This window comes from Flavobacterium sp. AJR, from assembly GCF_002156885.1.
Classification (GTDB): domain Bacteria; phylum Bacteroidota; class Bacteroidia; order Flavobacteriales; family Flavobacteriaceae; genus Flavobacterium.
Map to the genome: position 1 here is coordinate 1 of NZ_NCWQ01000030.1, position 57,671 is coordinate 57,671.

Genomic DNA, 57,671 nt, shown 5'->3' on the forward strand with positions numbered 1-57,671 from the left:
TATATAAATATTTCAAAATATTATTAATAATTAGTCTAAATAAGCATTGATTAATAAGTTTTAAATTTTACATTTGTTACAAATTTTAAAATAAACGAATTCCTTATGCAAAACATATGCTAAAGGAATTTCTAATAAAAATTAACTTAAATATTTTACATCATGAAATTAAGCTCTTTAAAAACGCTATTAGTATTATTAACTCTTATACTAAGCCCACAATTATTTGCTCACGCTCTTTGGATCGAAGCTAAAGCAACTGGAACAAAAGGGAAACCACAAGAAATTTCAATATACTTTGGCGAATTCTCAGATAATGATATTACTCCTGCTTCTAAATGGTTTTCGGATTTAAAAGATTTCTCTTTAGTATTGATAAGCCCATCTAAAAAAGAAATCAAATTAACTCCAACAGCTTTAGAGAAAAAATACCAAGCCTTTTTTACTCCAGAGGAAGATGGAGTTTATACAGTAGTAATGCAACATACTGTAAAGGATGTATACGGCACAATGAAATTAGATTATAACTCAAGCGCCAATGTTGTTGTTGGAAACAAAACTGCAGGTAATAATGCTACAGCAAACAAAAATACAATTGGTGTGTTTTCTGAAAGTGCTGATGTAGCTAAGAAAAATGTAAAACTATCTGGATCTGCATTATATGAAGGTGCTGCTGCCAAAAAACAAAAAATTAAAGTAATTGCTCCAAACGGTTGGGAAAAAGAATTATATACTGACGAAAAAGGACAATTTGAATTTACTCCTATTTGGTCTGGACAATATATGGTAGAATTTGCTCACACAGAAAAAAGTGCTGGTGAACATAATGGGAAAAAATACGATGAAATCTGGAAAATGGCAACTTACTCAATTGAAGTTAAATAACTTAATTCCTTAAAAAAGAGTTTTTATAGCATCTTTTTATATAAAAAAGCAAAACCCTGTTTGTATAAACAGGGTTTTATTATTTATACGCTAAACCAAACCTTAAAAATTTGTTAAAAACTATACGTAATTAATCTAAATAAGCTTTGATTATTCAATCATAGACATTACTTTTGCACCGTTATTTTTTTTTATTCCAAATAAACAATCATGAAATATATTCTATTGCCTACTCTAGGTTTATTATTCGGTCTGTCTGGTTTTGCACAAGGAAGAGCAAACACAACCGAAAATCACGAAACTGCTATAGCAATTACTGATACTGTAAAAAACAAAAAAGGCGAAGTTCTTAACGAAGTTGTAGTTACAGCTAATAAACAAAGAAAACCCGTAACTGCTATACGTTCAGGTATAAAAGTAATGGATTTACCACAAAGTGTACAAGTAATAGACAATGTAGTAATCGAGCAACAACAAGCTATTAGATTAAGTGATGTTACAAAAAACATGAATGGTGTTTATGTAGGATCAGCTCGTGGTGGTGCTCAGGAATCTTTTTTCTCCAGAGGTTACGATATGTCTACGAATAATATGTTCAAAAACGGATTTCGTTACAGCAGTGGATCTATGCCCGAAGTTTCTTCTTTAGATAAAGTAGAGTTCTTAAAAGGAAGTGCTGCATTATTATACGGAAACGTTGCTCCTGGTGGAATTATTAATATGGTTACTAAAACTCCACAATTTACACATGGTGGCGAGGTATCTATGCAAATGGGAAGTAACTCTTTTTACAAACCATCAGTAGATGTTTACGGACCTTTAAACAAACACATCGCATATCGTTTTACAGGTACTTACGAAAACTCTGAAAGCTTTAGAGATATTGTAAAAAATGAGCGTTATTATATAAACCCTTCGTTCTTATTTAAAGTAAATAACAAAACTCAAATTACATTACAAGGAGATTATTTAAGCTATGACTGGACTCCAGATTTTGGAACAGGAATAATCGGTAAAGAACTTGCAGATGTACCAAGAGGTAAATATTTAGGAGCACTTTGGTCAAACGGAAAAACGACTCAAACAAGTATTTCGGCTTTAGTTAACCACGATTTTAATGATAATTGGAAATTAAACTTTAATACTTCTTTCCAAAATTACCACAGAACATCTAAAGGTACAGAGCGTGTATCTATTGATACTACTATTCCAAATTATGTAGACGGTGATTATATTCGTCCATTAGGTCAAAATGATAATTTTGAACAAATAATGGGAGACCAATTAAGCTTACAAGGAACTTTCAATACTGGAAGAATAAAACACCAACTTTTTACAGGTGTTGATTTCGAAAATTCATTTGCACAAGGGTATACTTATGCTTTCAACGAACAAGCAGAAGAGGATGCTAAAGGAAATTACATTCCAAATGCATACGATCGTGTAAATATTTACGATCTTACTTATGCAGGACAACGTATGGACATCCCAAATGCAAAAGCAACTAAACTTGTAAACACAGATTCTAATCGTTTTGGAATTTATTTCCAGGATTTAATTTCAATCACAGAACAATTTAAGGTTCTAGCAGGATTACGTTGGTCATGGCAAGAAACTCAAGCAGAAACAATTGATTATTCAAAAAATCCATCTAGATTACCTAAAGGTGATAAACTTACAGATCAAGCCTTTTCTCCAAAAGTAGGTCTTGTTTTTCAACCAACAAAAGACATCTCTTTATTTGGAAGCTACTCTAACTCGTTTACACCTAACACAGGTACAACTGTAGATATGCAAGCTATAAAACCTTCTATCATTGACCAATATGAGTTTGGTGTGAAGAAAGATTTCTGGAGAGGTTTATTAAGTACCAATGTTACTGTTTACCAAATTACTAATAGTAATTTAGCACAAACTGCTGAATTTAAAGCTGACGGATCTGCTAACACAGATTCAACTATTAAAGTTTTAAGTGGAGAAACTAAAAGTAAAGGTATAGAAATTGACATTACTGCTAAACCTGTTGACGGTTTAAGTATCATCGCTGGTTATAGCTATAACGATATGCGTTACACAAAAACTTCTGGAGCTAACGGTAGTTTTATCGAAGGAGATCGTTTAGTAAGAACTCCAGCTAATACTGCAAACTTAAGTTTCTTTTATACTGTACAAGACGGTTTACTAAAAGGTGTTTCTATTGGAGCAATCGGAAATTACATCGGAGATAGAGTTGGTGGTTGGAACAGTCAATACGACTCTAAGAAACCAAACGGAATCAACGACAGAGAAATTCCTTTAGACGCCTACACTACAATTGATGTATCTGCAGGTTACACTTGGAGAAAAATCTCAATCTTATGTAAATTATCAAACATTACAAACGAATTAAATTATACAGTTCACGAGAATTATAGTGTGAATCCAATTGCACCTCGTCAAGTAATGACAAGCTTAAGATATAAATTCTAAGAAACATTTAGTTTCTCTTAATAAAAACCTTTTTCTGAAATTTTCATTTAATGAAAATCAGAAAAAGGTTTTTAATTTTAGTCAAATATAAATATTCAACCAAGGTTAGCTTTAAACTCAGAAATTAGAAACTAGCATCGAACGTTTTTCCCGCTTGCATTCTTGTTTTTACTAGCTTAATTCCTATTCGTTATTATAAAAATCAAACCTTGTTTATTACTAAACGAGGTTTTTTGTTTTAAAGAAAAGTACATTAATTGTATTACTTTTGCCAAGCAAATAATCCGAACCTCAACATCCGACAAAAATTCTAAATATGATAGACTCCAAAAAGAACCAATTAAAAAAAAGCCTTGGGCTAAGTTTTAATATTGCGGTATTAATTGGAGGTACTATAGGAGTTGGAATTTTGCGCACACCGGGTACAATTGCGGGATTATTAGATAATTACTGGCTCATTATAGCTTCTTGGCTTTTTGGAGGATTGTTTGTCTTAATTGGAGCCAATTCCTATGCCGAACTAGCTACTATGCTCCCTAAAGCTGGAGGATCCTATAATTATATAAAAAGAGCTTTTGGCAACTATGCAGGTTTTCTCTCGGGTTGGTTTGATTATATTACCAATGTAATTCCGCCTGCTTTTTACTGCATTGTTATCAGTGAATATATCATTATCTTATTTCCAAGTCTGCAAAACTACTCAACAACAATTGCCATCTCACTATTAATAGCATTTGTATTATTACATTTAAGTGGCGTAAAAAATGGGAGTATTATCCAACAAATTACCAGCTTCATTAAAGTAATTTGTTTTGTTGCCTTAGTAGTTGCTTGTTTTATGTATTCGGGAGTAAAATTAGCTCCGATTCAAAAAGACAGTTCCGTCTTTCAGATTGGTATTTTATTTGGATTATTTAAATCACTTCAGCTTATTATCGGAACATATAACGGCTGGAATAGCGTCTGCTTTTTTGCAGAAGAAAATGACGATCCGAGCAAAAACATTCCGAAATCATTATTTAGCGGCGTACTACTTGTAATTGCTATTTATGTTTTAGTAAACATTGCTTTTTTACATGTTTTACCACTTGAAACTGTGGCAAAATCTAATTTGGTTGCTGCCGATGTGGCAAATATTATCTTCGGAAAAAATGGTGCTATAATAGTTACAGTCATTTCTATTTTTTCTCTGATTAGTATCTTGAATGCATTTATGATGATACCGCCAAGAATTTTATACGGATTAAGTCGTGATGGCTTTTTTATCAAAAAAGGAACAGCGGTAAACAAAGGCGGAACTCCAATTGTTGCTCTTTTGGTTTCCTCATTATTTAGTTTATTCTTAATTTGTATCGGCTCGTTTGAAGTCTTATTTTCCTTTGCAGCCTTCACCTCTATTATTGTTTGGGGATTAGCTTATTTTTCGCTTCTTAAACTAAGAATTTCAGAACCTGATTTACCAAGAGCTTATCGTTCTTTTTGGTATCCATGGACTACTATTTTGGCTATTTTGGTATCATTAGCACTATTGATAGGATTTATATATAGCGATCCTAAAAGCTTTATAATTATAGTTGGTATCACCTTGATTTCTTATCCTTTATTTTTGGTTTTAACCAGAAAGAAGTAAAAACTGAATTACTGATGACATAGGGTTGTCACCAGATGTAATTTACTTTGTAATCTAAACATACAAAAAATGAATAAATTAGATTTAACAAAAACAGATAAGGTATATTATACTGCCAAAACTGAACCTCAGATAGTTTATATTGAAAAAGCACATTATTTATCAATTGTAGGTAAAGGCGATCCTTCTGGAGAAGCTTTTGCAAATAATATCCAGGCGTTGTATCCAACAGCTTATGCGATAAAGTTTATGTGCAAAGCATTAAACAATGACTTTGTTGTTCCTAAACTTGAAGCTTTATGGAGTTTTGATGAAGAAAAATACAATAACGTATCTATTGATGAAGCACCATTAAAAATCCCAAGAAGCGAATGGAATTACAGAATCATGATTAGAATGCCAGATTTTGTCACCAAAGAACAAGTTGAAACTGCTATTGATATTGCCATCAAAAAACAAATAAAACTAGCAAGTACAATTGAATTTTATGAAATGACTGAAGGCAAAGTAATACAAATTCTTCATATTGGACCTTTTGCTAATGAGCCCGAAACTCTTAAACAAATTCAGGAATTTTCTAAGGAAAATAATTTGCAGAAAAACGGAATGCATCATGAAATCTATTTATCGGATTTCCGAAAAACACCTCCTGAAAAATTGAGAACAATACTAAGAGAACCTGTAAAATAAAGCCTCCTTAAATGCAAAAATCCCAATACTAAAACTAGTACTGGGATTTTTTATTTTTAAAAGAAAATCTAGTTCTTATTTCAAACCAGCAATACTTTGCTCAATTGTAGCAATTTTTGCTAATGCATCTGCTTCCTTTTGTTTTTCGTTTGCCAAAACTTTCTCTGGCGCACCTGCAACAAATTTCTCATTTGCCAATTTAGACTGAACCGATTTTAAGAATCCTTGTGTATAAACTAACTCTGCAGTAAGTTTTGCAATTTCTTCTTCAACATTAATATTTCCTGTTATCGGAATAAAATATTCATTCGATTTTACTCTAAAAGATAATGCTCCATCTACTTTATCCGAAACATATTCTAATGAAGTAATGTTTCCTAATTTGGTTACAACCGAATCAAAATAAGTAGAAGCTTTATCGTTGTTTACAACCTTTAATTCAATAACATCTTTAAACGGAATATTCTTGTCTTTACGGATTGTTCTTATTCCAGAAATTACCTCGCTTGTGTTTTCAAAATCAGCAATTAATTTAGCATCAAAAGGTTTCAATTCTGGCCAAGTCGAAACAATTAAAGCTTCTTCTGGAGTTCTATCGGCAATTATATGCCAAATTTCCTCTGTTAAGAAAGGCATAAACGGGTGTAACAATTTCAAGTTACTTTCTAACATTTCTATTGCTTTCGCAAAAGTAGCACTGTCAATAGGTTGTTGGTAAGCTGGCTTAATCATTTCAAGGAACCATGAACAGAAATCATCCCAAACTAATTTATAAATCCCCATTAAAGCATCTGAAATTCTATATTTGTCAAAATTATCTTCAATGTCAACTAATGTTTGTTGCAATTTAGCTTCGTACCATTCGATTGCTACTTTTGATGATTCTGGTTGAGGAATTGTATCCGAAACTTCCCATCCTTTGATCAATTTAAAGGCATTCCATATTTTATTAGAAAATCCTTTTCCTTGGTTACATAATTCTTCATCAAACATGATATCATTTCCTGCAGAAGCACTTAAAAGTAATCCTACACGAACTCCATCAGCACCGAATGTATCAATTAAATCTAAAGGATCAGGTGAATTACCTAATGATTTAGACATTTTACGACGTTGCTTATCACGTACTAAACCTGTTAAATATACATTTGTAAATGGTTTTTCGCCTGCATATTCATAACCAGCAATAATCATTCTGGCAACCCAGAAAAATAAAATATCCGGACCTGTAACCAAGTCGTTAGTTGGATAATAATATTTAAAATCTTCGCTTTCTGGATCCATTATTCCACCAAAAACCGACATTGGCCATAACCAAGAGGAGAACCAAGTATCTAAGGCATCAACATCCTGTTTTAAGTCAGATGTCTTTAGTGAATTGTTAGCCGTTTTTTCTTGTGCTAATTTTAAAGCGTCTTCTATGTTTTCTGCAACTACAAAATCTTCTTTTCCGTCTCCATAAAAATAAGCTGGAATTTGTTGTCCCCACCATAACTGACGAGAGATATTCCAATCGCGAATATTATTTAACCAATGCGCGTAGGTATTTTCAAAACGTTTTGGGTGTAATTTAATATCACCATCAACTAAAACAGATTTAATTGCTGGTTTTACTAAATCTTCCATTTTAAGAAACCATTGATCTGATAATCTTGGTTCGATAACTGCTTTCGTTCTTTCAGAAGTTCCTACTTTATTAAGGTGTATCTCAGTTTTCGCCAAAGCACCAATTTCTTCTAATTCTTTTGCAATCTCAGTACGAACTACAAAACGATCTTTCCCTTGATAATGCAATCCGAAACTATTAAGCGTAGCATCTTCATTAAAGATATCTACAATTTCCAGATTATGCTTCTCTCCTAGCGCTTTATCATTCATATCGTGCGCAGGAGTAACTTTAAGACATCCTGTTCCGAACTCTACATCTACATATTCGTCTTCTATAATAGGAATAACTCTTCCTGAAATAGGAATAATAGCTTTTTTACCTTTTAAATGTGTAAAACGCTCATCATTTGGATTAATACAAATTGCAGTATCTCCGAAAATAGTTTCAGGTCGCGTTGTGGCAACAGTCAAAAATTCCTCAGTTCCTTCGATTTTATATTTAAGGAAAAATAATTTTCCTTGCTGTTCTTCATAAATAACTTCTTCATCAGATAAAGTTGTTTTTGCCTCAGGATCCCAGTTTACCATTCGGTAACCTCTATAAATTAATCCTTTGTTATATAAATCTACAAATGATTTAATTACAGATGCTGACATATCTGGATCCATAGTAAACTTAGTTCTTTCCCAGTCGCAAGAAGCTCCTAGTTTTTTTAACTGATCCAAGATTACACCACCATATTTATCTGTCCATTCCCAAGCATGAGCCAAGAATTCTTCACGAGTCAAATCATTTTTATTGATTCCTTCGGCTTTTAATTTAGCAACAACTTTAGCTTCAGTAGCGATCGATGCATGGTCTGTTCCTGGTACCCAACAAGCATTGAACCCTTTAAGACGTGCTCTTCTTATCAATACATCCTGAATGGTATTGTTAAGCATATGTCCCATGTGCAAGACTCCTGTAACGTTAGGTGGAGGGATTACAATAGTATAAGGTGTTCTATGATCTGGCTCTGAATGAAAATAATTATTTTTCATCCAATAGTCATACCATTTGTTCTCGATTGTTTTAGCGTCAAATTGTGCTGGAATTGTCATTTTATCTTGGATATGTTTTATCGTTAATTTGTTTAATTACTAAATTGTCTAATCGTTTTTACCTCAGCAAAATAACCGATCAGGCAGCTTAACAAATAACCCTTTTATACTTTGGTTTGATTTTTGTATTTATAATAGAGAACAAAAGTAAATAATTAAGTACACTATAAAAAGCGAATTAATAATTTGTGTATTAATTAAAAGAAAGTATATTTACTTAATAACTTAAAACAATTTCAAATGAAGAAAGCAGCCTCATTTATAGCAATCCTTATGGTAACAACCATCGGTCTTGCTCAAAACGGCCCAAAAATTGATTTTGCTGCCAAGGACAATACGATTGATTATGGTACAGTAAGTAAAGGTGATAACGGGGCCAAAGCCTTTGAATTTACTAACTCTGGAGATGCACCATTAATGATTACATCAGTACAGTCTACAGCAGGTATTAGTATTGTATCTAAACCAAGTGCGGCAATTATGCCTGGAAAATCAGGAAAAATTGAAGTTAAATTTAATATGGCTCCAGGGCCAATAAGAAAAACAATTACTGTAGAAACTAATGCAGTAAACTACCCTGAGGGTCGTGTAGCTTTAAAAATTAGAGGAGAAGTAGCGAACTAACATTCAAATCAAACTTCTTATAAATACAAATCGCTTCCTAAAATTTAGGAAGCGATTTTTTTTTAGTTTGGCACGAATTGGCTACAAAGGAACGCGGATGAAACGGATTTACTAAAGTAAAGACGCTGATAAAACAGATTTTTAAAAACAATAGATAGAAAATCCGTTTTTATCTGTGTTTTCGCGATAGCGAATCCGTATCATCCGCGTTCCCTTTTACGCGCAAACCAAACCTTTGTCACTTTGTACCTCAAAACCTAAGAGCCTTCATTTGAACCTTTACGGTTAATTTTTTGCCACAGATTAAAAGGATTAAATAGATTTAAAGCTTTGCGAGCTTCGCGTAAACCTTTGCTAACTTTGCGGTTAATTTCCCCACCAAATAAATAATTCTTATAAATTCTTAATCACAAATTCGCTTCTACGGTTTAACTCATGTTGTTCTTCGTTACAAGCATCATCGGTTTTACATTTTATAATCGGCACCGATTCTCCATAACCTTTGGCAACAATTCTCTTAGTATCAATTCCCGAATCTACCAGATATTCTTTGGTCGATTGTGCTCTTTTTTGAGATAAATCAGCATTATACTTATCATTACCTCTGGAATCGGTATGAGAACCAATCTCGATAACCATATCAGGATATTTCTTCATTAATTCTAAAACTCTGTTTAAGATAACTTTAGATTCTTTTCTTATATACCATAAATCGTAATCAAAATAAATAGGATCGGTCTTGATAATTAATCTGTCTTTATCTCTTATAACATCTTTTTCCTGTGCAATAATCTTCTCTACTTTTTCTTTTTGATCTGTAATAGCTTTCTCTGCCTTCTCTTTTTTCTTGATTTCAGCTTGTGCTAATTCATTTGCTTTAGTTTTTGCCTCTTTTGCTTTTAAAGCCACTAATTCCAAAGCTTCTTTTTGTTTCTTCTGCTCTTCAAGTTCTTTTTCTTCTTGTTTTATGACCTCAAGAGATTTAAGCGCCATCGATGCATCGTTACTTTTCCCTCTTGTTTTATCAAGAACTAAGATTCTGGAATTACTCGTATAATTTTCTTTAGATGCCGAAATTGTATAGGCTAACTCACAAGCTACTTTAAAATTAAACTTTCCATCGGCAGCCGTTACAATCGTACGCAATTGTTTGCTTTCTTCCTGCTGAAGTATAACCACAGCATTTTCTAGCGGTAATTTTGTATCAACATCTGTAATTATCCCTGCAATAAGTTGCTTGCAATCTTCAATCAGCAATGATTTAATTTCATTTAACTGGTAGATATCATCACTCCCTTTTCCTCCTACTCTGTTCGAGGCAAAATATCCTTCTTTGGTATCTGAATCTATATTAAAGGAGAAATCATCTAAATTTGAATTTAATGGTAAACCTACATTCAAGGGTTTTGTAAATGTTCTCTCTTTAATCTCGGATACAAAAACATCGAGTAAACCATAGCCTAAATGCCCATCGGAGGAGAAATAGAGTTTATTATCTTTTGATGCAAACGGAAACTGTTCTCTTTTATCGGTATTAATTAATGCGCCTAAATTTTGAGGATTGCCATACGCACCTTCGTTTATTGCTACCGAAAATATATCAAATGAACCTAATGTTCCAGGCATATCCGAAGCAAAATATAATGTCTTTTCATCAGGACTTAAAGCGGGATGTTCTACTGAATAATTTTCGCTGTTAAACGGAAGTGAAATCACATTTTTCCATTTTCCTTTTACTAGCTCAGCTCTAAAAATCTGAAGATTCGAAATTTTATCATCGTTTTTTCCTCTTCGTCCGTTTTTATAATTATTTCTTGTAAAATAAATAGTTTTACCGTCTTTTGTAAAAACAGCATTAGATTCGTGCATTCCTGTTTTTAATTCTTTTGCAAAATAATACGCAATCGAATCTCCTGCTTTTATCTTGTTTATAGATGTCGAAACTAGATTAAGATACGTTTCATTATCCCATTTGTACATTTTATCAAATATTCCTGGTCTCTTTTTTACTGCTGCAAAAACTAAACTATCTTTATATTTTACTGCTCCAAACTCGGAGTTTTTGGTATTTATAGCTAGATTTTTAATAATAAATCTCTCTCCAATAGCCGTAATATTCTCTAATTCTTTAGTAGCATTTTCAAAGTCTAAATAATCCTGACTGTTTTTAGAATAATATTGTTTTAAAACTTCATTTGCTTCTTCATAACTATTGGTCGCTTTAAGCGTATGAGCATATTTAAAATAGTAGTTTCTATCTAAATCCTTATCATAACTTTTAATCAGAAGTCTATAATATTGTTGTGCTTTCTTTAAATCATTGGTATAATAATACGAATCGGCTAAGTTTTTTATGGCTTCCGCCGAAGGCTTTTCGGAGACTATTTTTTCGTACAACGGAATAGCTTCGCTGTAATATGTTTTATCAAAGAAACGTTTTGCTCGAGCCAAATCTTGATCTTGAGCATTTATAAACTGTATTGAAAATACGAATATAATAACTAGTAATTTTTTCATATTTTTCATTTTAAAAGAATCTTGGTGATTTATCATATCCCTTGCCTAATAAATCCAAGTCAAAAAGAAGCATAATCTCGTGCGTTCCAGAATTAAACTGTCCAAAATTAGTTGTGGTATAATCATAAGCATAACCTACTCTAATTGCTTTGGTAACGTTTACATTCATCAGGACACTTACTGCATCATCGACCCTGTAAGCAGCACCTAGTTCAAATCGTTCGTTGTACAAAACATTCGCAGTAATATCTACAGAAACTGGTGCTCCAACCACAAATTTTGACATAAAAGCTGGTTTTAGTTTGAACGCATCACTAAGCTGAAATACATATCCTGCAGTTAAAAACGTATGAATATCTTCGGAACCATACGCGTTTATTCCTGATTTCTCTTCGATATGTTTGGACTTCAATAAATTTGGTGCAGATAATCCAACATAAAATTTATCTGTAAAATAATAAGCTCCTAAACCTATATTGGGTTTGGTAACATTTACGTTTTCGGCGAAAGCTAAATCGGTAGTAACATCCCCACTCTGAAGTTGAAATCCATTAAAATTAGTTTGCAAAGAGGTTAATCCTGCTTTTAGCCCTAACGAAAGTTTATTGTTTCCTCCTAACTCTAGTATATAAGCAAAATCGGCATAGAAATTATTCTCTTTTTTGGCTCCATCACCTATATCATCAGATATTAATGAGGCTCCCACTTCTATTTTATCACTTAAAGAAGTATGTGCAAAAAAGTTAAATGTTTTAGGTGCGCCAACTGCTCCTACCCATTGTGTTCTATATAAAGTTCCTAAATTTAGCATTGCTGGTGTTCCTGTTGCATAGGCTGGATTTACAATACTCATATTATACATATAATGTGTGTATTCGGGATCTTGCTGCGCAGAAGCGTGAACGATATAGAAAAGAAAACTTATAATTAGTATTATTTTTTTCATCTGAAAATTATATTAAATAGGAATTATCGATTTAAATAAAGACGACCTTGCAAAGGCGATCTGTTATCTTTATTGAAATGGACAACATAAAAATAAACGCCATTTGGTGCAACTCCATCAATTACTTTGGAATCGGAATTCTTACCATCCCATTCTGGTTTATTTTTATTACCTGTAAACATTAAGTTTCCATATCTGTTATAAATTTCGAGGGTATAATCGGGGTATAAAAAGTCTATATCTGGAATTGTATAAGTATCATTTGTACCATCTCCGTTTGGCGAAAATCCGTCGGGAATGAAGAAATCAGCATACTCTTCTTCATTAGTACAATTTGTAAGTGAAACTTTTGCTATCAGCACATCATTAGAAAAACAATTTGTAGTGCTTGAGAAATCAAACCCGTAATAAGTTGTATTGTCCTCTAATAAAGTTGCTTTAGTTAACTGATTTCCATTGTCTGGAGCATCATACCAAACTACCGAAGCCGAAGCATTTGTATTATTAGATAAATCGGCAATTGTAGGGTTATTTATTCCACAAAAATCTTGTCCTTTAGGTATTAATACTGGTGCAGGTGTATCATTTACAGTAATAACACTTAAACTTTCTTGTGATACACATCCTCCAGGTGCCGTTACTTTAACATAGTAATTTCCCGATACCAATATGGTAGAGGCTGCTAAAGGAGTCGTAGCCGTGACTGAATCATACCACTTATATTGAGTTCCGTTTGGTACTAAATTGGCAACTGTTGCTTCATCTGATTTACAAAAAAGCTGGGGATTAGTTGTTGGTGCAGTAGGAATAGCATTTATTAAAAAATCATCTAATAAACCTGTAGGTGCAATACCGCAAGTAGTTTCATTATTGGTAACTTTTGTAATTGTAAGTCTGGTTGTACCTGTATTAAGGAGTAAATTTTGCGGAATTATAAAACTCGCTTTTGCATTTGTTACTAATAAATTGATTGTTTGCGTCGTTGCCGAATTACTTCCCGAAATCGTGTACGAAATTGCAATATCTTTTAAAGTTCCTAATCCAGAAATAGTAACAGGGACAGGTTCATTTAAACAGAAATCATCTATTTGTACCTTAAAATTAGTTGCATTAGGCAAAGGCTTAACCACAATATTACCTATAACATTAGCTGTATTAGTACATTTAGTAACGCTATTTGTAATCTTTGTAATTACCACAGAGGTATTTCCATCTTTACTAATTAAAGCTGCTGGAATTATAAAATCAGACACAACTCCATTAACAACAGTTATTGATGCTCCTTGGGCATTTGCAGTATTGGCTCCACTAAGTTTATAGACAATATCATAAGTTCCGTTTAAAAGTTTTGAAGCTCCGGTAATCTGTACTACAGCATTTTCTTTCTGACAGATTGGGTCAATTTTTAATTTTGCAGAATCTAAATTGGGAATTGGATAAACATTTAAAATATCCGATAGATTATCCACTATATTTTTACAAACACCTTTGTTCCATTCGGCAACTATACTCGTAATTTCAACTTTAAAAGCCCCAACTTCCTGAAAATTAACAGCCTCTAATGGAAAAGTTACTACACCATTATTAAAGATTACTGATTCGGTCTTAACTGATGTCGCTGTTGGTCCCGATATGGTATAAGTAATGTTATATTTACCATTAGGAATAACTTCTGGTCCTCTTGTAAGTGTTGCCAAATAAGTCGCACTGGCAATTTCGGTCTCACATATATCTGAATCAACAACAAGAGTAGCTCCTGTAAAATCTAAACTTTTTTCGAGTGTAATTACTGCTGATACCGATTTATTAGAACATGGCCTATGACCATTAAGAGTTGGTGCTAAAACGGTATAAGTATACTCATAATCTCCTGCTCCCTGCGTATCAAATATTTTCTGAAGATTGACTTTATACCCTGGCGCTACTATCCCTGGACCACTCCATTCGCCTCCAGGATCTTGACCAACAAGTAAACCATGCAAATCAAAATTGGTATAAGTGGCTAAATCTGTACTTCCGCACAACAATAAATCCTTTGCGTTTCCTGGTTCGGGTGCTCTAACAACCGTTATCCATACCGTTACTGATGGTATTAGTAATATACAGCCGGGTACTGGAGGTACTGTATACGTAAATTTAAAGGTTCCTTGTAATCCTTTAATCGGAAATCCAGAGGGAACAATTTGACCTGCACCGTTAGTCCAGGTTCCGTTTTTATGTGGCCCCATAACGGTACCATTAAATGCTTCAAAAAGATTATAAGTCTCTCTATCGCTACATGGCGTAGCATAAGGAGCTGGTACTCCTGCATAAGCCCCTATAGTAATTCTTAATTTCGCTGTAGTACTTACACATCCAGGAGTAGCCGGAACTGTGTAGGTAAACTGATAAACACCACCCCTACTAATATTTTGCGCATATAAAATACCCGTTATAGTATCTAGTTCTTGAGTGTTACTATCATCTGTCCATTTTCCTCCAGCAGTTGGATTACCATCTAATAATCCTAGTAGATTAATTGATTCATGTACTGGATTCTCAATATCACATATTTTTACGTCAGTATCTATACCTGCACATTGTGCAATACTTTGGGATGGTAATAAGAATAAAACAATAAAAAATAAAAGTATTTTTAATGCAACAAGGTAGTTTTTGACCATATATTATTATTAAATTTCTAATAAAACTAACAAAACAATTCCTTAACACCAAAAAAACATATTTATTTAGCAATTTAGCACCTAAAAACAATATATTTTAACACATTTAGTATCAATATCCAACAATAACAATTGTCAAAATCCAGGCACCTTATAATTCATCTGTTAATTTAAAACGAAATTTAAAAATTTGACTCTCTCTCTCAACTTCTAAATTTATCCAAATATCATCTTCCGATTTTAGCAATGCATTTACTTGTTGCAAAGAGTATTTATAGGCTTTATTTCCGTTGATGCTAATAATAATATCTCCGCTTTTTAGACCTGAAAGCTCAGCAGCAGATTTTTTTCGAATATTAGCTATTTCAAAAACAGGTTTTAATTGAAATTTATATCTAAAATCATTACTCATTTTTTCTCCTTTAGAATCAAATGAATCTCCCATCATAGGGACAGTTTCAAGATGTACAGTTTCTTGTACCCATTGCAAGCCATTGTGCTGAATTATAATTCCGCTTTTATTATAAGTAAAAGGATGAGAGAAATCTCTATTTTTCTTGAGGTATATTTTTTTATCAGCATAGTCAAAAACCAATGTAAACCTTTTTAAGATCTCCCCTCCTACAGAACCTATCCTATCTGGAACCATCCTTACATTACGAATAGAACTTGAATCTGGAAAAGCAATTATAGGATTCTTAAAAGTAAAATCTCCAATAGAAAACGAAGAAACTCTGGCTCGCCTTCCCTCAATATCTCCACTAAATCCTTTTCCTAAATAATCTTCAAAGTTTTTCTTAGGTACTTTTATTCTTGAGTTTTGAAAAACCCAAAAAGCATCACTATTCCCAATATCAATTAAAAGTTTGGCAGGGGTTTCAACACTGTCTATAACTGCAGTAGAATAAAGATATGGTTTGGATTTCTCTATAGTAATAGGAATAGACTTGAATTTTTTCTCAAATTTAATTCGATTTTGTTCATTCGATTTAAAGACAATAATTTTTTTCTTCTGATAATTAATCTCAACTAAATTATTTCTAAAAAACTGATACCCTATAATACCATTTACAGGAATGCCTATATGAGAAGACAAATTAAAATCCTGATCCAATATTATATATAATAAATGATTGGTCGATTTTAATCCATTTATATCTAATGTGTTATTTGTCGATTTTAAACCTTCGATTGCTTCTTCGGCTCCTAAACCTCTAAGTCTTATTTTTTCGACATTAAAAAAATTTACTTCCTTTTTATCTTCTAAACTAAAAAGCACAGTGTCATCGACTCCAGAGTCTAATAAAAAATTTAATTCGACTCCATTTACCTTTATAGGTACAAATATTAAATTATTTATTAATTTAAAGGGAATACTAATCTTGTTAGTATGTCCATCGATAACAAATCCATCTTGTGCAAATGCAGTAAAGGTGACTATTTGCAAAAAAAACAAAGTAATTTTTCTTTTCATTAAGAGTATTTCTTATAAAAATACTAAAATTTTAGTTAATTAATACAAATAAGCATGTGCTAATATTGTTCACGTTAAATTCGAAAAAAAAATGCAAATTTGCACTTCAATAATAAAACACATGCCAACAATTTCACACAAAGGCAGAAACATGCCCGAATCACCGATACGTAAACTTGCTCCTTTTGCAGATCTTGCAAAACAAAAAGGACACAAAGTGTATCATCTAAACATTGGTCAACCGGATATCAAGACACCCGAAGTGGCCATCGAGGCGGTAAAAAATATTGATTTAACTATTATTGAATACAGTCCATCTGCAGGATATGAAAGTTATAGAAAAAAACTAGCAAAATTTTACCAACGCCAAAATGTAAACGTTAACTCAGAAGACATCATTGTTACTACAGGTGGTTCTGAAGCCTTATTGTTTGCACTGGCCACGATAACAGATCCTGGTGATGAAATTATTATTCCAGAACCTTTTTATGCTAATTACCATGCTTTTGCATCATCAACAAGTGCAACTGTAGTTCCTGTAATTTCTACAATCGAAAGCGGCTTTGCTTTACCAAGCATTGAAACTGTCGAAAAATTAATTACGCCTAAAACTAAAGCAATTTTAATATGTAATCCTGGTAATCCAACAGGTTATTTATATACTGAAGCCGAAATTAAACAATTGGCTACTTTGATTAAAAAACACGATTTGTATTTAATCGCCGATGAAGTTTATCGTGAGTTTTTATACGATGGAGACGATGTACATTATTCAGTAATGAATCTTGAAGATGTACAGCAAAATGTAATTATGGTCGATTCAGTTTCCAAACGCTACAGTATGTGTGGCGCAAGAATTGGTTGTTTGGTTACCAAGAACAAAGATGTTCTGGCAACAGTAATGAAATTTGCTCAGGCACGTTTGAGTCCGCCAACAATAGAACAAATTGCCTGTGAAGCTGCTATAGACACACCACAAAGTTATTTTGATGAAGTTATATCAGAATATAAAAGTCGTCGCGATACTCTAATAACCGAATTAAATAAAATTGATGGCGTAATTGTGACAAAACCAAAAGGAGCATTTTATTGCATCGCACAATTACCAATAGAAAATGCCGATGATTTTGCACAATGGCTTTTAGAAAGCTATGATTTAAACAGAGAAACGGTTATGGTTGCTCCTGCCGCAGGATTTTATTCGACTCCTGGAATGGGATTAAATCAGGTAAGAATTGCTTACGTCTTAAATAAAAAAGACTTAATTACTGCAGTAAACATATTAAAAGAAGCGCTTTTAGTTTATAACAAGAAGTAATAAAATAATCTTCAAATCCTTTAGCTAGGAATTCGCAAATTAGCCAATGTTAATTTGTGAATTCCTAGCTTTTTTTTATCCAAAATTTAAATCATAATCTTAAACAAATCTTGTTTACTAGATCAGTTACAAAAAAAAAATTAATCATTCTGTGTGTTTAATTTTAACCTTATACAACAATCTTTTTATCTTCTGCTCTAAATGATACAATAAAAACTTATCATGTTACAATAAAAACTTATCTGGGAAAACACCACATGAGCATATTCATACCTTTGCACGATACTCAAAATATTGATTTACAACAAAATACCCAATCATCGTGAAAAAAAAACTACACCTTTTTCTTGCTTCACTGTGCCTCATTGGTGGCTACTTAAATGCCCAGCAAAAGACACAGCTTCCTATCAAAGGCAGCTACAATGATGTTGCAATAACTACATCATCTAATGCTGTAAACTATACAAGTACCGGCTTATACTTAGAGGGTGGAACTACCGCTGCACCTACAGAAACATACATCCGTTTCCAAGGAATTTCATTACCAACAGATGCTGTTATACAGAGTGCTAATCTTATATTTTATGGAAGAACTGCCAGTACAGTGGGTACAATCGTTAATATTTTTGGCGAAAGAGGAAATTCGGATGCATACCCTACCTCTACTGCACCAACTACTGCTACTTCAATAAAAGGGCGCCAATACACATTCGATTCCGTGACATGGAATACCCCTGCTTGTGTAGCAAATAAAGAGTACACAACACCCGATGTAACAAACTTGTTACAGGATATGTTTCCTGCAGGTGTAGGAAATGCCAATATATCTTTTAAACTAGCAGGAAATCAAAAAGGCTCCTTTGTTATGTGGTCTTTTGACGGAAACGCTGCTATGGCTCCCAAATTACAAATAACTTTTACATCGGCTTATGGTACTTTTACAACTACCGTGCTAGCTAATACCGATGATGGTCGCGAAAATACCAACGGATCAATGTACCTAACAGATGGCTACATCAACCTAGGAGGAAGATCTGACTCTAGTAATAGTGTTGTAAGATTTCCTGTTGTCGAAATACCAGAAAAAGCAGAAATATCAGAAGCTTACATAGAGTTTTATTCATACGGTACAAGCCCTGCAAGTACCGTAAACATCTATACTGAGTTGGCAAATGCTGCTACATACGCAACCACTTCAGGCAATATTACTAAAAGAAACTATTCTGCAAACACAGTCAATTGGTTTACTGAATCTTGGACTATTAGTAACACACAACATAAAACACCAGATCTTAAAAACATTATTGATGCAACTCGTCTATCGGGATGGCAATCGGGTCAAGCAATCGGGTTTAAATTTGTTGGGACTTTGCAAAATAATGGAGCTACTGCAAGTACTAATGAAATGGGCGAATTATATAAACCTCGTCTTGTAATAAAATACAAAACAGAAGGTAATGGTCCCAAAATCGAAACAAATCCGCTAAATGGAGTTTCAGCAAGCGTTATATCAACAGGAAATGATGATGCAAGAGAATATACCAATGGCAACATGGCTTTGGGAGATGGTTATATGCATTTGAGTGGACGTACTGATGGCAGCGACAGCGGTTTTATTTTTAGAAATACCCAAATTCCAGCAAATGCTGAAATCAAAGATGCTTATATCGAATTTTATGCATACGCCACAAGTCCTGCTACAACCGTAAATATATACGCTGAGAAAAGCAACAATTTGCCTTATACAAATAATCCTAAAAGCATAACTGCTCGCGAGTATACCAATAACAACATTCAGTGGGCAACCGAAGCATGGACCAGCGATTTGGCAAAAAACCGAACTCCTAATCTAAGAAATGTTATCGACGAAATCCGTTTAAACGGATGGAAATCGGGCGAAAATATCGCATTCAAATTCAATGGAACTGGCTTAAACGATGGAGCAAGGGCTTATGCATACGAGGGATCAACACTTTACAGACCACGCTTGGTCGTAGAATATGTTAACAACGGTGCGGGCCCAAGCATAGTAGTTGACCCGAACGAAATACAAACCTCTGCCTCGATTGTGTCTACAGGAAATGATGACGGAAGAGAATATACTAACGGTAATATGGCTTTGGGAGACGGCGCTATCTTTTTAAGCGGACGTACGGATGGCAGCGACAGTGGTTTTACTTTTCGCAATACCCAAATTCCAGCAACTGCAGAAATTAAAGAAGCATATATCGAATTTTACGCTTACGCTACAAGTCCTGCTACAACAGTAAATATATATGCAGAGAAGAACCAAAAATCACCTTACAGCTATAATCCGAAAAGTATTACGGCTCGCGAATATACCACTAATAACATCCACTGGGCGACTGAAGCCTGGACTACCGATCTTGCAAAAAAAAGAACCCCTGACCTGAGAAATATCATAGACGAAATCCGTTTAAACGGATGGAAATCGGGCGAAAATATTGCATTTAAATTCAATGGACAGGCTTTAAATGACGGTGCAAGAGCTTACGCATACGAGGGATCTACACTTTATAGACCACGTTTGGTAGTAAAATATGTTAACAACGGTGCAGGGCCAAGTATAGTGGTTGACACGAACGAAGTGCAAACCTATGCCTCCATTATCAATACTGGAAATGATGATGGAAGAGAATACACAAACGGCAATATGGCTTTAGGAGATGGTGCTATGTTCTTAAGTGGACGTACTGATGGCAGCGACAGCGGTTTTATTTTTAGAAATACCCAGATTCCAGCAAATGCAGAAATCAAAGATGCTTATATCGAATTTTATGCATACGCCACAAGTCCTGCTACAACCGTAAATATATATGCTGAGAAAAGCAAAAATTCACCTTATACAAATAATCCTAAAAGCATAACAGCTCGCGAGTATACCAACAATAACATTCAGTGGGCAACCGAAGCATGGACCAGTGATTTGGCAAAAAACCGAACTCCTAATCTAAGAAATGTTATCGACGAAATCCGTTTAAACGGATGGAAATCGGGCGAAAATATTGCATTTAAATTCAATGGACAAGCTTTAAATGACGGCGCAAGAGCTTACGCATACGAGGGATCTACACTTTATAGACCACGTTTGGTAGTAAAATATGTTAACAACGGTGCAGGGCCAAGTATTGTGGTTGACCCGAACGAAGTACAAACCTATGTCTCCATTATCAATACAGGAAATGATGATGGAAGAGAATACACAAACGGTAATATGGCTTTAGGAGATGGTGCTATGTTTTTAAGCGGACGTATTGATGGCAGCGATAGTGGTTTTACTTTTCGCAATGCCCAAGTTCCGGCAAATGCAGAAATTAAAGATGCTTATATCGAATTTTATGCTTACGCCACAAGCCCTGCTACAACTGTAGATATATATGCTGAAATGAACCAAAAATCACCTTATGCCTATACCCCGAAAAACATTACGGCTCGTGAATATTCCAATAATAAAATTCATTGGGTAACTGAAAACTGGACTACCGATCTTGCAAAAAACCGAACTCCAAATCTGAGAAATATTATTGACGAAATTCGTTTGAACGGATGGAAATCTGGCGAAAATATTGCATTCAAGATCAATGGAATAGGCTTAAACGATGGGGCAAGAGCTTATGCATACGAAGGATCATCATTTTACAGACCACGCTTGGTGATAAAATATGTTCTTAACGGTGCTGGACCAAGTATAGTGGTTGACCCTAACGAAATACAAACTGAAGCTTCGATTGTATCTACCGGAAATGATGACGGAAGAGAATTTACCAACGGCAATATGGCTTTAGGAGATGGTTATATGTTTTTGAGCGGACGTACTGATGGTAGCGACAGTGGTTATATTTTTCGCAATGCTCAAATTCCGGCAAATTCAGAAATTAAAGATGCTTATATTGAATTTTACGCTTACGCCACAAGCCCCGCTACAACTGTAGATATATATACCGAGGTAAACCAAAAAACACCTTATACATATGACCCTAAAAGCATTACGGCTCGCCAATACTCCAATAATAAAATCAACTGGGTAACCGAAGCCTGGAATACTGATTTGGCAAAAAATAGAACTCCTAATCTGAGAAATATTATCGATGAAATTCGTTTAAATGGATGGAAATCAGGCGAAAATATCGCATTCAAATTCAATGGACTAGGTATAAACGATGGCGCAAGAGCTTATGCATATGAAGGTTCAGTACTTTATAAACCACGCTTAGTAATAAAATATGCTAACAATGGTACAGGACCAAGCATGGTGACAAACCCAACAGAAACACAAACCTCTGTTTCAATTGTAACCAATGGATATGATGATGGACGCGAAAATACGGATGGTAACATATATTTGGGTGACGCTTATTTATCACTAGCTGGACAACCCGATTCTTATAAAACAGGTATTCGCTTTCAAGCTGTTGAATTTCCTACTAATGCCGAAATAACAGAAGCATACATCGAATTTTATGCCTACGGTTCAAGTAATGCAACTACGGTATCTATAAAATCAGAGATAGGCGATGCGCAAATTTATTCACCGGTAAAAAATAATATTTCAAGCCGTACTTATACCGAAAATACTGAATTATGGAATACGGACACACGTAACGATTATGCACAAAACCGTACAGTAGATATTAAAAAACTGATCGACGAAAACCGTTTGAGAGGATGGGAATCCGGACAAGGCTTAGCATTCTTATTTGAAGGCAAGGGTGTGTCGTCAAATTTTGCCCGTGTACGCGCTTACGAAGCAGGTAATATGTATAGACCTCGTCTAGTAATTAAATACAAAGACAATCAAAAAGGACCGAATGCAGCATCTGTAATTAGTACGCTAAACAATGTAATAACTACTCCATCGCAAATGACCGGACTTGTTATTAACGAGGTATCGGCACAAGGTACTACGGATCAAAAGGAAGACTGGATAGAGATATATAACAGTCTAGATAAAATGGTTCTTATCGATAGTAATGTTTCCGTATCAAATAAAGACACTAAAAAAGATCTTAATATACTAAAAAACATTCTTGTTCCTGCTAAAGGATTTGCTGCACTAATAGCAGATAAAAAACCAGAAAAGGGAGACTTCCATCTTAATTTCGATTTGAAAAATACAGGAGGTACACTCTATTTATCGACTTTAGTAGGTAAAAAAACAACTGCTTTGGATGAATTGAAATACTTAGAAACTCCATACAATACAAGTTACGGACGAAGCACAGATGCATCAACTACTTTAGCGGCTTTTATCAATCCTACATACAATTTATCTAATAGTGTGGGTCAACAAGGATTGGCTTTGTCGTTCAGTAAAGAAAGAGGTGTATACCCAACAGGCTTTGATGTTACAATCACAGCTCCCGCAGGTACTACCATAAATTATACATTAGATGGTAAGTTTCCTTCAAAAACAGTTGGAACAAAATATACCGTTCCCGTTTCTATAAAACAATCATGTGTACTTAAAGTATATGCTTATGACGCAACAGGTAATTCAGGAGTAGCATCCCACACTTACGTATTGCAAGACAATTATAAGAACGAATTACCTACCAGTTATGCGCAATGGTATAATAAAACTTATATATTAACAGCCGACGAATATTCAAAAGCAATAGCTGAATTACCTATTATTTCTATATCGACAGATGCAAAGATATCTACTCTTTGGGTACAAGGCTCGTTTGAATATATAGATAAACATATTTATAGCGACCATACCAACTTTTTCTCAAATTCTACTACGAAGCAGTTTGGACAAGCGAGTCTAGCACAATATAACGGCGGAGTTAAATTTAAATTTAACAAAAACGCAGCCGTTAAAAAGGCAAACTATCCTTTCTTTGATACGTATCCTGGTGAAGTTTATCCTACCACAAATAAGATACAAGTTATCTCATTGAAAGAAGGACAAGATGGCCCTCAGAATAATATTTACAATACTGGTTACTTACGTTTCGACGAGAAGATGACAATGAACCTTAGCAAAGAAATAGGTAAATATGCACTAGACACCCGTTATGTAAATTTCTTTATAAACGGTAAATACAGAGGTGTTAAGACCATGAGAAACGACTTCAGTTCCAACAATTTAGAAGAAGTATTTGGAGATGATGCTGATAATTACACAACCGTAAATTTACAGGATGGTAATTTCCCAGGAGGTGTTGTTGAGGAAGGCGATGGTAGTACTGCCATTTGGCAAAATATAAAAAAACTCGCAGCAGCCAAAGATTTTCAAGGTTTTAAAAATTGGGTAGATGTTGAAGACTTAATCAAATTCCAGATTATGTTTATGTTTACTGATACCGAAAACGAAGCAATTGCCATAGTACACAATTATGCACCGACTTTCATGAAAGCCAAAATGAATATAAATGATACCGATGGTGCGTTTTTTGGAGGATTCACAGCCCCTACTTCATCAACAACAATGCCTGCAATAGGTTTTGCTGGCGGCGGAGGTAATTACAAACAAAAATGGATTTTAAATGATTCCAGATTAGGACCTGGTGGCTTATTCGGCAACTTCATGGGCTCAAATACGAATCAAACTACGGGTAACCTCGAATTTAAAACACTCGTAAAAGATTATGTACAGGCAGCATTTGGAGATTCAAAAAGTACGGTTGCAGCTCCTCTTTCTGTGAGTAATGTGCAGACTAAGATAAAAACTACAGTGACCGAACTGAATAATGTGTATAAACTGGACGCAGCTTATATGTCTTATGACAGAGAAGTCTACAATTATTGGAAAAATATAGATGTACCCAGAGTAATAGCTCAAGTACCTGAAAGGGTATCTTATTCATTGCAAAAATGGCAAGAATACAATATGGTTCATACTTTGCTGGCAACACCATTTGATACAACTGTTACAGGGCATATTACAATTAACAATCCTAATACAGGAACACAAGTGTATTATACGACCGATGGTTCAGATCCTATGGGCAAAGATGGTGTTGTTTCTCCATCGGCATTTCTGTACGATGCAAATAAAGGTATTACACTTTCTTCGGGGACTTATTCGTTGGTATCGAGAGCTTTTATCACTAATAACTGGGGGCCTTTGTCTAAGGCAGACGTAAAAGATAGCGTAATGACTAAACGTTCGGCAGCAAATATTTCGGAAGAATTATTAAATACCGAAGCTCAACATGTAATTATTTACCCTAACCCTGCTTATAACGAAATTAATGTAAACTTAGAGAATACAGCTTCTGTAAATTCAACGATGAGTATTTACTCTATCGATGGAAAACTGGTACAGAACAATACCTTAACAAGTCAATCTAATACTGTAAATATTGGAAATCTAAATTCTGGATTTTATATTATAAAGATTGTAAATGGTAATGGTACAGTAAGTACACATAAGTTAATTAAAAAATAATAAAGATTTCTTCTTTTTGAGAAATGTAAATGAAGAAAAACCTCTCTGATTAAATTCTGAGAGGTTTTTTTATAAATCTGCAGTAGGTTTCTATTCTAGATTAAAATGAGATTAAACCAAATGCAAATTACATTTATCTTGAACAAAGAAGAATTAATGGACAGAGTTAATACTTTAAAACAAAACATTTTAGCCTATATTGCCAAAAATAATAGACAACAAAAGAAACAATTAGTTAATAAAGTGTGAATGATAACAACAATCAAAAGTTGTTGTCATTTCTGTTTTAGGCAACTACGTGCATCTAATCTAAAAAGTGAAGATTAAATAGTAGAAACGATAGAAAATGTTTCCCTTTTATTAATTATCTTTACGCACTCAAAAAGATATACCCAATATAATAGTAGTTTTTAATGATAAATAACGAAGATTTTTTAGACGAAATAGGTGACAATCATATCGGTTCAAGTGCGCAAAATCCAATCAGAGAAGATGCTTTTGCAATTACTGACGATGAAAAAATAGAAAAAATAAAGAAAGATGTTGAAAACATTCTACTTACACTTGGAATGGATTTGACTGACGACAGTTTAAAAGGTACTCCAAACCGAGTAGCAAAAATGTTTGTCAAAGAAATCTTTGGCGGACTTAATCCTATAAGAAAACCAAAAGCATCTACTTTTGATAATAATTATAAATATGGCGAAATGTTGGTTGAAAAAAACATTACGCTTTATTCTACCTGTGAACACCATTTATTACCAATTATAGGAAGAGCTCATGTTGCTTATATTTCTAACGGAAGAGTAATTGGTCTATCAAAAATGAACCGAATTGTTGAGTATTACTCAAAAAGGCCTCAGGTTCAAGAGCGATTAACTATGCAAATCGTTCAGGAATTACAAAAAGCTCTTGGTACTGAAGATGTAGCTTGCGTTATTGATGCAAAACACCTTTGTGTAAATTCAAGAGGAATTAAAGATATCGAAAGCAGTACAGTAACATCTGAATTTGGCGGTAAATTTAAAGATCCTCAAACAAGAAGAGAATTTTTGGATTACATTAAGTTAGAAACACAATTCTAATATTGGTGGGTTAATCGTTTATTTGGTTAATCGAGAAATATATTAACGATTAATTACAATTAAACAAAAATGTACATATTTTCCTTTGAGAAGTTGGATGTTTGGCAAAACTCAAGAATGTTTGTTTTAGATATTTATAAATTAACAAGTAAATTTCCTTCAACTGAATTATTCGGAATAATTTCTCAAGTAAAAAGGAGTTCTTCTTCAATAGCAACAAATATTGCCGAGGGAACTTCTAGAAATACAAACAAGGACAAAGCACATTTTTTAACTATTTCATATTCATCTGCGATGGAAACTTTAAATCACATAATAATTGCTAAAGATTTAAATTATATATCTGAAGAAGAATATATAAGTTGTCGAGAAAAAATTGAAAAAATTTGCAATCAGATTAACAGCTTAAAAAAATATTACCTTACTCTAACATAGAAGTTCAAACAAATAAACAGTTAAACGATTAAACAAATTAGCTTTTAAACGAATAAAACAGTAAAAAAATATGCCTTTATATACAAGTCAACATCTAAAAATATACAATTCACTTTCGGGTGAAAAAGAAAATTTCAATCCTATTCATGAGGGAAATGTTGGAATGTATGTTTGCGGGCCTACAGTTTACAGCAATGTACACTTAGGAAATGTTAGAACTTTTATGTCTTTTGACGTAATCTTTAGGTATTTTTCGCATTTGGACTATAAAGTGCGTTACGTAAGAAATATTACTGATGTTGGTCATATTGTGGATGATGTTGACGAAGGTGAAGATAAAATTGCAAAAAAAGCGCGTTTAGAGCAATTAGAACCTATGGAAATTGTACAGCGTTATACTGTAGATTTTCACGATATCCTTAAAGCTTTTAATTTTTTACCTCCAAGTATTGAACCTACAGCTACTGGTCATATTATTGAACAAATTGAGATTGTCAAAAAAATAATCGACACAGGAATAGGCTACGAAGCTAATGGATCTGTATATTTTGATGTTGTAAAATATAACGAAACCAATAATTACGGTATATTAAGCGGACGAAATATCGAAGATATGTTAGCCAATACTCGTGATCTTGATGGACAATCGGACAAAAGAAACCCACAGGATTTTGCTCTTTGGAAAAAGGCAGAACCACAACATATAATGAGATGGCCTTCGCCTTGGAGTGATGGTTTCCCTGGTTGGCATCTTGAATGTACAGCAATGAGTACCAAATATTTGGGTAATCATTTTGATATTCACGGTGGCGGAATGGATTTAAAATTCCCACACCACGAATGTGAAATTGCACAAAATGAAGCTTGTACAGGTCAAAGTCCAGTAAATTATTGGATGCATGCTAATATGCTTACCTTAAACGGAAAGAAAATGGCAAAATCTACTGGAAATAATATTTTACCAGGCGAGATTTTGAGTGGTGAAAACACTATCCTTAGCAAACCTTTTTCTGCTTCCGTAGCTCGTTTTTTCATGTTGCAGGCACACTACAGAAGCATTTTAGATTTTTCGGATGATGCAATTGTTGCTGCCGAAAAAGGATATAAACGATTGATGGAGGCTATGGATTCATTGGATACAATTGTTCCAAGCACTTCTTCTTCAATTAATATAGCAAGTTGGAAACAATTATGCTACGATGCCATGAATGATGATTTTAATACTCCTATTTTAATCGCACAATTATTTGAAGCTGTTCGTTATGTCAATTTATTAAAAGACAATAAAGAAACCATAACTTCTGAAGACTTAAACAACCTATCAACTGCTTTACGAGCTTTTGTATTTGATGTTTTAGGATTAAAAGACGAGAAAATGTCTGACTCTAATAATGATAAACTAGAAGGTGTTGTAACTATGCTAATCGGAATGAGAAATCAAGCCAGAGCCGATAAAAACTTTGCTCTTTCTGATCAAATCAGGGATCAATTGATTGAACTAGGTATTCAATTGAAAGATGGTAAAGATGGAACTTTATTTAGTGTTCAATAAAGAGTTTTTAGTACTCTGCATATGAACATTAGAAAATAGTCTTGTATTGATATTTTTAATAGCGACACTGAATTACTGAGCATATGATATCAAAAATATTAATATATCCATTTGTTTTACTCGTTCGGTTTTACCAGAATGCTATTTCTCCATTTACTCCGGCAGCTTGTCGTTTTGAGCCAACCTGTTCGAGTTATATGATTCAGGCATTGCAAACCCATGGGTTATTTTATGGTGGCTATTTAGGCATCAAACGAATATTAAGTTGTCATCCGTGGGGAAGAAGTGGTTACGACCCTGTTCCTGAAAAGAAATGCAATCACAAACATTAACTTTTTATAAAGTATAACTTTACTTTAAATATTTATTTTTACAAAATAAAAATATATTACTACATGATACACGCTTTAAACATTGTTTGGAATCCTTCGGAGGGAATTGATTTAGGTTTTTTTATGATTCGTTATTACAGCCTAATGTTCGTAATTGCTTTTGGATTAGGATGGTACATAATGAAACAAATTTTCGAACGTGAAAATGAACCAATCGACAAATTAGACTCTCTATTTATCTGGACTGTTTTGGCCACTTTAATTGGAGCTCGTTTAGGTCACGTATTATTTTATGATTGGGAATATTATAGAAATCATATTTCTGAGATCTTTTTACCATTCCGCTTTAGTCCAAATTTTGAATTCACAGGATACCAAGGACTAGCTAGTCACGGTGCAGCTATCGCAATTATAATTGCAATGTACTACTACAGCAAAAAAATATTAAAACGTCCTTTATTATGGATACTAGACAGAGTTGTAATTCCTGTGGCCAGCGGAGCAATATTTGTACGTTTAGGTAATTTCTTTAATTCAGAAATCACAGGAAACATAACAGATTCTCCTTTCGGAATTCGTTTTTTACATGAATATTTTAGTAAAAATGATGCGGTAAACAAAACTCAAATTGCTAATCCAAAAGACGCATATACTGCTATCGCAACAGATCCTAAATTTGCCGATTTATTAGCACAAGTCCCTGTAAGACATCCAGCTCAATTATATGAAGGTTTTTGTTACATCTTTGTATTTGCAATTCTTTACTATTTATACTGGAAAACAAATGCAAGCCAAAAACCTGGATTTTTGTTCGGTTTGTTTTTAGTACTTTTATTTGTAGTTCGTTTTATAGTTGAATTTGTAAAAGAAAGTCAAGGTGGTTTTGAAAACGAATTAGGCGTATTCTCAACAGGACAATGGCTAAGCATTCCTTTTATAATAGTTGGAGCTTTCTTTATGATTAGAGCCAATAAAAAGGCTGCAAATAACTAAATAAAGCATACCTATAAAAAGCCCCGATACATTTATGGATGTATCGGGGCTTTTTTTGTTTTAATAATACTAAGCTAATATTCTTTAAGAAACTTAGCTTATTTTTTACTATTCTGAATCTTATCATCAATAACATCCTCAGACAATCTACTTTTAACTCTCATAAAAGACAAACATAAAGCTAACACATATCTATTAATCCATCCGAACTAATCATCCCTTAGAAAGACAATATTACGATCCTATTGTGGATAAATTAGCATTCCGCCTACAACTTCACCCTAGCCTCTTTACAAACATACATCCTTCCTGCTTTATCCCTTTGTTCCCTTGTTACTTTAAACTTTTGTTACTCAGAACCTTTGTTACTCAGAACCTTTGCCACTTTAAAAAAACTTTTTACATAAAAAAAAGGATTCAATTTTCATTGAATCCTTTTTAAATATATAGTTATAAAAACTGTTATGCGTTTTTATGTCTTTCTTCAATAGAAAGCTTATCAGCAGCAGAGATAGAATCTACCAATACTGGTGTTGCAATAAATAATGAAGAATATGTTCCTACGATAATACCTACCAACATAGCGAAGATAAATCCTCTAATTGATTCTCCACCAAAAATGAACATGATTAATAACACCACAATCATCGTTAATGAAGTATTGATTGTTCTAGACATTGTTGTATTAATAGAGTCATTTACAATTTGCTCAAAAGAACCTTTTGTTTTCCCTGCTAAGAATTCACGAACCCTGTCAAATACAATTACAGTATCATTCATTGAGTATCCGATTACAGTAAGAATCGCAGCAATAAAGTGCTGATCTACCTCCATACCAAATGGCATGAATTTGTAACATAATGAATAAATACCTAATACGAAAATAACATCATGCGCAATAGCTGCAATCGCACCTAAACTAAATTGCCATTTTCTAAAACTAATCATTAAGTATAAGAATACAATTGCCATTGCTCCAAGTACAGCCCAATATGCATTTGTTTTAATATCCTCTGCAACTGTAGGTCCAACTTTAGAAGCTTGTAATATACCTAATCTTTTACCTTCGTAAGCATTAACAAACTTATCATAAGTTAATCCATCTGAATAGTGTTTTTTCAAGTTTTCAAACAATAATTTGTTTACTTCCTCGTCAGCTTTAATACCGTGCTCTTCTACTTTATATTTAGTAGTAATTTTCAATTGGTTATCGCTACCAAAAACTTTTGCTTCGGCACTACCAAAAACTACTGCTAATTCATCTTTAACAACTTCTGCTTCAACTGGTTTTTCAAAACGAATTTGGAATGTTCTTCCTCCAACGAAATCCACACCTTGATCAAGTCCGTTAATACATAATGATGTAATACTCACTACAACAACGATACTTGAGAATAAATACGTCCATTTTTTAGCTCCTAAGAAATTAAAATGGAAGTTGTTAAACATATTTTTAGAGAAATTAGTAACGAAAGTTAAATCATTCTTTCCGCTAATGTTTCTATCAATAAATATTCTAGCGATAAAAATAGAAGTAAATAAAGAGGTAACAATACCAATTAACAATGTAGTAGCAAATCCTTTAATTGGTCCTGAACCAAATATAAACAATACCGCTCCTGTTAAAATGTGCGTAACGTTTGCATCTGTAATAGATGACATCGCACCTCTCCAGCTATAAGAAGTTTTAATTGCTTCGTCAAGTGTTTTACCTGCTCGCAATTCTTCTTTTGCTCTTTCATATATAATAATGTTCGCATCTACTGCTGTACCCATTGTTAATACGATACCTGCAATACCAGGCAAAGTAAGAACTGCACCTAAACTTGCCAAAATACCGAATAAGAAAAGTAAGTTAACCGCTAACGCAAGGTTTGCATACCAACCAGCTTTACCATAATAAATCATCATCCAAAGAGATACTAAAAGTAATCCTACGATAGCCGATGTTGTACCATTATCAATAGCTTCTTGTCCTAAGGATGGTCCTACAACTTCTGACTGAACAATATCTGCAGCAGCAGGTAATTTACCAGCTCTTAATACGTTAGCTAAATCTTTAGTTTCTGTAACATCAAATACACCCGAAATCTCAGATCTTCCTCCTGAAATTGGACCACTAGAAACTCCTGGAGCTGAATATACGATATCATCAAGAACGATAGCGATATTGCTTTTTTGAGTATAAGCTCTACCTGTTAATTCTTCCCAAGCTCTTGCACCTTGACTGTTCATTTGCATAGAAACAGCTGGTTTACCCATTTGGTCAAAAGTATCTTTAGCATCAGTTACAACACCACCGCCCATTGCAGCAATGTTATCTCTATTTCCTTTTAAAGCATATAATTCTACAGCTTCAATTTCTTTACCTTTTGCATCTTTAACATCTGTTGGTTTTCCCCAAACAAATTTTGCATAATGTTGATCAGCACCTAATAATACTCTGATATCTGGTCTTTTTAAATAACCGTTTACAACAGCAGTATCTTTTGGAGAGAAAAGACCTAAAACTGGTCCTCCACCCTGACCTATCATTTTGTCAAATAAAGGATTGTTTCCTTTTTTAGTAGCAAGTGAATCTTTACCACCTGTAAGTAAATCATTTAATGAATCTTTTACTACAGTTTTAGTTTCAACTTTATTAACTTCGGTTTTCTTTAAGGCATCATTAGCAGCCATTAAGAAATTACCCAATTCTTCAATTTTGTAAGTTTCCCAAAACTCTAATTGAGCAGTACTTTGCAATAATTTCTTGATTCTATCAACATCTTTCGCACCTGGAAGTTCAACAAGAATTCTTCCTGTTTCTCCAATTTTTTGAATATTAGGTTGAGTTACACCAAATTTATCGATACGTTTTCTTAGTACTCCAAAAGCACTTTCTACAGACTCATCAACTTTTCTTTTGATAACTTTTTTCACCTGAGCATCACTCATTTGAAAATCGATACCACCTTCACCTTGCAAACTTCTGTTAGCAAAAATTTCTGGAGAAGCTAATTTTACTGTTCCATTTGAGTTTGCCTCAAAAGCTTCAAAAAACGCATCTAAATACGTTTGATTTCCTTTTAGATTTGCAGTTGCATCAGCTAATGACTTATTAAAAACTGGATTTTTAGAATTATTAGCCAATCCTTTTAAAACATCTTTAACAGAGATTTGAAGAATAACGTTGATTCCTCCCTCTAAGTCAAGACCTTTATTGATTTGCTTTTCTTTTACTTCATTAAAAGTAAAACTAGTAAATCCTAGATTGAAAACTTTTTCTTTACCAATAGAATCCAAATATTTTAATTCTTTATCAGGATTATCTCCTGCAAAAGATTTCGCATCACTTTTTACTTTATCAGCGACAAAAGTGAAGGAAAGTTGGTAAATACTTACCAATGCAAATAGAATTGCGAAAAATTTAATAAGTCCTTTATTCTGCATTATTACTAAAAATTAATTATGTTTTATAGTTTGTTTTGTTTTAAATTCCACAAAATCAAGCCGTTAAGCTGTTTTTTATATCTAAATAACGGAATCACGAATTACATTATTTTTTTTAAACCGAGCAAATATATAATTAACGAAAAGATTAACCAATTTATTTATTAATTAATCTCAAAAAAAAGACTGCAAAAGTGCAGTCTTTTCCTATTTACTCGTAAATCTTATACTAAAATCGATTTTAAAGCGTCATTCATTCCTCTAACCGCATCGGCGCTCTTAGCAAATAATGCTTTTTCTTGATCATTTAATTTGATGTCTAAAATTTCTTCTACACCATTCTTACCAATAATACATGGTACACCAATGCAAATATCATTTTGTCCGTACTCGCCTTCAACAAAAACAGAACATGCAATCATTTTCTTTTGGTCATTTAAAATACTATCAACCAAATAAGCAACAGAAGCACCCGGTGCATACCAAGCCGATGTTCCTAAAAGTCCAGTAAGTGTAGCTCCTCCTACCATAGTATCGGCAGCTACTTTTTGTAAAACTTCTTCTGAAAGGAATTCCGTTACTGGAATCCCGTTATATGAAGCCAAACGTGTTAACGGAATCATAGTTGTATCACCATGACCTCCAATTACCATAGCCGAAATATCATTGGCTGGTTTATCCAGAGCTAAAGATAAATAGGTTCTAAAACGAGAACTATCAAGCGCTCCTCCCATACCTATAATTCTATTTTTTGGTAATCCTGTTGATTTCAATGCTAAATAAGTCATTGTATCCATAGGATTTGAAACTACAACAATAATAGTATTTGGCGAATGTTTCAATACATTTTCTGCAACTGTTTTCACAATTCCAGCATTGATTCCAATTAATTCTTCGCGTGTCATTCCTGGTTTTCTAGGAATTCCTGATGTAATTACTACTACATCACTACCTGCGGTTTTAGAATAATCATTTGTTACCCCAGATACTTTGGTATTAAAACCTGTATTTGTAGCACATTGCATAATATCCAAAGCTTTACCTTCAGCAAAACCTTCTTTGATATCCAACAATACTACTTCGCTTGCAATTCCTCTATAAGAAATAACGTCTGCACAAGTGGCTCCAACGTTTCCTGCTCCTACAATGGTAACTTTCATATTTTAAAATTTATTCGGTTATTAGTTAATTTTTTTTCGGGTTAATTGTTTACTCTAAATCAATTTACTTAGCTGCTAATATAAGCAACAGTCAATTAAACAAATATAACAATTAAACTTTTTTAAGCATCAATTTTTGCATAAACTGCATTTTTCTCGATAAACTCTCTACGTGGCGGAACCTCATCCCCCATTAACATAGAGAAAACTCTATCAGCTTCTGCTAAACTATCAATTGTTACCTGACGTAATGTTCTGAAACTTGGATCCATTGTAGTTTCCCACAATTGCTCTGCGTTCATCTCCCCAAGACCTTTATAACGTTGAATTGCTGCACTTCCGCCCATTCTTTCGTTAGCTTGATCACGTTGAACATCATTCCATGCGTATTCTTTTTTATTTCCTTTTTTAACCAAGTATAAAGGTGGAGCAGCAATATATACATGCCCTTCCTCTATTAGCTCTTTCATAAAACGGAAGAAGAATGTTAATATTAAAGTAGAAATGTGGCTACCATCGACATCGGCATCACACATAATAATTACTTTATGGTAACGTAGTTTTTCTAAATTCAATGCTTTACTATCTTCAGCAGTACCCACTGTAACTCCTAAAGCTGTAAATATGTTACGAATCTCTTCGTTTTCGAACACTTTATGATGCATCGCTTTTTCAACATTCAAGATCTTACCACGTAATGGCAAAATTGCCTGAAATGCACGATCACGACCTTGTTTTGCAGTTCCACCCGCCGAATCTCCCTCGACAAGATATACTTCGCAACGTGCTGGATCTTGCTCAGAACAATCTGAAAGTTTTCCTGGCAATCCGCCTCCACCCATTACGGTTTTACGCTGTACCATTTCACGTGCTTTCTTAGCAGCGTGACGTGCTTGAGCAGCAAGAATTACTTTCTGAACGATGATTCTAGCATCATTTGGATTTTCTTCCAAATAATTCTCAATCATTTCACTCACAGCCTGACTTACTGGCGAAACAACTTCTCTATTTCCTAGTTTAGTTTTTGTTTGCCCCTCAAATTGTGGTTCAGCTACTTTTACCGAAATAATTGCTGTAAGTCCTTCACGGAAGTCATCTCCAGAAATATCAAACTTTAATTTGTCTAACATTCCAGAAGCATCTGCATATTTCTTTAACGATCTGGTTAATCCAGTTCTAAAACCTTGCAGGTGCGTTCCTCCTTCGTGTGTATTAATATTATTTACATAAGAGAAAATATTCTCTGTATAACTTGTATTGTAAATTAAAGCTACTTCTACAGGGATTTCTCCTTTTTCATGATCCATAGAAATAACGTGTGCAATAATCGGCTCACGATTTCCATCCAGATAACGAATATATTCCTTTAATCCTTCGTCAGAATGGAATATTTCTGTTTTAAACTCGCCTTTTTCATCAACTTCTCTTTTATCAGTAAATGTAATTGTGATTCCTTTGTTTAAGAAAGAAAGCTCACGCATACGAGCTGACAAAGTATCATATGAGAACTCTGTAGTTTGTGTGAAAATTGTTTCGTCAGGATAAAAGGTTACAATAGTTCCTCTTTTTGTAGTTTCTCCAATTTGTTTAACTGGATATAAAGCTTTTCCTTTCTCATATTCTTGCTCATATACCTTTCCGTCACTACTATGAACAGTTGCACGTAAGTGATTTGACAAGGCATTTACTACCGAAACCCCAACACCGTGCAAACCTCCAGAAACTTTATATGAATCTTTATCAAATTTACCTCCAGCACCAATTTTAGTCATTACAACTTCTAATGCCGATACACCTTCTTTTTTATGTATATCTACTGGGATACCACGACCATTATCTTCTACACTTACAGATCCATCTTCGTTTATCGCAACACCTATGGTATCACAATGCCCTCCCATAGCCTCATCAATAGAGTTATCTACTACTTCATAAACCAAATGATGTAGTCCTCGAACACCCACATCTCCAATATACATCGATGGACGCATTCTTACATGCTCCATTCCCTCTAATGCCTGAATACTATCTGCTGAATAATTGCTCTTCTTGATTTCTTCGCTCATATAATTTATTCTAAAAAATGTAATATTTGTCTAACACGCAAATATATAAAAACGCAAATTATATATCCGTTAAAATACCATTTAAAGCACTTAAGTTATTAACATATTATTAAAAAATCAAGTTTTTAAAAGCATAAAAAACAAAAACCCTAACTCTTATAAACAACAAAATTCCAAAACGCACATTAAAAATGTTGTTTTGAAATTTTGCTAATTGACTTAATTAATATTTCTAACTCAAAATGAAACTCGTTTTACTAAACTGCAACTCCCGATTTAGCAATTTCTGTATCTGCTTTTACGTGTGCTGCATTTGCTCTACCACTTGGATCCTGGTTTTCTTGCCATTTTGGAATCCATTTTCTAACAGTTTGTGCTGCGCTAACCTGTGGGTAGTATTTATGAAATATTGATCTGTAAAAATAAGCTTCTTTTGTAGTTGGTGAGTTATAAGAAAACTCAACCGCTGCTCCAGCCAATTGTTCATCTGTAACTTTAGATGAACAATACTCTATTAATTGATCAATCCAGTTGTAACCTACTCCATCAGAAAATTGCTCTTTTTGTCTCCACAATACTTCCGCAGGCAAATATGGATCTTCTGGTGTATCAAAAGCCTTTCTTAAAATATATTTTTCTCTACCATCGTACGTTTTAGGCTGTTTTTCTTCTGGTTTGACACGAACTGCCACATCAAGGAAAGCTTTGTCTAAAAACGGAACTCTAGCCTCTAATCCGTGAGCCATTGTTGACTTATCCGCTCTTAACAAATCGGCAGTAAATAATTTCTGAACTCTTTCGATTGTTTCTTTTTGAAATTCTTCAGCAGATGGAGCATTTCTAAAATATAAATATCCTCCAAAAATCTCATCTGCTCCTTCTCCTGAAAGCACTACTTTTATTCCCATATCAGCAATTGCTTTAGACAAGAAATACATTGGCGTACTTGCACGAATTGATGTTACATCGTAAGTTTCCAGATGCCAAACTAATTTATCTAGAATTTCAATCCCTTGCTCTATCGTAAAATGTATTTCGTGGTGCTCAGTTCCTAAAAACTCAGCCACTTTTTTAGCCGCTTTTGCATCTGGAGCATCTGCATCTAATCCGATAGAAAATGAATGTAGTTTCTCACCCCTTTCAGCCAATAATCTTGAAGCAATTGCCGATGTTAAAGATGAGTCTAACCCTCCTGAAAGCAATACTCCGATTGGTACATCACTCATTAAACGCTTACGAGTTGCCTCTGTCAAAGTCTCTCTGATTAAGTCTAAATCTAAATTTTGATCTGCCTTTAAATAATCTTCATATTCTGGTTGATAGTATTTTACAAATCCAGTTTTTGGTGTGTAATAATGTCCTGGAGGAAACGTCGAAAATGACTTACATTGATCTGCAATAGGTTTCATTTCTGATGAAAAATAGATTCTTCCTCTTTCATCCAACCCATAATACAAAGGCTTTACTCCTAACGGATCTCTTCCTGCAATAAAATCATCTCCATCGATCACTACAAAAGCCCAATCTCCATCCAGCATGTTACAAAAATCATAACCAAACTCTTCATACAAATGAACAATTACTTCTGAATCTGATTTTGTTCTAAAAGTATGCCCTTTTAAAACACCATTTCTTAAAGCCTGATGATTGTATATTTCACCATTATGAACCATCCAAGCAGAAGATGTTCCCTGAATAGGCTGTTTTCCCGAATGTAAATCTATAATAGAAAGACGTTCATGACTCATGATATGCCCTTTTTCCATTATATGCAAATCACTTTCATCTGGACCACGATGTGACATTCTTTCTGAAAGTTCTTTTACAAGTTGCGGGTCTTTTCCTTTTCCAATAATGGTTAATATTCCACACATAACTATATATTTTTAATACTTTTAAAATTTTGCGATAACAAATATGGTTAAAATTTCTTTTCAACCCATTGAATCAATAGTTTTATATTCACAAAGAAAACGTCCTCAAAATTGAGAGCGTTTTCTTTTATATTATTTCACTCTAAAACAATTGCTCCTTTTTATGCTTTAACATAAGCATCATCATGAACACTTGCAACTGCTCTACCTGAAGGATCATTCATGTTTTTAAATGCTTCATCCCATTCTAATGCAATTTTTGTACTACAAGCCACACTTGCTTCCTGAGGTACACATAAAGCAGCAGCATCACTCGGGAAATGTTCTGCAAAAATAGATCGATAGTAATACTCTTCTTTAGAAGTTGGTGTCTGCAATGGGAATTTGTATTTCGCATTTGCCAATTGTTCGTCTGAAACTTCTTTGGCTACCACTTCTTTCAAAGTATCAATCCAGCTATATCCTACTCCATCAGAAAACTGCTCTTTTTGTCTCCATGCTACACTTTCCGGCAACATATCTTCAAAAGCTTTACGAACAACCCATTTTTCCATAGGATGTTCTTTATTGATCATCTTATCTTGTGGATTAATACGCATGGCAACATCCATGAATTCTTTATCTAAGAACGGCACACGCCCTTCAATTCCCCAAGCTGCCAAACTTTTGTTTGCGCGCAAACAGTCATACATATGCAATTTACCTAGTTTACGAACGTTTTCTTCGTGAAACTCTTTCGCATTTGGCGCTTTATGAAAGTACAAATACCCTCCAAATAATTCATCTGCACCTTCACCAGACAATACCATTTTAATCCCCATTGACTTAATAACTCTTGCCATTAACCACATTGGAGTTGACGCTCTAACTGTAGTTACATCATACGTTTCTAAGTTGTAAATCACATCACGAACTGCATCTAAACCTTCTTGAATGGTGAATTTGATTTCGTGGTGAATTGTCCCGATATGTTTTGCTACGATTTGAGCTGCTGCTAAATCAGGAGAACCATCTAATCCTACAGAGAAAGAGTGTAATTGCGGATACCATGCATCTGTAGTATCGTCAGATTCTATACGTTTTTGCGCAAATTTTTTGGCTACAGCCGAAGTAATAGACGAATCTAAACCTCCTGAAAGTAAAACTCCGTAAGGAACATCACTCATTAATTGTCTGTGAACCGCAGCTTCTAACGCTTCTTTAATCGCAGGAATACTAGTCTCGTTGTCTTTTACTGCATCATACTCCATCCAGTCTCTTTTGTACCATTGTACAAATTCGCCGTCTTTGCTTGTCATATAATGTCCTGGAGGAAACAACTGTATTTTTGTACAATATCCTTCTAAAGCTTTCAATTCTGAAGCTACGTAAAAAGTTCCGTGTTGATCCCATCCAATATATAACGGAATAATTCCCATATGATCACGAGCAATAAAATACTCATCTTTTTCTACATCATATATTGCAAATCCAAAAATACCATTCATTTCATCTAAAAAATGAGGTCCTTTTTCTTTATAAAGTGCTAAGATAACTTCGCAATCACTTTCTGTTTGAAAGTTATATTTCCCTTCAAATTGTTTACGCAATTCTCTGTGGTTGTATATTTCACCATTTGCAGCCAGAACCAATTTTTTATCTTCTGTAAATAAAGGCTGTTTTCCTGAAGCTGGATCTACAATTGCCAAACGCTCATGAGACATAATCGCTTTATCATTGCTATAAATTCCGCTCCAGTCTGGTCCACGGTGGCGAATGATTTTAGACATTTCCAATACTTGAGGTCTTAAGGTTTCTGCTTTTTGTTTTAGATCAAAGGCGCATACTATTCCACACATAACTATATATTTTTTACGTTTTGTTTATTTTGATAAGGCAAAGATGCAATATCAGTTACAATTGAAAAACATAAATATTAATTTCAGTTATAATTTGCCCAAACATATTTATGACAGTAAATACAAATAAAATAGTTATTAGTTTTTGTTTCATTTTTGTTTCAGATTGTAATGTTTTATTTGGTTTTTGCATTTTATTCTTAAATATATTTAGTGCAAACAAATATAAACGAAAAAAGCTTCAGATTTCTCTGAAGCTTTGTCTTTGTAACCCTAACGAAACAATTCTCTAGCCTATTTGTGGATGATATAAAGATATTGAAATGGTTAAGTGATTAATTCAAAAATTTTGTTCCCAAAAAATGATGAGTTAATACAGTTAGCAAAATATTTTTATTGAATTATTAAGTTTTAGAAAAAGAAGTAACCAACAGATAATTGAAATACTCCATTTTTATTTTTGATAGAAGAACCTTCTACATTATTAATATCGGTTAATCCCAAATTATATCTTGCGCCAAAATTAAGTCCGTTGTCAAGTTTATAGCCTAAACCAAAATTAACACCAAAATCGAAAGTATTAAACGAATCTTTTACATCTGTTTTTTCATTTTTAGCTCCAAGTAAAAACCCTATTTGAGGTCCGGCTTCAACACTTAATCCTTTTGTTACATAATATTTTCCCATTAAAGGAATGTTCAGATAACTTAAGGCAACTGTGTTATCATTAAAACCATATCCCTGACCAGAATACATTAATTCAGGTTGAAAAGAGAATTTTTCGGAAATTGGAATTTCTGATACAACACCAAAATTAAATGATGTTACAAGATCGATATCTTTGGTATTATCTCCACTGATATTTGCAAAGTTTAAACCTCCTTTAACACCAAATTTGATTTTTTGAGCATTAACATTTGTAAATCCTAAAACTGTAACAACAGCTAGTAATAAAATTTTTTTCATAAAAATTGATTTGAATTATTTGACTGCAAAATTCAGTTAAGAAAAATCAGAAAAGGTATCAAAAGCTTAAAAATGGATAAATTGGCACTTATTTTGGGGGTATTTTAACATTATTTGTTGTTGTGACCAGTAATTTTTTTTGAGCTATATAAAAAGTCGTTTTGAGGTAACCCCAGATTCTAATTTCTCAGATGGCACGAGTTTCCCCTTCATGAATGCAAAGTTGTTTCACGGGTAATCCACAATAAAAAAACTCCAGATTTCTCTGAAGTTTTGTTTTAATAACAGGAAGTACTAAAATCGATATCCAGCACTTAGTCCAAATTTTGCAACAATAGTATGGTCTGTTTTATTTGCATTGAATAATAGGCCACCAAAACCAACATTCGCTTCAAAAAGAAATCCGCTTTTACTCACCCATTTCCAGCCTCCGCCGGCACCAAGAGCAAAATCAATAACATCGGGATTTTCGGTATATATTGAATGATCTTCAGAAGTGTATATTTTTTTGCCATCTATTGAAGTCAGCATTCCAAATCCTTCAACAAACCAGCCTGATGCATATTTTTTACCAAAATATCTTCTGTAATACGGAGATATTGAATAGTTTAAATCTTCTTCATTCTTTGTATTGTCAAATACATAATAAAAAGAAAGTCCTAATGACGAATTATGATTTAAATGTCTTTCGTAACCAACCTGAAAAGATTGCCATAAAGGAGCAATTGCATTTAATTTAATTTCATTATTTTTCTGATATGAATCAGTTTCATTTTGAGCATTAGCAGAATAAAAGACAAACAAAATGATTAGTAGTAAAAAGTTCTTTTTCATAAAAAGTGATTTGAATTATTTAAATCCAAAATTCACGTAAGAAAAGTTAGAAAAGGTTTCAAAAACTTAAAAATGAATAAATTGGTATAAAAATTATATTTAAAACAAAGGTTAAAACAACTAAACCTAATCCTAAGAACAATACCGTTCGGTAATATTTTGTATTAAAAATAATAGCATTATTATTCCCTAAAATAAGATCAAAATATTTAGACAATCCAATCATAAAAACAACAGGAACTCCTCCTCTATATTCCTCAGGAACGATTTCGTATAACTGATTAATATTTACGAAAATACACAACATCACAAATCCACCAACGATCTGTAAGTTAATAGATGTCTTTTTATACAAATCATTCAACTCATCATGTTTATCATCGTGCATTAACTTTGCAGTAATAGGATATACAATTTGATGCATAGCACGACTTGGAACCGAAATTACCAAGGCTATATATGTTGCTACCGAATAATAGGCAATATTCTCAATTTTCATATACTGATTAAGCATAAGCTTATCTCCATCCAAAAGCAAATTGGCTACACTTCCTGAAAGGATTATGTAAAACGTATATTCCATTACACTTTTTACATTTGCAGGTATTGTAATCTGAAACTTAGGCTTTTTGATACTAAAAGCATAAAACATCGTTACGATAAAAGCTATAAAATAAATTGCAGCTGTTACATATACAAATTGAATTAAGGTTATCCAATCAAAATACAATCCTACCAAAGCAAGTGTAGAAAATAATCTTAAACCAACTTCTTTGATAAAATTACCAAAAACGGAATGCATATGTACTCTTGCCCAAGCATAAAAAATCTCGAAATAAGCCATACAAATTCCGATAAAAGGAATCAGTAAGATAAACTCTTTTACAACAGGATTTTTCTTTGATACAAAAGCCGTGATATCATCAAAAAAGAAAAGTCCAATTATTCCCAAAGGAATACACATTAAAACAGGAAATAGTGCTGTAAAGGACAAAAACTGCTCTCTCTCTTCTTCTGTTTTATATTGAGAATAAAACTTGACTAATGTATTTTGCATCCCGATAGCAAACAAAGGCATGATAACATTTGCTGCTGAAGTAACGTAATTTGTTAAACCATAATACGTTTCGCCTAAATAAATCGGATATAAATAAAGCGTGTTTATTGCACCAATACCAAAACCAATATATGTTATAATAGTATTTTTAAAAGACTGATTTAAGACTATGCCCATTGAAGGTATTTATGTTTTTTATTGAAATTTTAAAAAGTATTCTATTTAATCAATTGTGCTAACTGTTTTGTTAGGTTTTTTCTAGAATATTGCTGCAATCCAACTCCGTTTGATTGTAGTTTTCCTTCTAAAAATTGATTATAAAAATCCAAAATTACACTTTTTAATTTCATTTTTTCAGAATAGTCAAAAAACACACCTGTATTTGTCTGAGTTATAATATCTGAGAAGTCAGAACCTTTGGGTCCAATTGCAATTATTGGTCTATTAGAAACCATGTATTCAAACAACTTACCCGGAATAATACTCTTTGTATCTTCTGAGTTTATTTCGATTAACAATAAAACCTGAGATTTCCTTTGATGTGCAATAGCTTCGTTATGCGAAACATAACCTAAATTATTCAGGTAATCATTCAGTTTGAGCTTCTCGATTGTTTCTAATACTTCCTGACTAACTGCACCAATTAGTTTTACTTGCAAGTGTTGTTTGAATTCAGGGATTTCCTGCAATAACTCAACCAAACATTCCCATAAAAAAAGAGGGTTTCTTTCGGATAAAAAAGAACCAATATGTGCCAAAGTAAACTTGGTATCTAATGTTTGCTTCTCTACATTTTCTACATCATAACCATTGGTAATAACTTCAATTGGTTTTGATGTTATTTCCTGAAATTCTGCTTTGGTAGTTTTGCTTGTTACAAGAATAGTATCGGCAGTATTTAAAACCTGACGTTCTAATTTCTTGTGCTTTTTGGCAGCATAACTTGACAAACGCAATGATTTATGATAACCTATCGTAGTCCATGGATCACGAAAATCGGCAAACCATTTTACGTTTAATTTTTGTTTTAATTCTAATCCAATAAGATGCAAACTATGTGGCGGACCAGAAGTTACAATCGTATCGATATTATTCTCTACAATGTATTTTTCTAAAAAAGAAACCGATGGCTTTACCCATAAAACACGAGCATCGGGAATAAATAAATTTCCACGAATCCAAAGGAATGTTTTATCCAGAAAAGATTGCTTTTTCTGATTCGGGATAATTCCAGAAGCTATTTTCTTTGTTTTATTTTTCGAAAAAAATGAAGCTAATTGATAAGGCTCAATAATTTTATTCTTGATAACAATTACCTGATCCGAAACTTCATTCATCAAACCTTCATCAACAATAGGATATGTTGGATTTTCTGGTACATATACAATTGGCTGAACACCAAATTCGGGCAAATATTTTACAAATTTCAACCAACGTTGCACGCCAGGTCCTCCAGCTGGTGGAAAGTAATATGTTATAATTAGGAGTTTCTTTTGTTCCAAGAAAAAAGTGGTTTAATGTTTAAAGTTGCAAATTTAACAGTTAATAGAAAAATTACAATTTCATAAAAATTATTTCGAAATAGTTTTCTTAAATATTCTAAATAAAATATAGAATAAAATAAGCCAATTTAAAACAATCCAAAAATTATAAAAAATCCAAACGATCTTATATTTAGTTTCCATACTTGAAAGACTAAAATATTCTCCTTGACTCTCTTCATAAAAGTCATCATATCCCATCATATAAATACCACAGAAAATGAGTATTGCTGCATCCAGGAATACACAAGAAGAAATACTTTAAGAATTTTTAAAATCATTATTGTCAAGCTAAAATCAAAATCTGATTACTTAACACCAATCGATTTTTTTCTTTCAAAATAAATTCCTCCGATTAAAAGAACTAGCATACCTATTGAACTAGCAAGTGTAATCACACTACCAGTTTTAACAACTTGTGGCTCAAATTTAAATTCGATTGTATGTTTTCCTCCAGGAACCTCAAGTGCTCTTAACACGTAATCTACAGGAAAATGATCTGTAAGTTTTCCATCAATGTAAGCATTCCATCCTTTTTCGTAATAAATCTCAGAGAATACCGCTAAACCATCATTTAAGTTATCCGATGTATATTTAATATAATTTGGTTTATAAACGTCTAATTTTATAGTTCCGCTTGCATCCCATTTTTTCTTTAATCGAGCACTTTTAAATTTAGAACCATAATCATGAATATTAAACACTGCTACATTCTTAGTATCTAAGTGATCCAAAAGTTTCATTTCGGCATCGGCAGTATTTACCAATTTTACATCTTTTACAAACCAAGCATTACCGTTAGTATTTGGGTTTATTGTCGGGAATTCTTGTCCTTCTTTATTTGTTTGGATAATGTATTTTATATTTAACATATCCAATACTTCCATATTATTTTTGGCTATCTGATAGTCAAATAACTGTTGCATTCTTCTTGGTTTTGCAGCATGATATCCACCAATTGATTTATGGAAATAAGAAGCTCTAGCACTTGATAAGTTACCATTTACTTCAAAAACTCTATAATGTGTAGTGTCTTTTAAAATTTGTACATCCGAAGGTGTTTCCTGAAAAGGAACTGCAACTTCTCTTCCGCTTACAAAATCTTTGGCTGAAACATATTTTTTATCAACAAAGAACAAATCAAAAATCATAAAAACACTCACAATAATTAATGCAACATTTTGAGATAATTTATTCTTGATAAAGAACCATAACACTCCAAAAGTAACTACTATAAAGAATCCAGAACGCAACAAATCTGCTGAGTACAATGTTCTTCTGTCTTCTTTTAATGCATCTACAAAATCAGGTCCGTAATTCTCTAAGAAATAACTATCGCTACCTCCTGAAAAATTAAACATACTCTTGCAGAAAACTAATATTAGTAAAACACCAATACTAAATACTCCTGTTTGTACCAATCCTTTTTGCTGTAGTTTTGGGTCAATGTCTTTTAGTTTAAAGAAAGATTGTAATCCCATAATTGCAAGAACTGGGAAACATAATTCTAAAATAACCTGTATAGAAGAAACTGCTCTAAACTTATCATACATAGGAACATGATCGATAAAGAAATCAGTTAATATTGGAAAGTTTTTACCCCAGGAAAGCACTAAAGCAACCATTGCTCCCGAAAAGAATACATATTTAATTTTTCGGTCATCAATAAACAAAGCCAAAACTGCCAAAAAGAAAACAATAGCACCTATATATGCTGGAGCAGCTACAATAGGCTGATCTCCCCAATACGTTGGCATTGCCGAAACAAAATCCTGAGCTTGACCTTCTGGAACACCTTGTCCAATCATAAATTCGTACATCTTACTATCTGTACCAACATTTTCACTATTAGAACCACCAAATAATCTTGGTGCAATTAAGTTAAAACTTTCAGCAATTCCGTAACTGTATTCTGTAATATAATCGCGGCTTAATGCGCTTCCGTTTGTATTACTTTTTGAACCATCTGGATTAAATGTAAGTTCACTTTTTCCTCTGGTACTAAAACTAGCATATTCGCTAGTAGCCAATAAATTAGTAGCATTTGCACCTAAAGCAAAAATTCCGGCTACTGCCAAAACTCCAAATGAAATTAAAAGTGGTTTATATTCTTTTTCTTTAATAAAATTGAAAGTATAATATCCTGAAAGAATCAATAAGAATATCAATAAATAATACGTCATCTGGTAGTGGTTAGCATTAATTTCTAACGCTACCGCAAACATGGTGAGTAAACCTCCGAGAATATATTTTTTCTGGAATACGAGTATAAATCCGGCGATAACCAGTGGCATATACGCAATAGCATGCGCTTTGGCATTATGTCCAACTCCAAGAATAATAATTAAATAAGTAGAGAACCCAAAAGCCAATGCTCCGATAAAAGCTTTAAGCGGGTCGATTCTCAAAACCAATAACAAACCATAAAACCCTAAGAAATATAAAAACAGATAATCTGCCGGACGAGGTAAAAATCGTAAAGCATCATCTATCTGACCTACATAATCATGCGGATAATTAGCTCCTAGTTGATAAGTTGGCATTCCGCCAAAAGCCGAATTTGTCCAATATGGTTCAGAATGTTCAGTTGCTCTGAAATCATTTTGTTCCTTGGCCATTCCGGTATATTGTGCAATATCCGATTGAAAAATCTGTTTTCCTTGTAATACAGGATAAAAATAAATTAAAGAAACGAGTACAAATCCCAATATAACAAGGGCATGCGGATAAAGCTTATTTATTACTTTCAATTTTGGTGGGTTTGGTTATGGATGAAAATCTATTATTTTGACTACAAACTTAATCTATTTCTTCGTAATCAACGTAATCGCCTACTTTTTTGGTTTCACGAGGATTTTTCGCATTGGCCGTGTCAATTATAACCTCATCATTTGTTCTGGTTTTTTGCCATGAATTATCTTGTGGTTGTCTATATTGTTGTTGCTGTTGTCTCTGAAAGTTTTCACCTGCTTTATCTACTACTTTTTTAACTAAAACTGGCAGAAATAATTTTGCCAAGAATCTAAAAATGTAATAAAAAGCAATCATATAAAAAATCGCTTTTATAAGACCTGAAAAAGATGCTGTTTGCATAATCATATAATTTTTTTCAAAAATAATAAATCCATTCTTCAAAATTAAAATATCAATCTTAAATTAATAATAAAATATAGTACATTTGAAATGCGTTATTACTTTTTAACTAATAAAAATAATATGTTTAAAATCAGAAACTTGATTATTTCCAGCGTTTTTTTAACGCCTTATCTTTTTTTCGGACAACATACCGATGTAATTAATTCAAACCGCCCAGGAGAAACAATGTCTGCTTTTGCTGTAGGAAAATCTGTAATACAAGCTGAAGTTGGTGTTTACGGAATTAATGAAAAACATGACTTATTAAATTATAACGCAAGTGGTTTCGGTACTGATTTAACGCTTCGTTGGGGACTTTTTCGTGAACAACTAGAGCTTATCGCCGATTTGCAATACCAAATGGAAGATTACAGCACTCCTTTTAATAGTTACAAAAAAAATGACTTTAAGCAAACTATACTTGGAGCTAAATATTTAATCTACGATCCTTTTAAAAATTACGAAAAGAAACCTAATATTTATAGCTGGAAGGCTAATCAAAAGTTTGACTGGCATCAATTAATTCCTGCGGTTTCTATTTTTGCAGGAGCAAATTTTACTTTTGCAGGAAATCCGTATGCTTTTTCAAATGAATCTAGCATTTCTCCTAAAATCATGTTGATTACTCAAAACCATTTAGGTGATGGGAAATGGGTTTTTGTAACCAATATCATTGCCGATTATATTACCACCGACTATCCTAGTTATGGATATGTATTAACACTTACAAGAGGTTTTAATGATAAATGGTCTGGTTTTGTCGAAAATCAAGGATACAAAAGCGACTTTTATAGCGATTGCATTATTAGAGGTGGTGCTGCATATTTACTAAACAAAAGCATGCAAATCGACGCTTCTATAAGTACTAATTTTAAAGACACTCCTTCTATTTTTTATGGTGGAGTAGGTTTTTCTTGGCGTTACGATGCAAAATATAAAGAGGTTCAGATGAATTTTACTGATAAAAAAGGTAAAAAAGACAAAAATCCTAAAAAAAGCAAGAAAAAAGAAAAAGAAGAAGATTATCAGTTAATGGAACAAAAGCGTAAAGCTACTTTTGAATAAAAACTGTAGTTACTAATACACTATCTCTTAAAAAGGAGAATTTTAAATAAACAATACCGTCTTAATGATTACAATACAAGAAGCTAAAACTAAAAAGGAATTAACCGAATTTGTAAAATTTCCTTTCTCTTTATATAAAGACAATAAATATTGGGTTCCGCCTATTATTGCTGATGAGTTAGAGACTTTTGATAAAACCAAAAATCCTGCATTCGAAAATGCCGAAGCTACTTTTTATGTAGCCTCTAGAAACAATGAAATTGTAGGACGAATTGCTGCCATAATTAACTGGGATGAAGTTAATGGGCAACAAAAAAAGAAAGTTCGTTTTGGCTGGTTTGATGTTATTGATGATATCGAAGTTACCAAAGTTTTACTTGAAAGAGTATATGAATTAGGGCGAAAAAACAACCTGGAATATGTTGAGGGTCCAATGGGATTCTCTAATCTGGATAAAGTTGGAGTTTTAACTGAGGGTTTTAACGAAATAGGAACGATGATTACTTGGTACAATCATCCCTATTACGCGACTCATTTTGAACAATTAGGTTATGTGGTAGAAAAAAAATACGACGAAAGTAAATTCCCTTTTGCTAACGTAAAACCTGAGTTTTTTGAAAAGGCAAATGAGTTAGTTAAGAGAAGATACCAATTAAAACCGCTTAACTTTAAGACAACTAAAGAAGTTATGCCTCACGTAGATAAAATGTTTGATTTATTTAATGAATCTTACGCTTCTTTATCTTCATTTGTAGCAATATCGGATGTACAGAAAGAATACTTCAAAAAGAAATACATCAGTTTTATCAATCCCGAATTTATAAAATTTGTAGAAGATAAAGACCATAACATTGTAGCTTTTAGTATTGTAATGCCATCCTTTTCGGAAGCTTTACAGAAAACAAAAGGAAAATTATTCCCGTTTGGATTTCTTCATTTGCTTAAAGCAAAAAAGCATAGTAAGGATATGATTTTTTACTTGATTGGTGTTCACCCTGAGTATCAGAACAAGGCTGTAACAGCTATTATCTTCAATGAATATTACCATACTTTTAAAGAAAAAGGAATTGTTAATTGCTATAGAACTCCTGAATTATCAGATAATGTAGCTATCCATAATTTATGGAAACATTTTGATCCTGTAATACACAAGCGAAGAGCTACTTTTCGTAAAGAATTATAATAAAAAATCCATTCGTTATGCGAATGGATTTTTTTATTCTCTCAGCTCCCAAACTATTTGCAATCGACCTTTGATAAAGTCATTTTTGAATCAAATTTTAAAAGCTTTTTATCTTTAAATACCAATTTACCATTTGTTTCTATAAGGTCTCCATATCCCTCAATAAAAGTTCCTGCTTTTTTCAGGAAAGCAACTTCTCTTATAGAAGAAACTCCTTCAGATTTAAAAGTATAATCAGCAATAAGTGTATCTCCTTTTATGCTCCCTATTATAGTTCCTTCGTTTTTATCTTTTTGATAAATCTTGTACGTCAATTGCCCATCTACTTCATTATGAGAATTTGTGTTTAAAGTCAGTATGACTGTATCCTTATTAGTTACTGATTGAAAACATTGTTTGCCCACAGATTCTTCGATTTTTGCAGATTCGACCGTACTAGGGATTATCTCTTCTTGTTTCTCTTTTTTACAAGAAACCAATACTAATGTAACGGCTCCTATTATTGCTATTATTTTTTTCATAATTATTCCGTTTAAAAGTTTGAATGTTAAATATAGTACATAATAGTCTTAAACAAAAAAAATCCATTCGCATAACGAATGGATTTTTTTATATAATTCCCATATATTCAATTGAATATTGGATTGTAACTATGCATCTAAATCAACTGTAGTTCTACTAGCAATTTCTTTATAAGTTCCATTTTCTAATTTTTCACGAATAGCTTCAAAAGCTGTAAGTGTCTCATCAATATCTGCCAAAGTATGAGATGTAGTAGGTATCATTCTTAATAAAATAATTCCTTTTGGAATAACTGGATAAATAACAATTGACAAGAAAATACCGTAGTTTTCTCTTAAATCATTTACCATTACCATCGCTTCTGGTACACTTCCTTGAAGATAAACTGGAGTTACACATGTATTTGTATCACCAATATTAAAGTTTCTAGAACGTAAACCGTTTTGCAATGCATTTACATTTTCCCAAAGTTTATCTTTCAATTCTGGGTGATTACGCAATAATTCTAAACGTTTTAATGAACCAATTGTTTGAATCATTGGCAATGCTTTTGCAAACATTTGAGAACGTAAATTATATTTTAAATAATCGATAATATCTTTATCTGCAGCTACGAAAGCTCCGATATTAGCCATAGATTTAGCAAAAGTAGAGAAGTAAACATCAATATCATCCTGAACTCCTTGCTCCTCACCTGCTCCAGCTCCTGTTTTACCAAGTGTACCAAAACCGTGTGCATCATCTACTAATAATCTGAAATTGTATTTTTGTTTAAGAGCAACGATTTCTTTCAATTTTCCTTGTTGTCCTCGCATTCCAAACACACCTTCGGTAATAAATAAAATCCCACCACCTGTTTCAGTTGCCATTTTTGTAGCACGTTGCAGGTTTTTCTCCATACTCTCAAGATCATTGTGTTTGTAAGTAAAACGTTTACCCATGTGCAAACGAACACCATCAATAATACAAGCGTGAGAATCTACATCGTATACAATAATGTCATTTTTAGTAACCAAAGCATCAATAATAGATACCATTCCCTGATAACCAAAATTTAATAAATAAGCTGCTGGTTTCATTACAAAATCAGCCAATTCATTTTCTAATTGCTCATGATATTTAGTATGACCAGACATCATACGTGCTCCCATTGGGTAAGCTGCACCAAACTGAGTTGCAGCATCAATATCAGCCTTACGTACTTCTGGATGATTTGCTAAACCTAAATAGTCATTCAAACTCCAGTTTAAAATATTTTTTCCACCAAACTGCATTCTTGGGCCAAGTTCACCTTCTAATTTAGGAAACACAAAATAGCCCTCAGCTTGTGAAGCCCATTTTCCTAATGGTCCTTTATTGTTTTGAATTCTTTCGAATAAATCTTTTACCATAAATATATTTTGAAGTAATAATTTTAATTTAAACAGCGTGCAAAAATAATGATTATTATTCTAAAATAGAGTTTGCCATTTATTTTTATTAAAAAATATTCTGAATATCAATATTTAAAAATTAAACCCTATTTTAAAGCCCCATCTTTAACAAGATTAAACCCAATTATAAGTACAAAATTAAATTTTAAGTTATTATTAAAATACAAATCATCTCTACTTATTTTGTAAGACCCAGTAAACAAGTTCTTTGCAAATTTACAAAACAAGTATATCTAAATCAAACTGGTATTTTCTATGATAATATAGTTAAAAACTAATAGTTAATCAATAGTCTAAAAATGAGATATTAGTATTCTTTGATGGCTTGTTGTTATCTATAAAGAAAAGATTGAAAATCATTTACTAGTTCTTTTTTAGGTTTAGAAATATCAATGAAATTTACTCCGCAATTATTGTCAAACTTATCAAATACTCCTTTAGAACTACAAACGACAATAGGAAGTCCTTGGTCATGTATTTTAATAAAGTCTAATAAATCATTCTCGGAATAAATTACAAAAAAAATAAATGAGTAATCACTTTTACTGTTATCAAAATCGCTAATAAAATTAAATTTTTTATAAACTTCAAAATCTATTCTTTTTCCAAATTCTTTTTTTAAAAATCTAGAATAACCATGCTGATTATCATACACTATTACCTGTTTTGATTCCATCATTTATTATTTAAACGTTACATCTATTTAACTTATTCTTCTCCATGTACTTTCTTTTCCTGAATTTGTTTTTTTTCAGTTTTGCTACAAACTGTCATTAGTAATAATCCAGAAATGGCTATTAAAGTTTTTCAATAACGATTCATACGCGTTTATTTTATTTATTATTTTGTGCTATTCAGATTATAACAAAGTGACTATTGTTTTACTGGAATAATAGACATATTTTTCTTCAATAACATAGTGTCTGGAATAGTCTCAAGGATAGATTTTTTTAATGCCTCAATCAGTCTTTTTTTTACAAAATGATTGTAATAAACTAATCCTATTTCCCTAACTGGATATGGGGATACAAAACGGCTAATCTTGTTCTTTTGTTCTTTATTTAACGCTAGTACTGTTAACTCAGGGAGAATCGTTGTGCCCATATTCAAATCTACCATTTGCTTAAGGGTCTCGATACTACCCGACTGATAATCTATTTTTAGATCTGAAGCGCCTTTGGTTCTTAATTCACATAAATTTACAATCTGGTTTCTAAGGCAATGCCCCTCTTCCAGCAGTAACAATTTATTAGGATTTATATCTTCTGGAACAATGTATTTTTTCTTAGCCGAAGCAGCATTCAAATCACCATAATGATAGAATTCTTCATAAAATAAGGTTTCTTCTTTTAAACCTTTATCTAATAATGGAATTGCCAATATGGCTACATCTATTGAGCCATCCTTCAATTTCTCCTGAATTTTTTCGGTAGTCAACTCATTAATGACCAACTTAACTTCTTTATAGTTTGCCATAAAATCTTTTATAAAAAGAGGTAATAAATATGGAGCTAGTGATGGTATAATTCCTATTCGGAGATCTCCCCTCACCTCACCTGTTTCTTCACGTATTATCTCTTTTATCCTGTTGGTTTCCTGCAAAGCAATTTTTGCCTGCTCTATTATTTTCATGCCAATATCTGTAGGTCGAACTGGTTGCTTACTCCTGTCGAATAAGATGACATTGAGTTCATCTTCCAGTTTTTTAATCATTCCGCTTAAGGTCGCTTGTGTAATGAAACAGGCTTCTGATGCTTTTAAGAAATGGCGATGCTTGTCTAATGAAACTATGTATTCTAATTGCTGTATATTCACTGTGTTAGATTTTATCTATATAATAATTAAATTTATTAGCTTACGCGTATAAGTATGCAAATATACTTTTGTCTTTTTAAAGATGAAACTTTATAAAAACAACAACAAAACATTACAAAATGACTCATTACTAATTCATTAAAACAAATTAGATAAATAATGAATTCATAATTTTGTATGATTTTTTTTGAATAGAAATTAACTAATTTACTACATCTGAATATTGCAAAAAGAGCTTTATTAGACTAGCCAAATTATCTATTTCTAATTTTTTAAAAATTCTAAATTTGTAAGTACTAATAGTGTTTGATTTTATTTTTAGGTATGCCATTATTTCTAAATTTCCATACCCATCGACTAGTAAACGAGCAATTTCAAGTTCTCTGTTAGATAAAAGATCTAGTGGATTAACTGGTTTTTTTGAGATGCAAGACTCTAAAATTTTATTTTTTAAACTAAGTGTAATAAACTTACCTGAAAAAATCATTGCATTTAAGGCATTTTTTATTTCTTCTTCTGAGCTTTCCTTGCTTAGAAACCCAGATGCTCCAGCGTTTAAATAGCGCATCGCATACGAATCCTCATCACAGATTGAGAATATTAAAATATTTACATTGGGCTGAATGGATTTTATTTCTTTTAAAATATTCAGGCTACTGCCTTCTGGAAAATTCACATCCATAATTAATAAATCAACTTTAGTTTCTGTAAGTGTTTTAATAATATCGCTAAATTTTTTTGTTTGATAAACTACAGGGTTTGAGAATGATTCTTTTATAATTAGAGAAAGTCCATGCCGGACTACACAATGACGATCAGCAACTACAAAACAAAAATTATTTGATTGTTTCATTTTAGGTTAAATATATTTACTTTGAAAAGGGGAAAATGTTATTGTAAAGAGAATAACGGCTCTATTTGTATTTTCAATTTAAAGATTTTACTCAATACTAAAATAAATATGACAATTACAAACCTAATTTAAGAAGAAGGGAGTCAGCTGTAATAATAATTAAAATCATTATCCTAAATCGCCTATCCCTTCTAAATATTTATGCCATCATTTATTGAAATAAATGTAATTTTAATAGTGTAACATTATTTCACTATTGCATCGAAACAATAACAAACTCACTGCGTCTATTAGCCTGATGCTCTTCTTCTGTACATTTTACCCCATCAGAACAATGGTTTACCAATTGCGATTCGCCATAACCTTTTCCTGTTAGCCTGCTTGAAGAAATTCCGTTTTTCACTAACCATGCGATAGTAGATTTGGCTCTTCTGTTTGATAATGCAATATTGTATTTAAATGTTGCACGACTATCGGTATGCGAACGAACATCGATTTTCATCTTTGGATATTGTTGCATTACAGCAAGTACTTTCTCTAGTTCGAAGGCTGCTTCTTTGCGAATAAATGACTTATCTAAATCAAAATAGATAATTGGTATATTTAAGGTTTTTGCTAAATCTGTACCTACATCTATAGGTTTGATTCGTTGCTCTAATTGCAATGATAGCACCGTTTTTCCCGTTGCATTATTTATCGTAATTCTTTCTTCCTTAGTTTCATAGTCTTTTTTCTCTGCTCGTACTGAATATATTTTTCCGCACACTACATCAAATTTATAACTTCCTTTATCATCGGTTGTTGTGGTAGTTATTAACTCCATTTTCTCGTTGTACAAGCTTACTTTTGAGTCTGCAAGGACAGCACCAGTTTCACGATCTGTTATAATTCCGGATAATAATTGCTCACAAATTAGTTTTCGCATTTCTAAAAAACGATAAATATCATCATATCCTTTACCACCACTTCGATTGGAAGAGAAAAACCCATTTCGATTTTTGCTATCTATCAAAAAAGCAAAATCATCCTGAGAACTGTTTATTGGAGCGCCTACATTTTGAACCTCGCCAAAGCTGTTGTCATTTCCTATTTTAGATACAAATACATCTAAACCTCCAAGCCCGGGATGTCCATCGCTTGCAAAATAAAGCTCATTATCTCCAGATATAAATGGGAAGCTTTCTCTTCCTTCAGTATTAATAGTCTTTCCTAAATTCATTGGAACACCATAACTGCCATCGCTGTTGATTTTTACACTAAACAAATCTGACTGCCCTAATGTTCCTGGCATATCTGAGGCAAAGTATAATGTCTTCTCATCTAAACTTAATGCAGGATGTGCAACGCTATAGTCATTACTATTAAAAGGTAATTCGGTTACATTACCCCACTGATTATCCGTTAGCGTTGCTTTGTATAATTTTAATAGTGTTATACTCTTGTTGTCTTTTCCTTTTTTACTGTTCAAATAATTGTTTCGGGTAAAGTACATCGTTTGACCATCATTTGTAAATACTGGTGTTGACTCATGAAATTTTGAATTGATTTTTTTACTAAAGCGCTCAGGTTTCCCCATTTCTCCTCCAGCTTTTATTTCAGAAGTATATATATCAGTAAACGATTGATTGGTCCAGCTGAACACTTTCTTAGAAACTCCTCCTGTATCTCTTGCTGAGGCAAAAACTAATTTATTGTCTAAAAATGAACTCCCATAATCTGAAGATGCAGAATTAATACCGAGATCAGCTATATCAAAACGACCTGAATTTGCTGTAATTATTTCCAGATAATTTTTATTATTCTCATATAATTTAGCTCTTAGGTCATTGCCTGATTTCTTATTAAATTCCTCTAACATCATGTTTGCTTTGGCATAATTACCTACAGACTTGAGTGTTTGAGAATAACGATAATAATATTCAGGTTCCTGGTTTGGGTTCATAGCAAAAAGTTCACCATACCATTTTTCAGCTTGGGGTAATTCAGCATTAAAATAATAAGCATTACCAAGCTTTTGAAACATTTTTTCGTCTTTGTAACCTTTCTCGGCTACACGCTCATAGATGGCAATAGCATCGACATAGGCATATCTTTCATATTTCTTGTCGGCCGCAACTATTCCTGCTTTTTGTCCATAGCTATGTAAAGCCAGAACGCTAAAAATGGTGCTATAAAGTAGAGTTTTTATTTTCATAATAGTAGTAGTTTAGAAGAATCTTGGAGATATCATTTTATCATATTTATTGAACAATTCATATCGCAAAAAGATTTCATGTGATCCTGAATTGTAATTTCCTAATCGGGTGGTGTCTAAATCATATGCATACCCGATAAACCAAGAATTGCTTACCTGAAATCCTACCATGGCGCTTAATGCAGCACTCCATCTATAAGCAACACCTGCAACAAATTTTTCATTGATTAAAAAATTTCCTGATACATCTACTTGCAAAGGAGCTCCTTGTACGTATTTGGTTAGCAAAGAAGGTTTGAATTTTACATTATAGCTTAAATCAAATACATGACCTGCAATTAAATACAAATTCATATTTTCTTTAGCCACATGACTATTAGATCCTGCATCAGCATATCTGTCAAAATGTTTGGTCTCCAACAATTGTGGTGCCGACAAACCAACATAAGTATTATCTGAATGCAAATAGACTCCTGCTCCAATATTAGGCGAAAATTTATTATCAATGTTGGTTTCAAAAACATAGTCATTTTTATCGTATTGATTCAACTTGGTGAAATCAACATTCAATAAATTAGCTGTTCCTTTTATTCCAAAAGATAATTTATAACGCTCTGATGTATGAATAGTATACGAAACATCTAAAGCAATATTATTTTCGTCTGATGGGCCAATTCTGTCATTAACAACTGAAACTCCTATTCCTAAATTAGTTCCATTTATTGGGGTATTTATCGATGCTGAATTAGTTACTGGTGCACCATCCAGTCCTACCCATTGTGAACGATGCAAAGCAAAAATACTCATTACTCCTCTTGATCCTGCATAGGCCGGATTGACGTTTATAGTATTATACATATACTGTGTATACTGTGCGTCTTGTTGTCCATAACTTGCGATTGTTGCCAGTAGCAAAACAAATCTTAATATTATTTTTTTCATCTGTTTTTTTATTTAAATCCCT

The 57,671-nt window shown here is 32.9% G+C and carries 37 protein-coding genes; 14 read left to right on the forward strand and 23 right to left on the reverse strand.

Going from position 1 to position 57,671, the window contains the following annotated elements:
* Positions 1 to 162 precede the first annotated feature (162 nt).
* The 4 genes from B8T70_RS09325 (at position 163) to B8T70_RS09340 (ending at position 5,674) form a co-directional block, all read left to right on the forward strand.
* A complete protein-coding gene (locus tag B8T70_RS09325) occupies positions 163 to 885 on the forward strand; it encodes a DUF4198 domain-containing protein (protein WP_086894685.1) in 723 nt (240 codons plus the stop codon).
* Between the two features lie 210 nt (positions 886 to 1,095).
* Positions 1,096 to 3,354 carry a TonB-dependent siderophore receptor gene (locus B8T70_RS09330; protein ID WP_086894686.1) on the forward strand — a complete coding sequence of 753 codons (2,259 nt, stop codon included), beginning with the start codon at positions 1,096 to 1,098 and terminating at the stop codon, positions 3,352 to 3,354.
* A 316-nt stretch (positions 3,355 to 3,670) separates the two neighbouring features.
* Positions 3,671 to 4,984 carry an APC family permease gene (locus tag B8T70_RS09335; RefSeq protein WP_086894687.1) on the forward strand — a complete coding sequence of 438 codons (1,314 nt, stop codon included), beginning with the start codon at positions 3,671 to 3,673 and terminating at the stop codon, positions 4,982 to 4,984.
* A gap of 69 nt (positions 4,985 to 5,053) precedes the next feature.
* Positions 5,054 to 5,674 (forward strand): GyrI-like domain-containing protein, encoded by a 621-nt coding sequence (locus B8T70_RS09340; RefSeq protein ID WP_086894688.1) that lies wholly within the window; start codon positions 5,054 to 5,056, stop codon positions 5,672 to 5,674.
* A 75-nt stretch (positions 5,675 to 5,749) separates the two neighbouring features.
* Here B8T70_RS09340 and B8T70_RS09345 read toward each other — a convergent pair whose 3' ends face one another.
* Positions 5,750 to 8,383: a valine--tRNA ligase gene (locus B8T70_RS09345; protein WP_086894689.1), complete on the reverse strand. Its 2,634-nt coding sequence runs from the start codon at positions 8,381 to 8,383 to the stop codon at positions 5,750 to 5,752.
* A 240-nt stretch (positions 8,384 to 8,623) separates the two neighbouring features.
* On the opposite strand from B8T70_RS09345, the gene B8T70_RS09350 reads away from it, so the two are divergent.
* Positions 8,624 to 9,007, forward strand: a complete 384-nt coding sequence (locus B8T70_RS09350) for a DUF1573 domain-containing protein (protein ID WP_035619044.1) — start codon at positions 8,624 to 8,626, stop codon at positions 9,005 to 9,007.
* 393 nt (positions 9,008 to 9,400) lie between these two features.
* Here the strand turns inward: B8T70_RS09350 and B8T70_RS09355 are convergent, their stop codons facing one another.
* From B8T70_RS09355 to B8T70_RS09370, 4 genes are all read right to left on the reverse strand, one after another.
* Positions 9,401 to 11,524 (reverse strand): OmpA family protein, encoded by a 2,124-nt coding sequence (locus tag B8T70_RS09355; RefSeq protein WP_086894709.1) that lies wholly within the window; start codon positions 11,522 to 11,524, stop codon positions 9,401 to 9,403.
* 10 nt (positions 11,525 to 11,534) lie between these two features.
* Positions 11,535 to 12,470, reverse strand: a complete 936-nt coding sequence (locus B8T70_RS09360) for a type IX secretion system membrane protein PorP/SprF (RefSeq protein ID WP_039111136.1) — start codon at positions 12,468 to 12,470, stop codon at positions 11,535 to 11,537.
* Between the two features lie 23 nt (positions 12,471 to 12,493).
* Positions 12,494 to 15,133, reverse strand: a complete 2,640-nt coding sequence (locus B8T70_RS09365) for a gliding motility-associated C-terminal domain-containing protein (protein WP_086894690.1) — start codon at positions 15,131 to 15,133, stop codon at positions 12,494 to 12,496.
* 151 nt (positions 15,134 to 15,284) lie between these two features.
* Complete coding sequence (locus B8T70_RS09370; protein ID WP_086894691.1) at positions 15,285 to 16,607, reverse strand: retropepsin-like aspartic protease; 1,323 nt, start codon at positions 16,605 to 16,607, stop codon at positions 15,285 to 15,287.
* A 121-nt stretch (positions 16,608 to 16,728) separates the two neighbouring features.
* On the opposite strand from B8T70_RS09370, the gene B8T70_RS09375 reads away from it, so the two are divergent.
* The 7 genes from B8T70_RS09375 (at position 16,729) to lgt (ending at position 29,739) form a co-directional block, all read left to right on the forward strand.
* Positions 16,729 to 17,925 carry a pyridoxal phosphate-dependent aminotransferase gene (locus B8T70_RS09375; protein WP_086894692.1) on the forward strand — a complete coding sequence of 399 codons (1,197 nt, stop codon included), beginning with the start codon at positions 16,729 to 16,731 and terminating at the stop codon, positions 17,923 to 17,925.
* Between the two features lie 322 nt (positions 17,926 to 18,247).
* Complete coding sequence (locus B8T70_RS09380; protein WP_086894693.1) at positions 18,248 to 25,342, forward strand: T9SS type A sorting domain-containing protein; 7,095 nt, start codon at positions 18,248 to 18,250, stop codon at positions 25,340 to 25,342.
* Between the two features lie 413 nt (positions 25,343 to 25,755).
* Positions 25,756 to 26,427, forward strand: a complete 672-nt coding sequence (gene folE / locus B8T70_RS09385; RefSeq protein WP_039111141.1) for a GTP cyclohydrolase I FolE — start codon at positions 25,756 to 25,758, stop codon at positions 26,425 to 26,427.
* Between the two features lie 69 nt (positions 26,428 to 26,496).
* On the forward strand, positions 26,497 to 26,862 hold the full coding sequence (locus B8T70_RS09390) for a four helix bundle protein (protein WP_086894694.1): 366 nt from the start codon (positions 26,497 to 26,499) through the stop codon (positions 26,860 to 26,862).
* Positions 26,863 to 26,932: 70 nt separating this feature from the next.
* On the forward strand, positions 26,933 to 28,414 hold the full coding sequence (cysS, locus tag B8T70_RS09395) for a cysteine--tRNA ligase (RefSeq protein WP_039111142.1): 1,482 nt from the start codon (positions 26,933 to 26,935) through the stop codon (positions 28,412 to 28,414).
* A gap of 83 nt (positions 28,415 to 28,497) precedes the next feature.
* On the forward strand, positions 28,498 to 28,746 hold the full coding sequence (yidD, locus tag B8T70_RS09400; RefSeq protein WP_086894695.1) for a membrane protein insertion efficiency factor YidD: 249 nt from the start codon (positions 28,498 to 28,500) through the stop codon (positions 28,744 to 28,746).
* A gap of 63 nt (positions 28,747 to 28,809) precedes the next feature.
* Entirely contained in the window at positions 28,810 to 29,739 is a 930-nt protein-coding gene (gene lgt / locus B8T70_RS09405) for a prolipoprotein diacylglyceryl transferase (RefSeq protein ID WP_086894696.1), read from the forward strand.
* A 462-nt stretch (positions 29,740 to 30,201) separates the two neighbouring features.
* On the opposite strand, the gene secDF is transcribed toward lgt, so the two are convergent.
* The 11 genes from secDF to B8T70_RS09460 all read right to left on the reverse strand — a co-directional run bounded on the left by secDF (position 30,202) and on the right by B8T70_RS09460 (position 47,600).
* Positions 30,202 to 33,171: a protein translocase subunit SecDF gene (gene secDF / locus B8T70_RS09410; protein ID WP_086894697.1), complete on the reverse strand. Its 2,970-nt coding sequence runs from the start codon at positions 33,169 to 33,171 to the stop codon at positions 30,202 to 30,204.
* A 224-nt stretch (positions 33,172 to 33,395) separates the two neighbouring features.
* Positions 33,396 to 34,331, reverse strand: coding sequence for a malate dehydrogenase (gene mdh / locus B8T70_RS09415; protein WP_035619016.1), 936 nt, complete (start codon positions 34,329 to 34,331; stop codon positions 33,396 to 33,398).
* Positions 34,332 to 34,453: 122 nt separating this feature from the next.
* Positions 34,454 to 36,397 (reverse strand): DNA topoisomerase (ATP-hydrolyzing) subunit B, encoded by a 1,944-nt coding sequence (gene gyrB, locus B8T70_RS09420; protein WP_039111145.1) that lies wholly within the window; start codon positions 36,395 to 36,397, stop codon positions 34,454 to 34,456.
* 257 nt (positions 36,398 to 36,654) lie between these two features.
* Entirely contained in the window at positions 36,655 to 38,271 is a 1,617-nt protein-coding gene (gene asnB / locus B8T70_RS09425) for an asparagine synthase B (RefSeq protein ID WP_086894698.1), read from the reverse strand.
* A 161-nt stretch (positions 38,272 to 38,432) separates the two neighbouring features.
* Complete coding sequence (asnB, locus tag B8T70_RS09430; RefSeq protein WP_086894699.1) at positions 38,433 to 40,109, reverse strand: asparagine synthase B; 1,677 nt, start codon at positions 40,107 to 40,109, stop codon at positions 38,433 to 38,435.
* A 411-nt stretch (positions 40,110 to 40,520) separates the two neighbouring features.
* On the reverse strand, positions 40,521 to 41,075 hold the full coding sequence (locus B8T70_RS09435; RefSeq protein ID WP_086894700.1) for a porin family protein: 555 nt from the start codon (positions 41,073 to 41,075) through the stop codon (positions 40,521 to 40,523).
* A 294-nt stretch (positions 41,076 to 41,369) separates the two neighbouring features.
* On the reverse strand, positions 41,370 to 41,909 hold the full coding sequence (locus tag B8T70_RS09440; protein ID WP_086894701.1) for a DUF3575 domain-containing protein: 540 nt from the start codon (positions 41,907 to 41,909) through the stop codon (positions 41,370 to 41,372).
* Positions 41,910 to 41,967: 58 nt separating this feature from the next.
* Positions 41,968 to 43,143 carry a lipopolysaccharide biosynthesis protein gene (locus tag B8T70_RS09445; protein WP_242667447.1) on the reverse strand — a complete coding sequence of 392 codons (1,176 nt, stop codon included), beginning with the start codon at positions 43,141 to 43,143 and terminating at the stop codon, positions 41,968 to 41,970.
* Positions 43,144 to 43,184: 41 nt separating this feature from the next.
* Positions 43,185 to 44,468 carry a glycosyltransferase family 4 protein gene (locus B8T70_RS09450; RefSeq protein WP_086894702.1) on the reverse strand — a complete coding sequence of 428 codons (1,284 nt, stop codon included), beginning with the start codon at positions 44,466 to 44,468 and terminating at the stop codon, positions 43,185 to 43,187.
* 347 nt (positions 44,469 to 44,815) lie between these two features.
* Positions 44,816 to 47,257, reverse strand: a complete 2,442-nt coding sequence (locus B8T70_RS09455) for a YfhO family protein (RefSeq protein WP_086894703.1) — start codon at positions 47,255 to 47,257, stop codon at positions 44,816 to 44,818.
* A 49-nt stretch (positions 47,258 to 47,306) separates the two neighbouring features.
* Complete coding sequence (locus B8T70_RS09460; protein WP_039117189.1) at positions 47,307 to 47,600, reverse strand: DUF4834 family protein; 294 nt, start codon at positions 47,598 to 47,600, stop codon at positions 47,307 to 47,309.
* A 123-nt stretch (positions 47,601 to 47,723) separates the two neighbouring features.
* On the opposite strand from B8T70_RS09460, the gene B8T70_RS09465 reads away from it, so the two are divergent.
* Entirely contained in the window at positions 47,724 to 48,707 is a 984-nt protein-coding gene (locus B8T70_RS09465; protein WP_039117133.1) for a transporter, read from the forward strand.
* Between the two features lie 64 nt (positions 48,708 to 48,771).
* Complete coding sequence (locus tag B8T70_RS09470) at positions 48,772 to 49,890, forward strand: hypothetical protein (protein ID WP_039112617.1); 1,119 nt, start codon at positions 48,772 to 48,774, stop codon at positions 49,888 to 49,890.
* A gap of 53 nt (positions 49,891 to 49,943) precedes the next feature.
* Here B8T70_RS09470 and B8T70_RS09475 read toward each other — a convergent pair whose 3' ends face one another.
* From B8T70_RS09475 to B8T70_RS09505, 7 genes are all read right to left on the reverse strand, one after another.
* Positions 49,944 to 50,411, reverse strand: a complete 468-nt coding sequence (locus B8T70_RS09475) for a hypothetical protein (protein ID WP_039112616.1) — start codon at positions 50,409 to 50,411, stop codon at positions 49,944 to 49,946.
* 129 nt (positions 50,412 to 50,540) lie between these two features.
* Entirely contained in the window at positions 50,541 to 51,803 is a 1,263-nt protein-coding gene (locus B8T70_RS09480) for a pyridoxal phosphate-dependent aminotransferase family protein (protein WP_039117131.1), read from the reverse strand.
* A gap of 373 nt (positions 51,804 to 52,176) precedes the next feature.
* Complete coding sequence (locus B8T70_RS09485; protein ID WP_123912091.1) at positions 52,177 to 52,524, reverse strand: hypothetical protein; 348 nt, start codon at positions 52,522 to 52,524, stop codon at positions 52,177 to 52,179.
* Between the two features lie 194 nt (positions 52,525 to 52,718).
* Positions 52,719 to 53,660 (reverse strand): hydrogen peroxide-inducible genes activator, encoded by a 942-nt coding sequence (locus B8T70_RS09490; protein WP_039116716.1) that lies wholly within the window; start codon positions 53,658 to 53,660, stop codon positions 52,719 to 52,721.
* A 202-nt stretch (positions 53,661 to 53,862) separates the two neighbouring features.
* Positions 53,863 to 54,513, reverse strand: coding sequence for a response regulator transcription factor (locus B8T70_RS09495; protein WP_086894705.1), 651 nt, complete (start codon positions 54,511 to 54,513; stop codon positions 53,863 to 53,865).
* Between the two features lie 253 nt (positions 54,514 to 54,766).
* Positions 54,767 to 56,707 carry an OmpA family protein gene (locus B8T70_RS09500; RefSeq protein WP_039116712.1) on the reverse strand — a complete coding sequence of 647 codons (1,941 nt, stop codon included), beginning with the start codon at positions 56,705 to 56,707 and terminating at the stop codon, positions 54,767 to 54,769.
* A gap of 12 nt (positions 56,708 to 56,719) precedes the next feature.
* A complete protein-coding gene (locus tag B8T70_RS09505; protein ID WP_039116710.1) occupies positions 56,720 to 57,649 on the reverse strand; it encodes a type IX secretion system membrane protein PorP/SprF in 930 nt (309 codons plus the stop codon).
* Positions 57,650 to 57,671: the final 22 nt, after the last annotated feature.

What these genes read in the sequence shown, in the direction of transcription:
- B8T70_RS09470 (WP_039112617.1), top strand. Translation starts at nt 48,772, where the DNA reads ATGATTACAATACAAGAAGCTAAAACTAAAAAGGAATTAACCGAATTT.
- lgt (WP_086894696.1), top strand. Translation starts at nt 28,810, where the DNA reads ATGATACACGCTTTAAACATTGTTTGGAATCCTTCGGAGGGAATTGAT.
- secDF (WP_086894697.1), bottom strand. Translation starts at nt 33,171, where the DNA reads ATGCAGAATAAAGGACTTATTAAATTTTTCGCAATTCTATTTGCATTG.
- folE (WP_039111141.1), top strand. Translation starts at nt 25,756, where the DNA reads ATGATAAATAACGAAGATTTTTTAGACGAAATAGGTGACAATCATATC.
- yidD (WP_086894695.1), top strand. Translation starts at nt 28,498, where the DNA reads ATGATATCAAAAATATTAATATATCCATTTGTTTTACTCGTTCGGTTT.
- B8T70_RS09375 (WP_086894692.1), top strand. Translation starts at nt 16,729, where the DNA reads ATGCCAACAATTTCACACAAAGGCAGAAACATGCCCGAATCACCGATA.
- B8T70_RS09330 (WP_086894686.1), top strand. Translation starts at nt 1,096, where the DNA reads ATGAAATATATTCTATTGCCTACTCTAGGTTTATTATTCGGTCTGTCT.
- B8T70_RS09500 (WP_039116712.1), bottom strand. Translation starts at nt 56,707, where the DNA reads ATGAAAATAAAAACTCTACTTTATAGCACCATTTTTAGCGTTCTGGCT.
- B8T70_RS09345 (WP_086894689.1), bottom strand. Translation starts at nt 8,383, where the DNA reads ATGACAATTCCAGCACAATTTGACGCTAAAACAATCGAGAACAAATGG.
- B8T70_RS09335 (WP_086894687.1), top strand. Translation starts at nt 3,671, where the DNA reads ATGATAGACTCCAAAAAGAACCAATTAAAAAAAAGCCTTGGGCTAAGT.
- mdh (WP_035619016.1), bottom strand. Translation starts at nt 34,331, where the DNA reads ATGAAAGTTACCATTGTAGGAGCAGGAAACGTTGGAGCCACTTGTGCA.
- asnB (WP_086894699.1), bottom strand. Translation starts at nt 40,109, where the DNA reads ATGTGTGGAATAGTATGCGCCTTTGATCTAAAACAAAAAGCAGAAACC.
- B8T70_RS09475 (WP_039112616.1), bottom strand. Translation starts at nt 50,411, where the DNA reads ATGAAAAAAATAATAGCAATAATAGGAGCCGTTACATTAGTATTGGTT.
- B8T70_RS09350 (WP_035619044.1), top strand. Translation starts at nt 8,624, where the DNA reads ATGAAGAAAGCAGCCTCATTTATAGCAATCCTTATGGTAACAACCATC.
- B8T70_RS09480 (WP_039117131.1), bottom strand. Translation starts at nt 51,803, where the DNA reads ATGGTAAAAGATTTATTCGAAAGAATTCAAAACAATAAAGGACCATTA.
- B8T70_RS09495 (WP_086894705.1), bottom strand. Translation starts at nt 54,513, where the DNA reads ATGAAACAATCAAATAATTTTTGTTTTGTAGTTGCTGATCGTCATTGT.
- B8T70_RS09485 (WP_123912091.1), bottom strand. Translation starts at nt 52,524, where the DNA reads ATGATGGAATCAAAACAGGTAATAGTGTATGATAATCAGCATGGTTAT.
- B8T70_RS09325 (WP_086894685.1), top strand. Translation starts at nt 163, where the DNA reads ATGAAATTAAGCTCTTTAAAAACGCTATTAGTATTATTAACTCTTATA.
- B8T70_RS09355 (WP_086894709.1), bottom strand. Translation starts at nt 11,524, where the DNA reads ATGAAAAAATTACTAGTTATTATATTCGTATTTTCAATACAGTTTATA.
- B8T70_RS09435 (WP_086894700.1), bottom strand. Translation starts at nt 41,075, where the DNA reads ATGAAAAAAATTTTATTACTAGCTGTTGTTACAGTTTTAGGATTTACA.
- B8T70_RS09460 (WP_039117189.1), bottom strand. Translation starts at nt 47,600, where the DNA reads ATGCAAACAGCATCTTTTTCAGGTCTTATAAAAGCGATTTTTTATATG.
- B8T70_RS09340 (WP_086894688.1), top strand. Translation starts at nt 5,054, where the DNA reads ATGAATAAATTAGATTTAACAAAAACAGATAAGGTATATTATACTGCC.
- gyrB (WP_039111145.1), bottom strand. Translation starts at nt 36,397, where the DNA reads ATGAGCGAAGAAATCAAGAAGAGCAATTATTCAGCAGATAGTATTCAG.
- B8T70_RS09440 (WP_086894701.1), bottom strand. Translation starts at nt 41,909, where the DNA reads ATGAAAAAGAACTTTTTACTACTAATCATTTTGTTTGTCTTTTATTCT.
- cysS (WP_039111142.1), top strand. Translation starts at nt 26,933, where the DNA reads ATGCCTTTATATACAAGTCAACATCTAAAAATATACAATTCACTTTCG.
- B8T70_RS09445 (WP_242667447.1), bottom strand. Translation starts at nt 43,143, where the DNA reads ATGGGCATAGTCTTAAATCAGTCTTTTAAAAATACTATTATAACATAT.
- B8T70_RS09370 (WP_086894691.1), bottom strand. Translation starts at nt 16,607, where the DNA reads ATGAAAAGAAAAATTACTTTGTTTTTTTTGCAAATAGTCACCTTTACT.
- B8T70_RS09390 (WP_086894694.1), top strand. Translation starts at nt 26,497, where the DNA reads ATGTACATATTTTCCTTTGAGAAGTTGGATGTTTGGCAAAACTCAAGA.
- asnB (WP_086894698.1), bottom strand. Translation starts at nt 38,271, where the DNA reads ATGTGTGGAATATTAACCATTATTGGAAAAGGAAAAGACCCGCAACTT.
- B8T70_RS09365 (WP_086894690.1), bottom strand. Translation starts at nt 15,133, where the DNA reads ATGGTCAAAAACTACCTTGTTGCATTAAAAATACTTTTATTTTTTATT.
- B8T70_RS09360 (WP_039111136.1), bottom strand. Translation starts at nt 12,470, where the DNA reads ATGAAAAAAATAATACTAATTATAAGTTTTCTTTTCTATATCGTTCAC.
- B8T70_RS09465 (WP_039117133.1), top strand. Translation starts at nt 47,724, where the DNA reads ATGTTTAAAATCAGAAACTTGATTATTTCCAGCGTTTTTTTAACGCCT.
- B8T70_RS09505 (WP_039116710.1), bottom strand. Translation starts at nt 57,649, where the DNA reads ATGAAAAAAATAATATTAAGATTTGTTTTGCTACTGGCAACAATCGCA.